The following is a 52,157-nucleotide window of genomic DNA, read 5'->3' as shown; positions in this document are numbered from 1 at the left end:
GTACGTTATTCTCTCATACCCTTACATGCTTCATATAAAAAAGCTGCCCCTATCGTTTTGAACGATAAGAACAGCTTTGCCTATCTTTAGCCCAGCTCTCTGCGGCCTTCCAATGCTTTGGACAGCGTAACTTCATCGGCATATTCCAAATCGCCACCAACCGGCAAGCCGTGAGCAATTCGCGTGACCCGTATGCCAAAAGGTTTCACAAGCCTCGATATATACATCGCGGTCGCTTCTCCTTCGACATTCGGATTAGTCGCCAGAATAAGTTCCTGCACTCGCTCATCACTGAGGCGGCGCAGCAGCTCGGCAATTTTAATCTGATCCGGACCGATTCCCTCCATAGGAGAGATCGCCCCTTGCAGCACGTGATAATGCCCCATGAACTCCTTCGTCCGTTCCATCGCCACCAAATCTTTCGATTCCTGTACGACGCAAATGACGGAGTTGTCCCTGAGCTTATCCTGGCAAATACGGCAAGGGTCCGTATCGGTTATGTTGCAGCAGATGGAGCAATAAGTCAGATTGCGTTTCACGCTTACGAGCGCTTTAGCAAAATCAATGACATCATCTTCCTTCATGCGCAGCACATAAAAAGCCAGTCTCGCAGCTGTTTTCGGTCCAATACCCGGCAACCTGGTGAAACTATCAATCAACTTCGCTATCGGTTCGGGATAATGCAACAGGTGTAGCTCCTTTCAAATCAGAACGAGCAGTGGCTTATTTTTAGAACAAGCCCGGGATTTTCATGCCACCTGTAAATTTACCCATGTCCTGGTTCGCAACATCGTCCACTTTTGAAAGGGCATCGTTTACAGCTGTAATAATCAAGTCCTGCAGCATTTCTACATCTTCCGGATCTACCGCTTCCGGTTTAATTGTAATATCAAGAACTTTTTTGTGGCCGTTTACAGTAACGTTAACTACGCCGCCGCCTGCTGTGCCTTCAACGGTTTTGTGGACAAGCTCTTCCTGTGCTTTCATCATTTGCTCTTGCATCTTCTTCACTTGCTTCATCATTTGATTCATATTGTTCATTGTAATCACCTCTTATTTATAGTTAAAAATCATCTTTCACAACGACAAGCTCTTCGCCAAACAGCTTTACCGCTTCCTCCACCCATTTAGGCTGGGCTGGCGCTGCGTCCGGCATATCCGATTGCAGCTCAAACGCTTCGTCCGGCGTACCTGAGCCACTATCGGTTGCAGACTGCCATTCTTTAATCATAACCGTTGCAAGCTGAAGCGGCTCCCCGAACACGCTTTGCAGAACCCGCTCAATAATTTCTTTATGCGTCGGCTTCTCCGTTGTTTCTCGGTGCATCGTGTTTTTGAAAGCAACCAACACAGTACCGTCCACGACCGATACCGGCTCACCATCCATCAACCACGCATGGACGGTGATTTTGGTTTCCTTCACCCGCTGAAGCAGCTCGCTCCACTTCATGCGGACTTGCCCCGTTTCACTGCTGCCAGCAGCGGATAAATACGGCCCCAGCTTAACTGACGTGCGAACAGACACAGAGTTAGAACCACCGCTGCGGTTATTAAAGGCAGGACGATTGCCATTTGCCCCAGTCCGGGCTGCTGCACCGCTGGCAGACGCACCTCCACCAACAGCCGGAACGCCATTTTGCAACAGCTGCTCCAGCTTGCGTTCGAGCTGCTCCACTTGCTGGCGCAGACGACCCACCTCTGCGGAAGAACTCGCAGACGCGCCAGATGGCTGGGCAGCATCCCCCGCAGACGCGCCTTCACGGCTATCGCCGATGGTGCAAATTTTCATCAGAGCGACCTCGAACAGCGTCTGCGACTGAGCAGCATGCTTCATTTCCGATTGATAGCTGTTCAGCGTATCAATCATGCGAAACAAGCGATCCGGCGTAAAAGCATCCGCCATTGCCCGGAAACGGTCCGCGTCAACGACGCGTTCCGTTGCTGCTCCGCCTTGCGGAGCAAGCTTAAGCACAAGCAAATCCCTGAAATAATAAATCAGGTTCTCCATGCATTTATCCGCGCTCTTGCCCGCTTGCGTCAGGCTTTCGACAAGCGGCATTACAGCGCCAACATCACGATCGCGAACCGCTTCCGCCAGTTCATAGAACTGGTCGGCCGCCATCCCGCCCGTTACATCGACAGCACCATCCAGTGTAATGCTTCCGCCTCCGAAAGCCGCTACCTGCTCCAGTAGGCTGATGGCGTCACGCATGCCGCCTTCCGACAGCCTTGCAATATAAGCAATCGCATCCTCTTCGGCGCTAATGCCTTCTTCCTTACAAATCTCATGAAGCCGTTCCGACTGCTCTGCAAGCGATACCTGCCGAAAATCAAAACGCTGGCAGCGGGAAATAATCGTTGCAGGAAGCTTATGCGGCTCTGTTGTTGCTAATATAAAGATAACATGTGCAGGCGGCTCTTCCAATGTTTTGAGCAAAGCATTGAACGCCTCTGAAGTAAGCATGTGTACCTCATCAATAATGTACACTTTATAGCGCACTTCAGATGGGGCGTAGCGCACCTTATCCCGTATATCGCGAATTTCGTCGATGCCCCGATTGGAGGCAGCATCAATCTCCACGACATCCATAATATGACCAGCTGTAATACCGCGGCATGCGTCGCATTCATTGCAGGGCTCCACTGCCGGGCCAGCTTCACAATTGACTGCTTTCGCCAATACCTTAGCTGTCGTCGTCTTCCCCGTCCCACGGGGACCGTTGAACAAATAGGCATGCGAAACGCGATCCTCTTTTATCGCATTTTGCAGCGTCTGCACAATATGCTGTTGTCCCACCATGTCCCGAAACGTCTGGGGACGCCAGGCACGGTACAAGGCAATATGAGTCACATGGACCGTTCCCTTCTTGTTTCCTTACAGGAATTCTGCAAAAATACTCTATCTCTTATTATACATGATCAAAGCCTCAAGCCAAACAAAAAACACCCGCAGCACCATTCGAGTTCATCGAAAAGCGTCGCCGGTGTCTGTGAACATCCGAAATATAAAACTTTAATACCGTGCACCTGTCCTTGATTAATGTAACCCAGGCGGCACTCTTGCACCACAGCTCGAGCCAGGCACTCCCCCGGCACATGAACTAACTTACTTACGGCTGCTTCCTTCCGGACCTGACCGAGTTCACAAGCGTCCATTGCGGAGGACCCAACTGTCAACACTGCTCGCAAGCGCCAAACCCCGCATAGACATAACCTCAAACAGGAATTCAACCTCGCTAAAGCGGATTGCGAGTTACAGGGCACCGCTAACTCCCCATCTAGCACGGCAAAAATAAGTATAGCTGATAATGTTACAAAGCGCAACTTTTCTGGAGACAAGACATGATATGCTGCTTTTCAGCAAGCGTGAGCGTCATGGCCTTCCCATAAAGGGAAGGACCTTTCCACATAAAACCGGGCGTTACCGACTCGTTTTTACCCGCACCTCATACCGCGGCATATTATATTGCAAAGTTTCCTCTGCTTTATGCTGAAGCTGCTTCACCTGCGCATCGGTCATGCCTGGTTTGGCGGTCAAATGAACGACCAGATGCTCCCCATTGAAATGAATCCAGCTTTTATGGACACCATCCATCTTCTTGATCAACTCGCCAACAAACTTGCCGTCTGAGCCGTAATTTAAATACGAATGCTTATTCGGTATGTTTGGGTTGCTGTTAGACAGCCCCATATAACCGTCATGGCCATAGGATTGCATCTGCTGCTTATGATCAGGCTGGCCACAGCCGGCAGCACTTGTCGCTGCCAGCAGCAGGACACCTGCCAATAACAGCATACGCGAGCTTTTTGAAAGCAATATGCTCCATCTCATCAAAAAAACCTCCCTTATAACCATTAGAATGGCTAAGGGAGGTTCTTGTATTCTGCCAAATATAGACAAAATAGACATCACAGCAATTAGATGCCGTATTTCTTTTTGAAACGATCGACGCGGCCGCCCACATCCAGGAACTTCTGCTTACCCGTATAGAATGGGTGGCATTGGGAACAAATCTCTACACGAAGGTTCGGTTTAATGGAACCAGTCTCGAAAGTGTTACCACAAGCGCAAGTTGCTGTAGTGATATGGTATGTCGGATGAATAGCTTGTTTCATCTCTTTCACCTCTTTCTGCCCTGAGCCACAGGCGGGCCCAGAATTAAGTCATACATCTCTGCATTATAGCATAGCCCAGTCCATGTTGTAAAACACAAGGTGAAACGATTGTCGCCGTCCTTCGGCGGCGCGGCACGTTTCAGTCCGAGAAATATAGAGAAAGTATGGAGAAATCATATGCTTTCCTATATTTCAAAAGAAGGAGCTGCCCATTACTGGACAATCTGCTCCTTCTAGGGCATTAAGATTGAATTAAGCTCGCAGGCGGAACATGGGTGAACGAGCCAATAACGACATCTGGCAGCTCATCACGGAAAATTTCCAGCATCTGCTTCATCCCATAAATCTCGCCTTGCGGCGGCGGGATTAAGGATAAATAGCTTTCCGGGTCAATGTTCAGGTTCCGCATTTGGATGAGCTTGAGTCCAGTCCGCTTAACAAAGCCGATCATCGCCTCCATCTCTTCCTCACGATCCGTCACACCAGGGAAAATCAAATAGTTAATCGACGTATATACGCCCTTGTCTGTCGCATATTTCAACGACTTCTCTACATTGGCGAGCGTATAGCCACGCGGCTTGTAATAGGCATTGTAATGGTCATCAAGCGCACTGATGGTGCTGACACGCATCAGATTGAGGCCCGCATCGACAATTGCACGAATGTGATCCGTCAGTCCAGCGTTCGTATTAATGTTAATGTAGCCAAGTGATGTCTGGTTTCTTACCCGGCGCATCGCGTCGACAATAATCCGCACCTGCGTAGAAGGCTCGCCTTCGCAGCCTTGCCCGAAGCTGATGATGGAATCTTCATGGCGAAGATGCTCCAGCATAATCTCAGTCACTTCATCCACTGTCGGCTTGAAATTCATCCGTGTTTGCGGAGCAACAAAGCCGCTGTCGTCCGGCTGTTCAGAAATACATCCAAAGCATCCTGCATTACACGAATACGAAACCGGAACCGCTCCTTCCCAGCGTTGCAGGAAAGTATTAGACGACGTCAAGCATTCATAGCCAAGTGCACAGTTCGACAAATGCTTATATAGACGATTTTCCGGATATTTAGACGTAATGCGTTCAACTTGCTGCTTTACCTCATCACGGTCGCAATTCAGCGGATCCCAGCGCTCCGGATTATCGGATTGCTCTGCTGCAACGTAGAAGCCATTGTTTTTCCATACGACTGCCGTATAACCGAATAAAGGCAATTTTTCGTTTTTGTCTGCTTTGACATAGCCTGGCAGGGCAAGCCGCGTAAAGCCTTGTGGCAAAAGCGCGCCAACCGCCTGCTTATTGCCTGGAAGCAGCTGCATTTCGCCCGTATCCGGGTTCAGGCCCACTGCCTTCGTAAATGGCAAGCTTACAAGCGTCGCCCCTTCCGGCAACGGAATGAGCTCGTCCTCCATCATTTCGACAATCATATCGCCGCTGCGGCCTAAGGCTATATAGTGAGGATGATCAAAGACATTTCCTTGTTCATCAGCATATACAAGATTCATGATGTTCTCCTTTCAGGCAGCGCTAAGAGCTATGCGTCGTGCGAGGGGCTGCCGAACGGCGGCCCGCCGCTGGCGTTGATGATGACGACGAACTAGTACTGCTGCTTTTGATTCCGCTGCTGCGCTGCGGCGGCTTCGTCTCAGGCATGGAATCGAGCGACAAGAGAAATTCACTATTCGTTTCGCTGTTTTTCAGCTTTTTGAGGAAGCCGTCAACGAACTCAATCGAATCGTTCATATTTTTACGAACCACCCATAGCTTCTCCAGCTCTTCTTGCGTCAGGAGCATTTCTTCTCGGCGCGTACCCGATCTGCGGATATCCAGCGCTGGGAAAATACGGCGTTCAGCCAGTTTTCTGTCCAAATGCAGCTCCATATTGCCTGTACTTTTAAATTCTTCATAAATGATGTCATCCATACGCGAGCCTGTCTCCACAAGCGCTGTCGCAAGGATCGTCAAGCTTCCGCCCTCTTCCACATTCCGCGCCGCACCAAAAAACCGCTTCGGACGATGGAATGCAGCAGGGTCGATACCACCGCTCAGCGTACGGCCGGATGGCGGCACTACCAAATTGTAGGCACGCGCCAGACGCGTAATGCTATCCATCAAAATAACAACATCCTTCTTGTGCTCCACCAGTCGCAGCGCTCTCTCCAAGACAAGCTCTGTTACCTTAATATGATTTTCCGGCACTTCATCAAAAGTAGAAGCGATGACTTCGCCCTTAACCGAACGCTGCATATCTGTAACTTCCTCAGGTCGTTCATCAATAAGCAATACGAACAGCTCAATCTCAGGATGATTGGTAGAAATGCTGTTGGCAATCTCTTTGAGAAGCAACGTTTTGCCGACTTTCGGAGGTGCAACAATGAGTCCACGCTGGCCAAGTCCAACAGGCGCAATTAAATCCATAATTCGTGTGGAAAGTTTAGAGGATGCCGTCTCAAGCACCAGTTTTTTCTGTGGAAAAAGAGGAGTCAATGCGGGAAAATGTAACCGTTCAGCTGCGAGTTCAGGACTCGTCCCATTAACTGCATTTACTTGCAGCAAACCAAAGTATTTCTCCGAATCTTTCGGAAGCCGGCATTTGCCGGATACTAGATCGCCTGTACGAAGATCGAACTTGCGAATTTGGGAAGCCGAAATATAAATATCCTCTTTGCTTGGCAAATAGTTGATAGGCCTAAGAAAGCCGAAGCCTTCCGGCAAAATTTCCAAGACGCCCTGCATGAACATCAAGCCGCTTTTCTCAGCCTGAGCCCGCAATATTGCGAAAATCAATTCCTTCTTCTTGAGTTGGCCATAATACGGAATTTGATACTGCTTCGCCAGCTTATACAAATCCGTCAGCTTCAACTCTTCCAGATCGGCGATCTGAAGATCTGTCATGTTCTCACCACTTTATTCAGTTTTATGGTACAGCATACCGCTATAGTCCGATCTATCAGTATATACCATAGTTGGCGCCGGTTATTCCTCATCCCTATGGACCAGCGCCAAGCTCAGGTCTGCCTGCAATTTAGAAGGTTTCCGTCTCACGCCACACATCGGCGCCCAGTCTTCGCAAATTATCAACCAAATGATCGTAGCCACGGTCAATATATTCGACGCCGCTTATTTCGGTAATGCCTTCCGGTACGGTCAAGCCAGCAATGACAAGCGCCGCGCCTGCACGCAGATCTGCTGCTCGAACCTTAGCGGCGTTAAGCGGGCCGCCTTCAATAATGGCTGATCTTCCTTCAACACGAATGCCCGCGCCCATGCGCGCAAGTTCAGGGACATGCTTGAAACGATTGCTGTATACATAGTCGGTTAAAATACTTACGCCGCTCGCTTGCGTCAGCAAGCTCGTCATAGGGGACTGCAAATCGGTAGCAAAGCCTGGATAAACCAATGCTTTAACATCAATAGCATTGTACTTTGGAGCGCCCACGATGCGGATAGACTCATCCATTTCGTATACGGTAACGCCCATTTCTTCCAGCTTCGCCGTCATAGCTTCCATATGCTTCGGGATGACATTGTCAATCGTGACATCTCCGCGCGTTGCCGCGGCGATAATCATGTAGGTTCCGGCTTGAATGCGGTCAGGAATAATGGAGTGGCGGCAGCCGTGCAGGCTATCCACTCCTTCAATCCGAATGGTTTCCGTGCCGGCCCCTTTAATTTTTGCGCCCATGGCATTGAGAAGAGTAGCTACATCTATAATTTCAGGCTCTTTTGCCGCGTTTTCTATTAAAGTAGAGCCTTTGGCCCGAGAGGCCGCAAGCATAATGTTGATTGTTGCTCCTACACTTACCACATCAAGATAAATTTTCGCTCCCCGCAGCTCCTTGGCAGATATGCGCATCGAGCCATGCTCATTCGTTACGGTTGCGCCAAGCGCTTCAAAGCCTTTAATATGCTGATCGATAGGTCTTGGCTCAAAATTGCAGCCGCCAGGCAAGCCAATAACAGCTTCTCCAAAGCGTCCCAGCATCGCTCCCATCAAATAGTAGGAAGCACGAAGCAGCTTAACCTTGCCATTGGGCATAGGTCTCGCTTTAAGATTAGAAGGATCAATGCGCATCATATCGCCTTGCCAGTCAATGACCGCACCAAGATCTTGCAAAATTTCGCTATAAACAGCAACATCACTCAAATGAGGCAAATTGTCCAGCACAACCTCGGACTCCGCCAGTATTGCAGCGGGAACCAACGCTACAGCGCTATTTTTAGCACCGCTGATTTGGACCGTTCCTTGCAGCGGACGTCCGCCGCGTATCATCAATTTCTCCATCAATTTTGTAGTCCTCCCGTTGTATCGAAAGAGAACAAAGGAAAAACCGCCACAGCGAGCACACGCCGCCGCATGCACACTGTTAGAAGGCGGTTCGTCATCCCGTGCTCCTGTTGTTACGCTTGATTGTTACTTCCGAACAAGCGGATTTTCTCTTGAAATACAGCTTGCTTTGCAAAGCGAGCAGGAGACAGGTATCTCCATGGATGAAAACCTTGTCCATTCGCCGACATCATTTTCGAGAATTGCAGAGCTGCAAGCCACATGGTTCTCTGTGTTTACATTTATTTTACCAATACCTAATGCGATAGACAAATGAACAGCTTGATTCTGAGCCATTATACCATAATGGCGATAGGAATGGTAAAGCTCTTTTGCCAAGACTCCAATAATAGAATAATAAAAAAGGGCCCGCTAATCAGGACCCTATCGCGAATCGACTGCTGGAACCGCCATCTAGCTGCATGTTCACCGCTATTCGCATTTCATCAATATCAAACGGCTTGGTGAAATGCATCAAGGCTCCGAGATCGGTCGCTTCCTTAATCATATCCAGCTCACCATAAGCCGTCATCATAATGACTTTTATGTCTTTATTAATGGCTTTCACATGCTTTAAAATTTCTAAACCGTCCATACCGGGAATCTTCATGTCAAGCAGCACCAAATCAGGGCTTTCCTTCTTCACAATTTCCAAGGCAAGCTTGCCGTTGGATGCTTGAAAAGTCGCATAACCCTCACTGCTGAACACTTCCATCAAAAGCACACGGATTCCATTCTGATCGTCCACTATTAATAGCTTCTTTTGTTCCAAAATATAATACCTCCTACGACAGAGCGACAACAATTGGCCTGCTCTTCCATCATCGTTAATATATTCGCGGATCAAGTCGGAATATCCTTCTGCTCCAGGAAAAAAATTGGACGGTTTATACATTTATGTTACGAATACACTATCTCTCCGAAAACGCAAGCGCCGCGCGGACAAATCCGCGGAACAGCTTCTGAGGACGATTAGGTCTTGAAGTGAATTCCGGGTGAAATTGAACGGCTAGGAACCAAGGATGATCCTTCATTTCCACCACTTCTACTAGTCTGCCATCCGGGGAAGTTCCCGAAATGGTCAAGCCAGCTGCTTCCACTTGCTCGCGGAATTCATTATTGAACTCGTACCGGTGACGGTGACGCTCATATACCAGCTCATCGCCATATTCTGCAGCAGCGAGCGAGCCTGGAATAAGCTTACAAGGATATAGGCCAAGACGCATCGTGCCGCCCATGTCTTCAATGTCCTTCTGCTCAGGCAGCAGGTCAATGACAGGGTATGGCGTCGATGGGTTAATCTCCGAGCTGTTGGCGCCATCAAGGCCAACAACATGACGTGCATATTCAATAACAGCCACTTGCATGCCAAGACAAATACCGAAAAACGGCACTTGCTGTTCGCGGGCATGGCGAATGGCAATAACTTTGCCTTCAATACCACGATCGCCAAAGCCGCCCGGCACGAGAATGCCGTGAACGCCCTGCAAGCGATCTGCCACATTGCTATCCGTCAATTCTTCCGCATTTACCCAACGGATTTTCACTTCGGAATCAGCATCGATACCTGCATGAGCAAGGGATTCCACGATGCTTAGGTAAGCATCATGCAACGCCACGTATTTACCAACAATCGCGATCTCTGTTGTTTTGTGCAGCGACTTCACGCGCTGTACGAGGCTTGTCCACTCCGTCATATCCGGCTCGTTCGTGCCGAGCTTCAAGTGGTTGACGACAATATCGTCCAAGCCTTGCTCGCGAAGCATCAAAGGCACTTCATACAATGTGGAAGCGTCACGGCATTCCACAACTGCATTAGCATCAATATCGCAGAACAAGGCGATTTTGTGCTTCAGGTCCTCCGCCATCGCATGCTCCGTACGGCATACGATTACGTTCGGCTGGATGCCGATGCTGCGAAGCTCTTTTACACTGTGCTGAGTCGGCTTCGTTTTCACTTCGCCAGCCGCTTTAATGAATGGAATCAGCGTCACGTGAATGTACATTACATTGTCACGGCCAATATCGCTTTTGATTTGACGAATAGCTTCCAAGAATGGCAAACTCTCGATATCGCCAACCGTTCCGCCGATCTCCGTAATGACAACATCGGAAGCCGATTCTTTGCCTGCGCGGAATACACGATCCTTGATTTCATTTGTAATATGCGGAATAACCTGCACCGTTCCACCCAAATAGTCGCCACGGCGCTCTTTGGTAATAACGTTGGAATAAATTTTTCCTGTCGTTACATTGCTGTTTTTGGACAGGTTGATATCGATGAAACGCTCGTAGTGGCCAAGGTCAAGATCCGTCTCTGCGCCATCATCGGTTACAAACACTTCACCATGCTGATAAGGGCTCATCGTTCCCGGGTCTACGTTAATGTACGGGTCAAACTTTTGAATCGTTACTTTGAGGCCTCTGTTCTTCAACAATCGACCAAGCGATGCGGCTGTAATCCCTTTACCCAAGGAAGAGACCACGCCTCCGGTTACGAAAATATATTTTGTCACTGTGCCAATACCCTCCAAGCTCTAGTGTGTATTCCTATAGGATTCCCAATCTATCCAATAAACATAGGCGCTTTCGCGCCACAGCGGTTTATCTGTATCATCAAACGAAAAGCCAAAGCCTTCCGTCGCCGAACATGTTCTTGTACAAACAAAAAAAGTGACACCCGTAGAGTACGGGGCACTTTTCGTTTGGCGTATTATTAAGCGGTTGTCTTAACCGAATCTAAAGCCCATGCAATAGTTTACTCTGACGTATACAACCTGTCAAGTATAAACGGCGCTGCCTGTCGTACTTGGCGGCAACGAGCGTTCCACTCTGAAATAGAAGCGGCCAGAATAAGAGACCTTCTTATCCATTGTTATATTTCAAGCCTAAACGATTCATGGGTGAACAAGGACTTACTTGCTGCCCTCTTCCTCTTCATCTTCTTCAAAATCTTCCGCTTCCTCGCCTTCTTCCAGTTCCTCATCCGAATCATCATCTACCAGCTCTTCGCCTTCGATTCCGGTTTCTTCGTCTGCTTCGGCTTCTTCTTCAGCTTCCTCGAACTCACGATCTTCATCATAAACATCGTAGTCCTCTTCGTCCGCTGCGTAAGTTTCCTCTTCCTCATCCGCGAACAGATCTTCATCATCGAGATCGTCGTCGTCGTTAATGATTCTGGAGCGTTTGGCGTTGGAAATCGGGTCTTCGTTGCGCTCTACTGGATACCAGCGCTTAAGTCCCCACATATTTGTGCCGACGCAAGCGAAACGGCCGTCAATATTAATTTCAGTATATACTTGTGCAATAACTTGATTAATCCCATCGGTTGACAATCCGCGTATTTTAGCAATCTCCATCATGAGATCACGGTAGTAATACGGCTTATTCGTTGTCTTAAGAAATTCAAATGCCAAATCAACCATTGGCATTTCCTTAATCCGCTCAGGGTCCAGCTTCAAAGTGATGTTGCTGCCGCTCATATGGACACATCCTCTCTTGCCATCTTCATTCATTATCAAACTATAGTAAAACCTATTTCTTTCAAAAAAGCAAGCGTCAGCCTTTCCATTGTGGGACTTGTCCACAAAGCTCGCACCATGATAATGAATTTATTAGCGCTAGAGCGGTTTGAACCGCTCTCCGCAGCTTGTACAACATGATAAAAAGCGAAGGAATCCCTTCGCTCTGACTGTATCCATCCGGGCCGCGCTAGCCGCTAACGTTCCGGAGAGGTAAGAGCCCCATAGAACTCTTACATCATCCTATGTGCGACCGTGCATTTTGACACGGTTTCACGCCTAATTATATCAAAAAAGGCAAGTGGCTCATGCAGCTTGCTCCCCTCTATCATACAATAGCTCAGCATCGTCCGTCGGGAGGGGACGCGAAATTTGGACACTACCGTTTTTCTCCATTGGTTGCAAGGCGCGATGGCAGGCTCGGAGCAGACGACACCAAAGCGCATTATCCGTTTTTACCAGCAGAGCGAGTACCAGCGGTTTATAAAAGACTGGTCGGAGCTGCCTGATGGCAAGACTGCGCTTAAAACCGTCAAACAGCTGCCCATCATACGCGCTATTTCCTGTCGTCTGCCTGTCGAAGAAACCCTCGCCCGATTCTCCACAGGGGTATGGAGTGAGGATGATCGACGCATTACCGTTCATGCCGCTACACCCAAATCCTCAATGTCCGAAAAAGGAATTCCTTGGGGCGTCCAGCATGTCAAGGCTCCGCAAGCCTGGGGCATGACTACCGGCCATCGCATTAAAATTGGCGTCATTGATACCGGCGTCGATTTCAGCCATCCCGACCTGCGCCAGTCGCTGTCGCGCGGCATAAATTTGCTGAACCGCAGCATGCTTCCCCATGATGACAATGGACATGGCACCCATATTGCCGGAACCATTGCTGCAGCCAATCAGCTGCAGGGCATGATTGGCATCGCTCCGCGCGCACAAATCTACCCCGTGAAAGCGTTCGACCACAACGGCAGCGCCTTCGTCTCGGACATCATACTCGGCATCGACTGGTGCGTGAGAAACCGGGTTAATATTATCAATATGAGCTTCGGAATGAAAACCCGCAGCAAAGCGCTGCTTACCGCCATTACCAATGCATATAACGCAGGCATTATAGTAGTCGCTTCATCAGGCAACGACGGCAAACGACGCTCGGTTGATTATCCAGCACGTTATCCGCAAACGATTTCGGTGGGCGCTACTACCCGCCTTAGGCGTGTCGCCCCTTTCACCAATCGCGGTACCCATATCGATATTTACGCCCCAGGCGATAAAATCGTCTCCTCATGGCTGCGCGGCAAATACCATGAGATGAGCGGCACCTCCATGGCAACCTCTCATGTCAGTGGCGCTATTGCGCTGCTGCTCGCCTATAAACCGGGCTTATCGCCCGCCGACATTAAATGGATACTCAAGCGATCCAACCAGCCGTTGCGGGGAAGCAAAGCCCAGCGGCTCATCGGGGAGCTTGATATTATGCGCATGCTGCAAGCCGCCGACCGATGAGGTCAGCGGCTTTTCATTCCAGCCTTTCCGCTCAGCTGCGGCACCTTGCACCCTTTAAGGCTTCGCTGCCGCGCTGGAGGCTCCCTCAGACGCTGCAGCGGCATCAGTTGATGCATGGCCTGCTGCATCTGCTGCCGGTGCTGTAGCACCAACTTTGCTTGCTAGGTCAGCAAGCCTGCGATTGATTTCTTTTTCAGCCTGATCCAGGATGGTCTTCGGCTTCCAACCCTTCTCAATGCCTTTGGCGAGCTGCTCGTTCCACAGCTTCTGCGTGTCAATATTCAGCGCTGTGTATTTGCGCTCATGCATTTTGCTCGCGAGCTCTACATTAAGCGGATAAACGATTTGCCCCCCTAAAAATGTTGAGGGCTCAGGTTTTTGACTGCTTTTGGCCAGCACGGGAGCATAGGCCGGAACCGCATTGCCAAGACCGTATTTCGCATGATCGGTTACGACGTAATTCATGAACGTCCAGGCCATCTCCTTATGCTTGCCGCCGGAAGGCAGTAGAAATACCGAACTGTTCTCCCAGCCGTTCAATTTCAGCGGCAGACGGGTTTGCCGCCACTTGCCTGCCGTTTTCGGTGCCCACTGCTCCAGAACTGAGTCTCCCCAGATACCTAGGTACACCATAGCCAGCTTGCCATCCCGAACAGCCTCTTCACCTGAATCCTCCCAGATGTTGACGCCGGGCAAATGCTCCTTCAAACGCTGCGTCAGCGCAATCGCCTGCTCGAAGGTATCATTATTGTAAGCGAACTGATTGTTATTATTAACCAAGCCCGTCCTCTGGGCGCTGGCAAACAGATTGATTGTCTCGCCGTACCACTGCGTAATCCGAACGCCCTTTTTTTGCAGCGTGTTGTTCATCTTGACCCAGTTATCTGGATCATCCATATACGTCGCCAGCTTTTCCGGATCGGTAGGGAAGCCGTATTTCCTCAAAATATCCTCACGATAGTAGGTCACCTTTGGCGATGAGGAGAGCGGCCAGCCGATAAGGCGCTTTCCGTCGAAGGAAAGGTTGCTGTCCCACAGCGACTGGCTGAAGCCAGCCTTATATGCGCCAGCATTGTAAGGAGCGTCGAGCAAATTTTCCAGCTTGTCGCTGTCCCCAAAGTTCGGAAAGGCGGCGCTATCGAGCATAATGATATCTGGAACGCTGCCTGAGGCAAGCGCTTCGGTATATTTTTCAACCTGATCAGCGTAGGTAACCTCTGTCACCTTAATTGCAACCTCTGGATGCAGGTCGTTAAATGCCTTGATGGTATCCTCCCAGCCGCCATAATATGTCCAGAAGGACAAGCTGATTTTTTCCGCAGGCTTTACTGGAGACGCTTCCGGAGAGGCACCTTGCTGCTTCGTTTGGCCAAATGCCAGATAGCTCCCTATCGCAAGCACAAGCAGCGCAAGGGCCACCCACATCTTTTTCATCACAAAACCCCCATTGTAAAATCATTCTGGCTGCAGCTGTCGTTATCCCATTCAGAATACAGCTTTATTCAAGCGTTTAAGCAGGCGTTTGGCCTCCTTCCCATCGATACCGAGCCAATTTCCGCCCAGCTTGATATATTCATTTCCGGTAATCATCAGGCTAGTTTTACTGCTCCACCATTTGGCAGCGTTAAACTGCGGGCTTTCGTAACTGGCGTAGGTGAGCCGGAAATCCCCATCCTCAAACGTTTGCCCAAAAAGATATCTCGCCCGGCGCATATGAAAATCAGAAGTGACCACGATAGCGGAGCGGAGCCCATGCTGATCCATAAGCGTCCTTACGTAAGCCGCATTTTCTTTCGTGCTTCGCGCCTGCGTCTCCAAATAAACCCCGCTTGGTGGCAAAACAGCAAGGCGAAGCTCCTCTTGAATATAATGGTCGTTTGCGTTGGAAATAATGAGTGCTTCCGCTTCATATTGCTGATAAATTTCCAGCCCCTTCGCCAGCCGCCCCTCCTCGCCGCTCAATACAATAATCGCCTGCGAGGCGGAAGCGTTCGACGCAACCGCCAAAAAGTACCCGGCGCGCCATACAGCAACCGCCAGCAGAACGAGCAGCATGCCCAGCGTCCACAAGGTGATACGTTTCCTTCGACTCCATTGCCGATTCACGCCTCGTCCCCCTTAAAACTGAAAATAAATAAATGGTGTGGAGGCTGTAGGCATAAGCAATAGGAGTGCGAGCAGCACGAAAAATAAAATAAACAATCCCCTAAAGGTCGTCAGATTGACGCTTGGATACGTCTTGAGCCTTACGCCCACCATATGGCCGGCCAAAACAAGCACAAGCACGAAGCCCAAGTAAGGATAGAACCACATCAGGCCGCCGGTGTCGATGAGGAACATTTTGCGCAGCACCAATAAGGAATGCTCAAAGCTTTGCGAGCGGAAAAATACCCAGGTGACGCAGACAAATACAAACGTAAGCGCCCACGCAGCGGTTCGGTATAACCAGTGGTTGATTTCCTGTTTTTTAAGCACATGGTTGAAATAAAGCTTATGAATGACGAGGGCAAGCCCATGCAGCAGCCCCCATAATACGAAATTCCAGCTTGCTCCATGCCATAGGCCGCCAAGCAGCATTACGAGGATGAGATTGATATTGGCACGAATAGGCCCTTTGCGATTGCCGCCAAGAGAGAAATACAAATATTCTCGGAGCCAAGACGACAGCGAAATATGCCAGCGCCGCCAAAATTCTGTGACACTGCGGGACAGGTACGGCATATTGAAGTTGCGCGGAATGTCGATGCCCATGCATTTTGCCGAACCGATCGCCATATCGGAGTAGCCAGAAAAATCACAATAGATTTGCACCGCATACGCAATAACTGCGAGCCATACGGTAAGTGGCGAATATTCGCCGGGACTTGCAAATACCGGATCGACAAACATCGCCATATGATCGGCGATAATAATCTTTTTGACCAGACCAAAGATGAATATTTGTCCGCCTTCAATCAGGTTGCTGCGCTTGATGACGATGTCACGGGCCATTTGCGGCAGAAAATGCCGCGGTTTGAGAATCGGCCCTGCGATCAAATGCGGAAAAAACACGATTAACAGCGAAAAGTCCCAAATGGACGAAGGCTTGATGTCGCGCTTGTACACATCGATCGTGTAGCTCATCACCTCGAACGTAATAAACGAGATCCCCACAGGCAGCACGATTGACAGCAGCGGAAACGTCATGCCAAACTGATCCAGCAAGCCATTTGCCGAATCTATGAAAAAATTAAAATATTTGAAGAAGCCAAGAATTGCGAGATTGGCAATGACGCTGAATATAAGCCAGCGCTTACGCACCGCAGCCTCTGCAGCCCGGTCAATCGACACGGCACTCACATGGTTAATAAGCGTCATCACCAGCACGAGCAGGACGAAACGGTAATCCCATACGCTGTAAAAATAATAGCTGCCGATCAGCAAAACCGCTTTTTTCAGCGCATGTATTTTAATAGTAGATAACAGGATAAGCATTACGGCAAAAAACAGCAGATACTCCCAGCTTGAAAATATCATTTTCTCATCTTCCTTCGAAATATTTCGCTACTGCTTTGCTCACTAAATCATGCCCCGAGCTGTTCATATGCCCAGTTCCATATGTAGTGTTGGAGAAACCATAGGCTGGCAGCCCCGTATCCTGATAGGCATTCACAAAATCCCGTCTCATATTCAGCATTGGAATTCCCTGCTCTTTGGCTGTGCGCTCGGCCAATTCTTCAAAATAACCAGGCTGCTGCTCGCCATCTAGCGACTGAAAGTCGATTTGGGGTAAAAAGACAAAAACAAGCTTCGGATATTTTTCCTTCAAAATACCGAATATCCAGTTGACCAGCTGTTCATCTCCCGCTTGAGGTGTGAAGTCTGGGCTCTTGGTATCCTCTGGCGCAGCTTCATCCTTCTCCAGCAGCTTTTGCAAATGATCAGAGCCAACACGAACAACAGACAACCGCAATAAACCATAGAAGGCTTGAAGCTTTGCTGCAACGGCATTGCGGCTAATAAAGTCTTCATTAAAAACAAGCTTGTACGAGTCCCCGTCTTTCGTGGCATAGTAGCTGGCATTTTCACCGTACAGATCCTTGAGATCATTCTCATTAATCTGGATGACAACGGCGTCGGGATCGACGCGCTTCTTGTAGAAGTCAGCCAAATAGGCATAATGTGCGGGTGAGGCGGAGCTGCGTCCAGCATCATAGGTCATGACCTTGCGTGAATCCAGCTCAGGCATCCGTGTCTGGACTTGGCGAAAAAACTTCACTTGATCGCCAACTTGAAGCGCTTCCGTATAGGAATCGCCCAAAAATAATATCCGGTACTCTGCCTTGCGGGCAGCGGCCGTCTCATTCGGATCGGGAAAAGGCTGCGCGATGGCGCCTTCCGCATAAATTTTAGTGATGCCGTAGCCTTCCTGCCCGTTCACATAAAGCCCCGGGTTCAAGATGCGCCCCAGTTCAGGATGCTGCTGGAAGCCTGTCGTACGAATCGTTGTAACCTCCAAAATGCCTTCCCAGGCAACCAGCGCCACGAGCAAGGCCAGCAGCGCTTTACCCGCAAGTTTGTACCTCATGATTCCCACACCCCATTATCAACTTCCACTGCGTAGATACTTTTAAAAAATAATATGCTGGCGGACACGGACACCAGTGCCGTTATTTCGGCAAAATGCCGCCTTTTAGCCGCTAGCCGGACAGCAGAGCCGCTATTTGTCCATTTACCCCTCATTTTACGGGGTTTTGAAGGGAATAGCGTCTTTCCTGTCCGCATAACTGCCCATTCTTTTTGTATCTCTTACAATAGCGGCATCTCAGTCCGCTGCCACTATGCTTCGACCAAACAACCTTCTACCGAGTAACTACGACCGCATCCACACACGAACCCCGAACCTTTCCGCGCAGCGCAACGCAGCCCTCTCTTCACCAAGCAAAGCTCTACGATACCCCGCTATAAACCGCAGGGTAATGGACGGATTTCGTAAAGATGCCAAACGAATTAATAACCGCCTTGCCGCTGCCAGCCGTAACGCCGACCCAAATCTTTTTCACGTTGTCCAACACGTCGAAGTAGATCGGGTCCGACATATCGCGTGCCGACATATAAACACCGCCGTACGTATCGGCAAAATAAAAGCTGTTGTTGCTCATGCCGCGCAGCCAATTGCCCGAGCTGCTGAGCTGCTTGCCATTTTTGTCATAGCCGCGAACAATGACCCGTCCACCCAGCTCATCCTGCGCCGCCCGCTTAATAACGAACTGCTTAACGACCGAGACATCGACCATTGCCCCTACAGCGACACAGCCATTTGCAAAAGTAACAAAGCCTTTGCTGCTGCTGATGCAGGCAAAATTATTCGTCGCCGTAGGCTCGCCGCCCTTATTGCTCAAGAAGGACATGCCGTCAAGCGAGGCATCTTTATTCGACTTGCTCCAGCGCTCCGACAAATTAAATGATTCGCGCAGCGTGAACTGGTCAAAAAAGCTCGATTCCTGCGTCGACACAATTTGATTACCGAACTCCGATTGGTCATCCAGCTTGGCGTCGCCGTAGCTGACATTAAAGGTGTTGTTGTTGCTTTTATTTTTCAACCGGGCCATATAAACGCCATTCGTCTCATTGCGAACATAATCAAATGTATTGTTCAGTCCATGCTCAATGACAATTGGAACGCTCTCGGCAGAGCCTGTCGTATTGCGCTGGTTCAGCTCAAAGCTAGGCTTTACGAATACATTGTTGTTATTATTCGTGTAGGAGCCGTCCTCCGTCGTAATCACAATGCCGTATCGGCTCTGCGACGTATTGTTGCCGCTCCACACCGCAAAGTTGCCGCCCGTATACAAATTTTCATTGTTCCAGCCCGATACTTTGGCTTTGTTTCGCTTGTTGGTTACCTTTAGGCCGATTTGGTTGGAGGTAAGCTTGCCAAGCCGAATGTCATTGTAGGCAAAGCCTGTACCAATCCCAATCGTCTCTACGCCTACGGTGAAGTTTTCGGCACGCTGAATGTGAATACCCGAATTGTTGGCATTAATAATCCGAATGCCGATCGCCTTACGCGACTTGTCCTTGGACCAATCCGCCAGCTTGCCTCGCCGTACATTAAGGCCGCTGTATTCAGCTCCCGTCACTGTACTGTCCTCGCCCAGCGTCAGAAAAGGCTCATAGGCTGTTCCGGTATATATGAGCGGTGCTCGCTGATCCACCGAAATATTCGCTGGAATCACAATTGCTTTAGAGGAGCGGTATTCCGTTAGCTCCGGGAAAAGCAGCGTTACTTGCCGGCCCTTATCCCGCAGCGCCTTTGCCTTGGCAATCGCTTTGGAAATCGCGCTCCAATCATCCTTTTTGCCGTCCCCTACTGCACCGTAATCCACTACATTAATAGAAGCGGCATCCGCACTGCTTGTCGCTGCGGCGGCGCTCGCCACTGGATTGCCCTCCACCTCTAGATGAAAGCCTGTGCTCCCGCCATTAGAGGAGGTTTGCGCCTTATCTGACTTCAGCGTCGGCAAAGCCAGCGCGGCTATAATAACAACCAATAAACTAATTCCCCAAATCCAGCTGCGTCTCATCGTGTTGTTGTTTCCCTCTCTCGTGAATCGGATCATTATATCGTCCCATGCTTGCGCAGCGCTGCAACTTCCAGCTTGATGGTTTCATCGAAGCCAATCGGCTTGAAATCCAGCTCCTTCGCCGCTTTGGAGTAATCAAAGTTTTTATCCTCGTTCAGGCGAAGAACCTTCTCATAATTAATGATCCGGTTTGGTATTTTTTCTCCGATTCGGCCTGCGAGCAAAGCAAGCTTATAAGGAATATGCAGAAATACAATCTTCTTGCCCATCGCCCCAGCGATCAAGCTAAGCAGCTCCTTGTATTTCAGCGGCGCTTTGCCTGCCACATCGTATTCTTGGCCGCGCGTCAGTTCCTCGCGATTCAGCATCGAAACGAGCACCTTCGCCAAATCATTGGCGTAGATCGGATGCATCAGGCCATCCCCTGCTCCCAAAATCGGATAAACGGGAAAACGCTTCATGATTTTGACGAGCATATGGATATTGCCATCCTGATGATTGCCGCAAATCATCGACGGACGAATAATCGTATAGGTAAGGCCGCTGGCACGCAGCAGCTGTTCATTTTGCAAATCAATATGCGAGGAGCTCTTGAACTTGCTGTAGATGCCTGTGCTGTTCACGTAATAAATGCGGTGAATACCATGCTGGAGGCAAGCATCGAGCACATTTTTCAGTTGATTGCGCGGCGCAAGGTGCAATACCTCCGTAATCCCTTCATGGCCGAGAGCCTTCTGCACACTGTCCGCATCACGCAAATTGCCGTAGACGAAACGCTCGCCGTCCTTCATCCAGGATACATCGCTTGATTCCCTGACCATGTAGCATACTTGATCGCGCTTAAAATCCCGCTGAAGCTGCTCATATAAAAATCGGCCCGTCAGCCCTGTTATGCCCGTTACCAGAATCATTGCTTTTGCCTCCCGCCTTAAGCTTTAATATCGCTTGCTTTGAAAACTTTGAAAATAGTGATAAAAATAATTTTGATGTCAAAGCCGAAGGACATCTGCTGCAAATAATGCTCATCCAGACGGACCTTCTCGTCATCGGAGATCGAATCCCGGCCCGACACTTGGGCGTAGCCCGTCAAGCCCGGCTTAATATCATTGATTTTGCGGTCATTGCGCATCTTAATTAGGGAATATTGATTGTACAGCGCAGGCCTTGGGCCGACGACAGACATTTCCCCCTTCACGACGTTAATAAGCTGAGGCAGCTCGTCGAGGCTTGATTTTCGCAAAAATCTTCCCGTCTTCGTTATGTAGGATGCTGGATCCTGCAGTAAATCTGTTGCTACGTTCGGCGTATCCGTCCGCATGCTGCGGAACTTGTAAATCGCAAACAGCTGGTTATTTTGCCCCATCCGCTGTTGGACGAAAAACACAGGTCCCGGCGATTCCAGCTTGATCAAAATGGCCACCACCAGCATGACCGGGCTGAACACAATTAGCGCAATGCCAGCGGATATAAAATCGAATGCTCTTTTTAAAACTTGATTATACATGCGTTTTCGCTCCTCCCCACACTATATAGCCTTTATCTCTACAATCTCTTAAACACGGCGTTCTTAACGTAATTCGTCAAGCACCATGAAGCTATAAAAGGGTTTAGCTTCTCAACATCGCGGTACAGACGCCACATTTTGTAGACGGCTTTGATTTTATTGTTCGAGATTGAGCCTTTCACGAGGCGATAATAGCTCAGCTCGACGGGCAGGCCGTAGGCCAAATGCCCTTTTTTCAAAATCGACAGCCACATGCCCGTGTCCTGCTTTGCCCGAATGTTCGGCATCTGCACCTGGCCGAGCTTATGTCGATCCAGCATGACGGTAAGGCAGCCGATAATCGTATTTTTCAATAGCGTATCGTAATTAATAGAAGGAACCACTCCGATAACTCGCTCTGTCAGTTCCCCTTCCTCCGACATGACACGATAGCTCGTGAAGGAGAAACCGATATCCTGCGTCCGCATAAAATCGAGCTGCAGCGCCAGCTTCGTCGGGAGCCACAAATCATCGCTGTCCAGAAAGGCGAGGTAACGGCCACGCGACATATTTATCGCTGTATTGCGGGCTACCGCCGCTCCGCTGTTCTTCTGCAAGCGATGCAGCTTAATCCGGCTGTCGAGCGCAGCTTCCGCTTCAATAATTTCGCAGGAATTGTCCGAGGAGCAATCATCCACAATAATCATTTCCCAATCCTCAAACGTCTGGGCTTTAACCGAAGCAATCGTTTCCTTTATAAAACGCGAGCAGTTGTAGGACGGCGTTACAATCGTAACGACCGGGTCCATCAGATTAGACACGAATATCCCTCCAGCTTATCATTAGAGAACTTGCGGTGTGTGCAGGCATAGCTGCCTATTTCCTGAATAAATCCAGCGGCCTGCGCTCTTGGTATGCAGCATAGGGCAGCAGCCAGGCTATCGCCACATAACAGAACAACAAGCGATTTTCATTCAAATCGCCAGAAACATTAGCGTTCAAGAATAGGAAAACGACCGAGAAAACAGTAACCAAAGTGAAGCGGTCTGTCATTTTTCCAGAAATAAAGCGTGCAGCTGCTCGAATCGCTCCCCAAAATGTCGCCAGAAACAGCAATACGCCAGCAAGCCCCAACTCGCTCCACAGCTCCAGAAAAATATTATGCGGATAATTCGAAACATCCTCATGGGCGAAGGCAATCGTAAAGCTGCCAATGCCGCCGCCGAAGAAAAAATGATCCTGAATCATTTGCCATGCCACCGCATAGCGCTCAACTCGTCCCTCCGCCGACTCTCCGCCCCCCGGCTGATTAAACAGCACCGAGATTCGGTAAATGAAGGTATCCATGACGCCAGAAGCCACGAGTGGTACTGCGAGCACAGCGAGCAGCAAAATAATTGAAAAAAGCGTGCCTACTCCTTTGGAGAAGGTGATTTTGCCCCGGTTCACTTTCACGGACAGGAACATGATCAGCACGATTGTTCCAACCAGCGTAATAAGCGGCGTTCGGGCGCCGCTGACAGCAACCGATAGAAAGGTCAACGCCAGAAAAAGGCTGGCGAGAATTTTGGCGGGTGTCCGCAGCAGCGGATTGTATAAATATAAACCGATCAAGGCGATAACCGCGATGCCATTCGTTCGTCCAAGCGAGAGATAATCCGAGCCCAGCACCTCAATCTGCCCGATGAATTGACCAGCTTGCAGCTTCTCCAAAAACATCTGCAGGCAATAGAAGGTCATCAGCGAGGAGACGGCAATAATGCCGACGAAAAATCGCTCCAGCCCTTTTTTATCACGAATAAGCAAAAAAGGCCCGATGAAGGACCAAGCGGTCAGCAGCAAGAAACGGGATGTTTTCTGAATTGCGAATGAATAGCTTGTTGAATATGAAAAGCTGAACAACATGTAGCCAAGCAGCAGCACGAACAGCAGCAGCGGGATTAGCGCCGGCTTCGGCAGCTCTTGGGATTGCATAAGGCGGATAAAATAAAGAAACATCGTGACGGCCATTAGAAAAAAGGTTAAGTCCACGGGAAACGATATGCCCGATTTAATATAGCCGGATAATAAAAATACGCCCAGCAGAAATTCCCCTGACGCCAAGATCGCAAACGGGGCAGCAAGCGCGCCCCACTTCCGCCCAGCGCCAGGCAAGAGCGTGGCCCCAAATGCATTTGATTTTAACATCAGTGACCACCCTCTCTTTCCTTCATAAAAGTATGCAGTAAAGCTATACGGCATTGCGGCTGCGGGATGTGATCGTCCGCTTCACGAAGGCTTTAACCTCCGACAAATCAGAACGGATAATGCCTTCCAAATGCTGAAGCTCCAGCATGACCGGCTCAATATCCTGCGCCATTGGCTTGCCAATGAAAATGCGGTTGTTCAGCGTAGCCGACATGCCTTCAGCATCGGTCAGCAGCTCTTCATACATTTTCTCGCCCGGACGCAGGCCGGTGAATTTAATGTCAATATCGCGATACGGCTCGAAGCCGGATAAGCGAATCAAGTCTTTGGCCAGCTCGTAAATTTTAACAGGCTTGTCCATATCGAGAATGAACACCTCGCCGCCCTTGGCAAAGGCGCCTGCTTGCACGACAAGCTGGGAAGCTTCCGGTATCGTCATAAAATAACGGATCATCTCCGGATCGGTTACGGTAACCGGACCGCCCTCGGCAATCTGTGCCTTGAACAGCGGAATAACGCTGCCCCTGCTGCCCAATACGTTGCCGAATCGCACAGCTGCAAATTTCGTATTGCTATAAAAGCTGATCGACTGCACGATAATTTCAGCTACGCGCTTCGTCGCGCCCATGACGCTCGTAGGGTTGACCGCTTTGTCTGTCGAGACAAGGACAAAGCGCTCAACGCCGTGCTGGTCACAGGCTTCGGCTACATTTTTCGTACCCATAATATTGTTCATGACGGCCTGCTTCGGATTGCGCTCCATCAAAGGAACATGCTTATGAGCGGCCGCGTGGAATACGACTTGTGGACTGTATTCACCAAACAGCGCGAACAGCGTCTCACGGTCTTGTACATCGGCGATAATCGCCTCTGTCTTCAATTCCTTAAACGTCTTACTCAGCTCCATATCAATTTGATAGATGCTGTTTTCCCCATGACCGAGCAGCAGCAGCTTTCCTGGCTTAAACGGCGCAATTTGGCGGCATAGCTCGGAACCGATAGAACCGCCTGCTCCCGTCACCAGTACAACCTTGCCTTCCACGTAATTCGCAATGCCTTCAAGATCGATTGCCACTGGGCTTCTGCCAAGTAAATCTTCTACTTCGACATTACGAATCGATGATGCCGTCACTTTGCCGAGAATAATATCGTCCAGCCGCGGCACAATTTTAAGCTCGCAGCCTGTTTCCTTGCAGAGATTGATAATCTCGGAAATATCCTTCTTGCTTGCTGCCGGAAGGGCGATAATGATGTGGTTAATCTCATGCTTCTCTACAACGGCGGCGATATCATTACGGTTTCCCAGTACGCGAAGTCCGCCTACACGGTTTCCCCGCTTCTGCTCATCATCATCAATGAAACCGACTGGGTAGCTGTTGTTGATGTATTTGTTTTGCTTGATTTCCTTGGCAACCATCGAGCCGCAGTCGCCAGCGCCGATAATCAATACTTTGAGGTCGCCGGTGCCTTTTTTGTTGTAGGTATCACTTTTGAGACGCAGCGCGAAGCGCGTGCTGCCCTTTACGATTAGCGAAGACTGGAAAATGAACAGCAGCATCGCTAGATCCACCCACTCCCACTTCAGAACGCTAAACAACATTCCGCTGACGATAACGCCTAGCGAGACCGCCTTGAAAATCGACACAAGCTCGCCGACGCTCGAATACTTCCATATTCGCTGGTACAAATTGTAACGAAGCATGAATAAAATCGTTGATGCCGACAGGACTGGCGCAAAAATAAGCACCGCGTGCCAGTAGCTCGATCCTTCGCCTTCATACATCAAAGCGAAGCATATTAACGTGATGAGCGTACTTGTAATAATATCAACGAATAACAAGAGTGGAATTCTTTTTTTCCACATCTCTCTTCTCTCCTCCTATACCAACTTACTATAATTGTAGACTCTATTTGGTCAGCAGCTGCGAGTAGAAACCAAGCAGCTTGTTCTCCTCGTGCACCCAGTTCAGCTCTTCGCGTACGGCACGCTTTCCATTGCGTCCCATTCTCGCCGCTTTTTCCGGATCGTTCTTAAGTTCATTAATCGCTCGCAGCACCGCCGGTCCATCATTAGGATCAACCGCAATACCGCATTCATGAAGATTCACGAACGCTTCCCAGCTTGGAAAATTGGAGCAAATAATCGGAAGCCCCGCATTCATATACTCAAAAAACTTCGTCAGCTCTTTCTTCGCATAATGCTCAGTCGGCGGGAACAGCGCGAGACCAGCCAGCCAGCGGCTCTCGGCATAATAGGCGTCAATCGCATCGCGTGCAATAAACTTCTCCACGCCATCAATCGTTACGCGAGCCGCCGCTTCCCCGGCAGCTTCTGCAACCCGGTCCGCAATCGGCTGCGCGCATTTGCCTACATAATGCACATGAATGCGCTTGTCCAGCTTCGCTATCTGAGCATGCAGCTCAGAGCCGCGATCCAGCGTGACGTTGCCCGTGTACAGCAGATGAATGGCATCATTCTGCTGTGCTGCGCCTGCTTCTGCGTTAGCAGCAGGCTTATCCGCCATCGGCTGCAAGATCGGATAGTTCAGCACATCTACGCCGCGCAAATATTTATCCCGGTAATATTTTTCCGCCAGCACAATTTCGAATTGGTTAATGCAAAGCTTCTCAACGATGCGATAAATGCTCGCAAGCGTATTTCTTGCCCAAACGGGCAAATATTTTTTTTGCCGAATGCCCGTCTCATAATCCTCGTGGATGTCATAAACAACATGATTGGATTTATTTTTAAGCAGCCATCCTACCCAAATCAGCTCGGGATCGTGAAAATGATACACATCCGCCTCAAGCTGCTTCGCGAGCCGGTAAGCCTGCCAGCTGTTCTTCGTCATACGAACCCAGCGGTTCGCTGCTTTCTTTAGCTTGATCAGCTTGAAAGCCGGCTTTACTCGGTCCAGATCCGGATGGTCCGTCGCAATCAGCGTCACATCATAGGCCGCATTCGCGAGCGAGGCGCATTCTTTATGGAAAATGCGGGTATCCATCGGATGGTGCACCGTTGTCATATGAACCACCTTATGTTGAACCATCGTAAACCACCTTCTGCCTAAAAATTTAAGCTTGCCGTCTTCTGCGCACCTTGCCCAGCACCTGCTGCATTTTGCCGCGGAGCGCCGTTCTGCTCATATGTACCATCACACTAGGAAACAACAGCACAACCATCGCAAACCATACAATCGCGAACATGCCGAACACCACAAGGTTTACGAAGCTGATCCACCCTAGCGGCCTGATCGCTTCCGTCATGGCATACAAGCCAATCAGCATCCACACACTGCCGAGCAGCGCTGGCAAATGCGCATTCCCCAGCTCACGCCAAGTGCACGATAAAATCGATTTACACAAGTACAGCATATTGAAGTAGTGCAAGCTTATGGCAATCAAAACGCCGAAAGCGGCCCCAGGCAAGCCCCAGTGCATACCAATCACTGCGCCCGCAATAACGAACAGGACATAAAGCACCTGCCGTGAAGCCCGTTTGTACACGTACCCTCTTGCCAATACGAGAGAATTGCTGATTTTGTAAGTCGTACGGAATAACATGCCCATGCATAGAATTTGGAATGGAAAAACGACCTCTGTCCACCCGCTTCCCAGAACGACAGCGACAATCTCGGAAGCCAGCAGGTAACAGATGACGCTAATAGGAGCAACAAGCAAGGATGTATAAGAAATGCTTCTTATATAAGAGGCTTTTAGCTGCTGAAGATCATCCTGGAGCTTGGACATTGACGAAAACAACACTTTATCGAGCACTTGTCCAAGCAGCGTAGCTGGAAGCACCGCCAGCTGATAGGCTCTGCCGTACATTCCCAACGCGGCTGCGCCAAGTCCGCGGCCAATGATTAGATTGTCGCTTTGGACCGCTAAATAATTGCTTAAGCTGTCGATGGTTGCGCCACCGCCGAACCGCAGCAGCGATTTTGCCGCCTGTACATGTCCACTCGCCTTTTCCCGCAGAAACCGAGGCGGCTGCGTGGCAATGAGCATCGTAAAACGGATAGCCGTCTGTACTAAATGAGCGGTTAACAGCGCCCAAATGCCATAGCCATACACGCCGAGCGTAATGCCGACGATGCCGTAGCCCGCCGTATAAGATACGATTTGCGACAGCGATAGCTGACGGAACTTCAGCTCCCGTTGCAGCAAAGCTTCAGAAACAATGGCAACGCCATTGAGCGGAAATACGAGTGCCAAAATGCCCAACACGGCTGCAAGCTGCGGCATTTTGAAAAAATCCGCCAGCAGATCAGAGGACAGCCACAGTGCCGCTGCCACCACAATGCCAAGCATAGAAGAAATAAAGAAGGAAACCTGCAAGTCGACCGTGTGGATTTCTTTGCGCTGAATAATGGCCGGACCTACACCAATACTGGCAAACAAGGTCGAGAAGCTGACGATTACGAGCGCCAAATTAATGAGTCCGAACTCCTCGGCACCGACGAAGCGGGCAAGGACGACCAGAACGACCATCTGGATGACATTTTGCAATCCGGTTCCCGTGAATGCCCACAGAAAGCCCTTGCGGGTTCTGTGGGTCAAGCCGGCTTCCGACACATGATTATCCGAGTTGGCTGGCATATGCGTTAATATCCGGGCGACCGATGGAAGCATAGACGAACTGCCGCTTCTCCATCTCTGCCAAATCAAATATGTTGCGTCCGTCAATTAGTATCGGCTGCTTAAGCCGCTTTTTCACTTCATCCAAATCCATCTTCACTACCTGCGGCCATTCGGTTAAAATCACGCAAGCATCACAGCCGTCTACCGTTTGCAGCAGATCATCGGAATAAACAACGTCCGTGCCAATGACCAGCTTCGCCTGTTCAACCGCTACCGGATCATACGCATGCACTTCGGCACCGCGGCTGATAAGCTCACGAATGATTGGAATCGACGGCGCGGAGCGCATATCGTCTGTTTCCGGCTTAAACGCCAGACCAAGCACGGCGATTTTTTTGCCAGCAACAGAACCAACAATCGTATCGATTTTTTGCACAAAATGGATCGGCTGATTTTTATTCGTTGTAATAACCGATTCAATCAGCTTAAATTCGTAACCGACATTTTTGGAAATGGATATGAGTGCTTCGGTATCTTTTGGAAAGCAGGAACCCCCGAATCCAATACCGGCATCTAAGAATTTATTTCCAATGCGGCTATCCAGCCCTAGTCCATAAGACAAATCGACTACATTCGCACCGACACGCTCGCAAATATTGGAAATATCATTAATGAAGGAAATTTTCATCGCGAGGAAGGCGTTGCTGGCATATTTAATCATTTCAGCCGTTTCAATGTTTGTCTCGACAATGACTGTGTTGAATGGCTCATGCAGCTCGCGAATCAACTGCATCGCCTGCTTGCTTTCGGCACCAATGACAGCGCGTTCCATATTCATGCAATCCTTGATTGCTGTGCCTTCGCGCAAAAACTCCGGATTGGATACGACATCGAAGCTTGCATCGCTCGTGCCCAGATGCCCCCGAATGATCGATTCTACCCGTTTGCCCGTTCCAACAGGCACGGTGCTTTTGTTCACGACGACTTTATAGCCGTTCAGCGACTTCCCAATCGTCTCAGCTACGCCGTCAACGTAAGTCAGATCCGCTTCGCCGGTTGGGGACATTGGCGTGCCTACTGCAATATAAATAATATCCGAAGCCTGTACAGCCGCTTCCACGTCGCTTGAGAATGCAAGTCTTCCCGATTGGCGGTTCGCGTGCACTAATTCTGCGAGGCCCGGCTCATAGATTGGAATTTGACCGTCGTTCAGCTGGTCGATTTTATTTTGGTTAATGTCGGCACAAATGACATGATGGCCTTTCTCAGCGAAGCAAGCGCCGTTCACCAGGCCAACGTAGCCTGTACCAATTATCGTAACTTTCATTATGCATTCACTCCACTTTTCGCACGGCTTAAAATCTGTTCAAGCGATTTAATTAAATCTGCGGAAAACTCCTGACGTTCGAGTGCGAACTCTACATTTGTCAAAATAAAGCCTGGAATTTCACCAACATCGTAACGTCTGCCTTCAAATAGATAGGCCAGCACATCCTCGACCTGGTTCAGCTTTTGCAGCGCATCGGTCAATTGGATTTCCTGCCCCGCGCCCACCTCCTGCTGCTCGATCAGGTTGAACACTTCCGGCGTCAGCACATAACGTCCCATGATAGCAAAGTTGGAAGGTGCTGTGCCCAGCTTCGGCTTCTCTACCAAATTGTTCACTTTAATAAAACGATCATTTACCTCAGATGGATCAATAATGCCATAACGCGCCGTCTCTTTATCCGGTACATGCTGTACGCCGATAACCGATTTGCCCGTTAGCTCAAAAGCATCAATTAGCTGCTTCGTGCATGGAATCTCGCCTTTAACGATATCATCGCCAAGCAGCACAGCGAACGGCTCATTGCCAATAAACTTGCGCGCGCACCAAATCGCATGTCCGAGGCCTTTTGGTTCTTTTTGACGAATATAGTGAATATCGACCTTGGAAATTTCCTGTACCTTCTCTAGCAGATGCAGCTTTTGGTTTTTCAGCAAATTGGCTTCCAGCTCAAACGCATTGTCAAAATGGTCCTCAATCGAACGCTTGCCTTTGCCCGTTACAATAATAATTTCTTCAATGCCGGATTTTACGGCCTCTTCTACAATATATTGAATCGTTGGCTTGTCCAAGACGGGAAGCATCTCTTTGGGCATTGCCTTTGTAGCTGGCAAAAACCTCGTTCCAAGTCCGGCTGCCGGAATAATCGCTTTTGTTACTTTCATCGCTAATCCCTCCCAAGTTAGATAAAACGTGATTACACTTCAATAAACACGATACTATTTATCTGAACATCCGTTGCCGCGAGACGGCTTTTCCATTCCTGTGCAACCGGAGCGAGTACCCGGTTCTCCTTGATTACGAGCGTATGCCAATCGGCCAGCTCCGCAATCGTCTGCGCTTCCGAGCAATGAACATAAGAAGGCAAATCCCAGATCACAACCTCGTAGCTTTCCCGAAGCTGTGCCATCAGCTCCTCAGCCGACGTCTTCATGGAAAGACTTCCGCCTACTACACATACCTCGATGCAATCCAACTGCTTTCCAGCGGTTTTGATTTTGCCATAAAAGCCTTGGTTAATCGGCCATTCCGCATAGCCCTTTTTGCCAGAAGCCATACTTGGCAGCTTGCCGTTCGGGTTAAACCTCACCCAAGCGACCTTGCTTTCCCCAGACAGCTTCATCGCCAGCTGCTTGCTGATATTTCCGCTCGCAAACTTACGGCCAAGCGTTCCGAAGGCCAATGTGCGCTGTCCGCTTTTCTCCATCACATGGCGGTAACGCAGTGCACGCGACTTCGCCTCCTCTGCCATACGGCGCTTCAACCATCCCCCATAAAACGGGATAGCTGTTTCCAAGCGGCTGGCGAGCTTCGTTGTTTCCATTGGAACGTCAGCGAATATCGCTTGCACCTCGGCCGCTGTCTGCAGCTTGCGCGACATCATATGCAGCAGAAGCCACAGGCATAAAAGTACAATCAACCCGCCAACAAACGAAAGCAGCATATAAAATAATGGATTGGCGCTCACATAAACCGCCTTTTCCGCGCTTGCTTTATGCAACAGGACAATGTTGTTGATTTTGAACAACTCCAAGCTTTGCGAGCGGAACACGCTAACGACGGTGTTGGCAATGGAGGCTGCCAGCTTACGGTCACCATCGGTTACGGTAATTCGGATAACCTGCGAGAGCTCGACGCTTTTCGCGCTAACTTTGGCAGCCAGTTGATCTGTGCTGTAAGGCAGGCCAAGCGCCGCAATTACCTGCTCCAAAATCAGTGGATTTTTCAAAATAACATTATACGTATCCATCAGCTTGAGACTGCCTTGAATCGAAGTAAAATTATCGCTCGTCTCTTGTGAGGTAATTACAACTTCAGCCGTTGCCTTATAAGACGGAGGACTCTGCATCTTCACATAGCCCACTGCGGCTGACAGCAGCAGTGCCGGAATAATGACAAACGGCAATCTGCGGATGATCAGCTTAACAATTCTGTGTATTTCCAAATCTCTCATCCCCTTGCAAAACAATCATTCGCCGTCATAGCTTGGCTTTCATTCGTGTTCGCCCTACTATGACTTGGAGTTCGCTTCTGCTGGCACAATGCCTGAACGAAGCTCCTTGCTTGGCGGTATGCTGCTGGACTCCCCCAGCAGCAGGCTTAAATCAAAAGCTTCATCGAAGACAATGGCCGCCGTCATCTTATTGCGCCTAGCCCATCCCACGCGGATGAGACGCCCGTTTGCCTCGAACGCTGAGCCGATAATTTGCAGCCTGACCTTCTTGCCTTCATGCATCGCCGCCTTCTGCGGGAGCTCAATTCGGCAGCCCGTGTAGCTAATATCAAGCAGCTGCGTCCGGTAACGGTCCTCTTGATCGACCAAGATCGAAGCGCGGCGCTTCAGCCTAACTCGCGGAGACTTGCGATTTATCGATTTATAGGTGTACTTGAAATTAGAAATATAACTGGTTACGGAAGTCCATACGCCCGCCTGAAAAACGCCCTTAACGAACTCATCCGCATTGCCATATACTTCAGCAAGCCATTTGCGCTCCTCATCAATGTTGCTCCAATGAAGCTTGAAGCCTACCTGGTATCCCGAGCCATGCTTATCATAAAATATTTTCTCAGCTGTCACGCGTATAGCGTCCTGTGATAATGGAATGTCCAGCTCCATGCGATCCGGAAGCGGCAAAATCGTATCCGTATAAATACGGCAGCCTGTCTCACTAATATCCAGCGTCTTGACGTTTTCCATCTTCAGCTCTTCATCTTCCATATAACGAAGAGTGAGCGGCAGCTCCTTGGCGAAGCGCTCCGACTCCCGCATGCGCGGGCGTTCAAAACCCAGCAGCAGCGCGAGAATAAGAAACACTCCGTTATAACCAAGCCAGAACAAATTAATGAGCATGGACTGCAATTCATTTTCGCCCGCACCCACAATACGCCCCACATTTATCGCCATCAGCACAACTGATAGCACAAGCAGAACGAACAACGGCATCATATAGCGATAATTAATGGACGTTTTGTTCTGATAAATGCCTTTCGGGGTCACCTCAAAGGGGATAGCCTTGCGGAAGATTGTTTCCTGAAGGGCTGCGAGGAATAGCGTTGGCGTCATGGCCGTCTCGTAAACGTTGTTCCAGAACACATTGAGCTTCTTATTCGTTAAGTAAGGCACTACAGTAATCGAGAACAAGAAATAAGGCAGCCAGAAGATAAGCAGCTGTTGCAAGCTTGTTTCAAGAATAGCCACGCCAAAGGTCAAGAAGAGCATGGGAGACAGTATGTACATAAAGCGTGTAACGCCAAAGTACCAGTACAGTAGGTTGGAGAAATAAAGCAGCCGCTGCATCAACGATAAGCCCTTTGCCTCAAGCGGATTGGACATCCTCGTCGTTTGTATCGTGCCCCTAGCCCAGCGGGCCCGCTGTTTAATTTGATCGGATATGGACTCAGACGTTAGGCCTAGTGCCAATACCTCATTCAAGCAATAAGAATCAAACCCATTGGATTGAAGCTTCATCCCCGTAGCCAAATCCTCCGTGATCGTGCCAATAACGAAACCGCCAATATGATCAATAGCGCTGCGCCGGAAAATACAGTTGCTGCCCACATAAATAACAGCATTAAAACGGTCTCTTCCCGACTGAACAAGCCGCATAAACATATCCTGCTCGTTCGGAATATTACGCCCTTGGTAGTAGTTGTATTGGAAAATATCCTCATTGTAAAAAACTTGGGGCGTTTGAACGTAAGCAAGCTTTTCATTTTCTGCAAAGAAACCTACCGTTCGCTGTAAAAAATCCGGTTTTGGCATCATGTCTGCATCCAAAGTGAGGAGCAAATCGCCCTTCATTTTCGTCAGCGCATGATTCAAATTACCCGCTTTAGCATGCTCGTTTCCGGGACGATCGATATAATGAACGCCTAAGCCTTCGGCTACTTCTCTCATTTCCGCTCGTTTTCCGTCATCACATACCCAAATATTTAATAAATGCTCCGGATAATTCAAATTTTTACAGGCAAGGATGGTTTTTCTAACCAAGGATGGCGGTTCATTGTAGGTAGCGATTGTAACATCCACAGAATAAAGGTTGTCAGGTAATGGCGCAGGCTTTCTTTCAGTGGGTTTTAGCAGAAGAATGTGGAATAAAACAGATTGAAAAATAGAAATAATTTCAAAAAATAGTAACAACGATCCAAAAATTAATGACCAGCCAGATGGGAGTGTTTGTACAAGTCTCCATACTAGATACACGATCATGATAGCAATGGATACCGTTGTTAATATGTACCTAGCTTTTGTTTTCAAATAACCCCAATCCTTTGCGCTCTATTTATTCGCCATAATTCCATTCCTTTTCTGACTAATCTACAACATAGATTGACTATACTGTCTATTCTCGCTGTCGATATTTGTTAAATTGGCCGGAAATATGATATTTTTGGCGGCTAAGGCTCAAATTCAAAGTTATCTTATCACAATCCTTGCCCCTTTAAAAGTTAATTTTTATTCCTAACATCTTAATCTTCTAAGAAAATGTGTAGAAAAAAAACGAAAAAACTCTAATTTTACGCGGTTTACGCGAAATTAGAGTTTTTTCAGAATACCTATTTAGTACTATACCAGCTAGTGATTTAAAGAAGAGGTTAGGGCCTAGGCCTTTACTACTGCCCTTAAACTATTAAAGTGTTTTTTGCAGTGTTTGGTAAGCGCTCAGGCTATCAGCCGACGAATCGATATGCCAGTCCAATTCTTTGTTTTCATTGAACCAGATCAAACCTTTGATTTGGCTGTACGCTGGCGATTGCACTTGGTTCATAGCATCAATAACCCATTCTTTTTTGCTGCCGCCGCTTTCGGTTGTGCCTGTTTCAGCGATGATGATTGGCTTGCTCGACATGCTTGTCAGCGCTTGGTAAGAAGCATAGAATACATCGTTAAACGTTCTCCACGAGCTCCACGATTCTTTCGTGCCAAAATTGTAGCCATCGATCGAAAGCATGTCCACATAGGCATCGCCTGGGTACATAGCTGTAAACGAAGCGTTTTTGCCAACATTTTCAGCGTTTACGTTGTACATGAATTTGATGTTTGTTGCGCCTTGCTCCTTGAAAATGGTAACGACACGTTGGAATGCCGCTTTGTAGGTTTCGTTCGTGTTCACTGTGCTGTCGCCAACGCCCCAGCCGTACCAGTTGCCGTTGCCTTCGTGGAAAAGGCGCAGCCAGATTTCAGGGTTTTTATTAGCCGCTTGCCAGTTCATCAATTGTTTAGCTGTTTGTTTCAGGTAAGCGTCTACTACGCCTCTGTTGATATCAACAGTCGAATATTCTTTGTAATTTTTATTTTTAAATTCAAGGGTAAGTAGGTTAATCGAACCATTACTATTTACATAGTCCATAAAACCCTTCCACTCATTGATCCCTTGATTCGAATTGACAAAAGTATGTACAACATCTTGGTGTCCACCGATCAGTTGCTCGTAGGCAGCAATGTTGTTCAAGCTTTGGTTCGGCCAAGTGCCGATCCATGCTCCATTGTAAAAGTTCGTTTGTGCGCTAACAGGGAGTGCCCAGAGTAACGTCGAAGCGAGCATAAGGAGTGTAAGTGCGAATTTTGTCTTTTTCATTGTAAGTTCCTCCCCCGAGCGAATGATGGTACGTGGTCCGAAGAACACGCCACACCTTCATCAGGCAAAGGAGGCTATGTTGGGCTTCGGCAGCTGGCGAGCATATTCCCGTAGGAATGAAGCCCCTATAGCTTTGCGCACTTCAGGTTTCCCTGAGCTTGCCTTTTCGTGTTTGAAGCAATAAAAAAAGATAGTCCCTGCTCCCGAAAGAACAAAGTCTACCTTGATTAATAAAGGAAGAAGCGATGTTGAATTCGGCAGCTGGCGAGCATATTCCGTTAGGAATGAAGCCCCTGTAGCTTTGCGCACTTCAGGTTTCCCTGAGTTTGCCTTTTCGTTAAACGTAATAGGTATAAAGTATGAGCTAATGTAATATGGTGTTATTGTACACCTTGATCGCAAATTTCGTCAAATTATTTTTTAATAAATTTATACAACGAAAAAATATCCATTAAAGTAGCAGATCGCGTACACAATATGAAGCAGGAAAAACATCATGAAATAAAACATTTGCAGCGGCTTATTATTTTTCAGCACATCCGCAAAATAAATATAGAAGGGGAACGCGACCATGACATAGCGTGGAATGCTTTGCAAAAATTCGGCGCTGGCGAACGGAATGAGCATAAGCAGCAGACCATATGCAAAAAACAGCCATTCATGTGCATTACGACGAATATCTTTCCAGCGCATAATAAGAAAGGCAGCAAAAATGACGAGGACGGCATTGGCAATGATAAAGGCAAGCAGGCCATTTTCCCAGCCGCCATTTCCTGAGAAATATGGTTTTTGGATAAAATGAATGTAGTTTGAAAATGGAGCAACCGTCTTGCGATACCAGTTGATGCTTTGTTCAGTAATCGGAGCCAGCAAATCGCCCGTGAGCCATTTCATATACAATAGATAACCGGCCAGCGGCAGTGCTGAAATAACAGCATAACCTAAATATTTTGCGTCCTTCCACTTGAAACGGTACAGCCTGTGTTCAATCAACAGCGTCCCCACAACGAAAAACAAGTTGACGAAGCCCAGATTGCGCGTCACAGCGGACAAGCCCCCGAATAGAAACGCGAGAAAATATCGCTTTTGCATCGCATAATATACGGTTATAAGCGACAGCATGAGGAACAGGCTCTCGGTATAAGGCACGGCATAGAAGATGGCGGTCGGAAAAACAAGCAGCAGCAGCACCGCAACTTGGGCGTGCTCCTGTTTCAGCCCTCTTTTCAAACAAATACCATAAAAATATAAGAGCGATACGAGCAAAAACAAATTCGATAAAACCGTTCCCACGACCGTCGAATCATATTTAGATATAGACTCCACCAGGAAGACTAACAAAGGGTATAAAGGGAAAAACACCCAATTTGCACTAGGATGCGGTTCATTGATGTTATACGTATCGTAGCCATTTTCGGCAATACCCAAATACCATACGCTGTCAAATTTCCTTAAATCCTCAAAGCTCGGCTTCTTCAGCTGTGAAATATCCGTCTGGATCGAGAGCTGGCTCGATGTGAAATCATGCCCCTGTACGACCGCATAGTCTGGCGGTACTTGATAGTTCGGAAACAGATTCATGCCGAGAAAGCCTGCAAAATAAAGCAATATTCTCGTGATGACAAACAAGGAAAGCAGGAAGATCAAAACTTGCGTGTTCGATTTTGCTTTAAGCAGCAGCGATTCCATTCGTCACCTCGTCTCTTGTAATTGCTGCGTTTTCGTTTTCGGCTCCGCCAATACAACGTTATGCAGCTCTGTTTCAACGAAGTATTTCGGCCTTTTCTTCGTTTCAATGTAAATTTTGCCGATATATTCGCCAATTAGTCCAATGCATAGCAGCTGAATGCCGCCAATGAACCAAATCGAAAGAATCATCGAGCTCCAGCCGGATACCGTGTTGCCCTGCAAATGCCGTACGAATACATAAAAGGCGAACAAAAGGCTCATGACCGACATGAAAAAGCCGACAACCGATACTGCGCGGATAGGAGACACACTGAAGGAGGTAATCCCTTCCCATGCGAAGATGAGCATTTTTTTCAGGGGATATTTCGATTCGCCAGCGGTTCGCTCCAGACGATCATAATACACGCTGTCGGATTTAAATCCGATGGTAGGAATGATGCCGCGCAGGAACAGATTGACCTCCTGGTACTCCTCCAGCTTATCAACGACCTTCCTGCTCATCATCCGGTAATCCGCATGATTGTAAACGACGTTGACGCCAAGCTTAATCATTAATTTGTAGAAAAATTGCGCGCTGAACTTTTTGAACATCGTATCGGTTGTCCGCTTGTTGCGCACGCCGTATACGACCTCGTAGCCCTGCTTGTACTTCTCAATAAACTCGTCGATCACCGTAATATCGTCCTGCAAATCGGCATCGATGGAAATTATGCAATCCGCATATTCCTTCGCCGTCAACAAGCCCGCAAGAAGTGCCCGCTGATGCCCAACGTTACGAGAAAGCTTCAGCCCGCTCACAAAACGGTTGCTCCGGTGGAAGGAATCAATAAGCGACCACGTTTTATCGCGGCTGCCATCATCTACAAGCAGCATTTTGCTCTGCTCGGACACCTTTCTTTCCTTCACCAGCCGTTCCAGCAGCAGGGACATTTGTCTTACCGTTTCCGGCAGCGCTTCTTCCTCGTTATAGCAGGGCATGACAATCGATACAATAGGCAAATCGGACTCATCGCCTCTCATGAATTTTCCCTCGCTCTCTATGATGTTGTCCATTTTCGACAATTAGTATAATAGCATACCTTGGTTAAAGCAAGGTGAAACGGCTGTCGCCACCTCCGGCGGCGCAGCGCGTTTCAGTCCGAGAAATGTAGAGAATGGATGGATAATCATATCCTTTCCTATATTTCAAGGTGAAACGGCTGTCGCCATCCTCTGGCGGCGCAGCGCGTTTCATTCCGAGAAAGGAAGTATCTGGGGCCACTTGCCTTTAGACCGTATTATGCTCCATTTCTTTGAAAAAAAAGCCCTTGCGGCACGAGTAGCTGTCTGCCACCGCTGCCGCAAAGGCTGATCTTTGTCTGCATGGGTAATATTACATTTGTTGCGGGGCCGAAACACCGACGAGGCGAAGCGCATTTGCAATGACGGTGCGAATAGCGCCAAGCAGCGCAAGGCGTGCTTGAGTCTGCGCCGCGTCTTCGGTAATAACGCGTTCTGCTCTGTAATAGCTGTGGAACTGGGAGGCCAGTTCATATATATAGCGAACGATGCGGTGCGGCGCATACTGCTCCGCTGCTTCCGCCACTTCCTGCGGCAGCTCTCCGAGCTTGCGCAGCAGGTCATATTCGGCTTCCGACGTCAGCTTGCTGAGGTCGATCTGCTCAAGCGGCAGCAGCGCAAGGCTTTGCTCCTGTGCCTGACGGAAAATGCTGCAAATCCGCGCATGCGCATATTGCACATAAAACACCGGGTTCTCGTTGGATGTCGAAATCGCGAGATCCATATCAAAATCCAGATGCGAGTCCATGCTGCGCATCGTGAAGAAATAACGGATGGCGTCTACGCCTACCTCATCCATCAAATCCTGCATCGTTACCGCTTTGCCGGTACGCTTGGACATTTTCACCTTTTCGCCGTCCTGGAACAGGCTGACCATCTGGGCAATCAATACGACCAGCTTGCCTGGATCGTTGCCAAGCGCCTCCATCGCCGCTTTAACGCGCGGAATGTAGCCGTGGTGGTCTGCACCCCAGATATTGATCATCCGGTCGTAGCCGCGGCTGTACTTGTCCATATGGTATGCGATGTCGGGCGTCAAATAGGTGTAGGAGCCGTCATTTTTGACGAGCACGCGATTTTTGTCATCGCCGAAAGGCATCGTATCGAGCCAGGTTGCGCCCTCTTCCTCGTATACATGACCCTTTTCCTTGAGCGCTTCCAGCGCCTGCTCAACCTTGCCGTTCTTGTAAAGCGACGTTTCGCTGTACCAGATATCGAAGCCAACGCGGAAGCGATTAAGATCATGCTTGATCTTGTCCAGCTCGCGCTCCAGGCCGAAGCTGCGGAAAAACTCCAGACGGTCCTCCGTGCTGAGGCTCAGCAGACGATCGCCTTCCTGCTCAGCAAGCAGCCCTCCGAAACCAATAATATCCGCGCCGTGGTAGCCGTCCTCCGGCATCTCCGCTTCCTTGCCCAGCGCCTGCTGGTAGCGCGCTTCAATCGACTTTGCCAGGTTGTTCACCTGATTGCCGGCGTCGTTAATATAATATTCGCGGGTCACTTCGAAGCCCGCATATTCAAGCACATTGCACAGCGCATCGCCAACCGCCGCACCGCGTGCATGTCCAAGATGAAGGCTGCCCGTTGGGTTAGCGCTGACGAACTCCATCTCCACGCGCTTGCCTGCGCCGATTTGCGTACGTCCATAGTTGTCGCCACCTGAGACAACCTCGCCAACAACGCTGTACAAATAGCTTTTGTCCATACGGAAGTTAATGAAGCCTGGCCCCGCAATTTCAGCCGATTGGATCGATGCTTTCGCATAGTCGAGATTCGCGATAATCGTTTCGGCGATCATCCGCGGATTTTTCTTCGCCAGCTTAGTCAGCTGCATCGCTGCGTTGGTCGCCAAATCGCCATGCTCTTTATCCTTAGGCACCTCCAGCACGAATGCCGGAAGCTCCTCGCGTGCTGCGAGCCCGCCGGCTACTGCCGCATCGGCAATAGCCGCTTTTACCTGCTCATACAATTGTTCTAATACATTTCCACTCATCGTTACTGTTCCCCCTGAATATGCAGCCGAATATGAAATCGGCCAGATAAATGCTCGTCGATCCACAAATCATACTTCCATTCTATTGAAAAAGGAGGCTCCGCCAGTTCTCCTGCAGCAGCGCCCTCCGCCTGAAGCGCGAGCTGCCCCGTCTCCGTCTCCATTTGAAAAGACGTAAATGGGGACCGATAGCGTCCAGCCCGCTTGCCGCCAATAGCGAAAAGCTGCTCCGAATCTACCGCTCCCCGGCGCGTAATAAGCAGCTCGCCTTGGCGATAGCGAATAAGCGACCTGATTGGCTCTGAATTCGCTTCGCCTTCGACCGTTTCCTCATAGCGGATATAGAGCGAGCGGTCCTTGCGAAACAGCTCTCCGCGGTGCTCACCCACCTGAACAGCGCCATCCTGCCTGCTTTCCAGCTTAATGCTGACGTTCATTCTTTCTGACATGCTCGTGCTCCTGTATTTTCAGTCTTAACGTATGCTTCTACTATATACACGTATCCCTGCAATTTCAACGCTTAAGGGCGATTACTGTTTTTCCAAAAAAGGAATAATGCCGCGCCACGCTTCGATCCGGTCCTCAAGGTTTCGCATTTTCTGCGTCGGAATCGGGCTCGTTGACGGCATCTTGAGCAGCGCGAGCGAGTCAAACGCCCGATGCTCGCGAAAATATTTTCGAAACGTATCGTACGCCTTCGTTCCATTAAATGCAAAGCAGCGCAGCCCCGGATATTGCGCCAGCAGCGCTGGCAGATCATTGGGCTTCTCATCTTTAATGTTCACATCAAGGCTGCCCTCGCGCTCGCAGGATTCAATGACGTCGAACACCGCCAGCCGATGCTCCTGCAAAAAAGCGAGCCGCTTCGCATAATCCTCGTCCGGTGCTCCAGCGTCAAACAACCCATACACCATTCCCCAAAAATAGTTCCGCGGATGACCGTAGAACTGGCGATGCTCCAGCGATTTCACGCTCGGCGCCGTCCCCAGCACCAGCACGCGGGCCCGCTCATCAATGACGGGTGGAAAAGAATAAACACGCTCTGTCATCACTCTGTCACCCCCTGCCAGCTTTTTTTCTATTATGGCATTTTTGAAGGGAAATATCTCGCGCGCAAATAAAGACACGCTAAAAAGAAGTACTACACAAAGTTAGTACTTCTTCAATCCGCATTATTTTTCTAAAATAAAAAGACAAGGAGCTGATCAAATGAGCAAAGCACGCAGCACACTTACCTTATTAGCCGCATGTATGGCACTTTTAACCGTCTATTTTTTAATAACAAAACTACAGCTGTTCGGCTCGCAGTGGCTTATTGGGTTTGCAAGCAGCCTAGCAGGCTCAATCATAAGCTTATTCGGCCCATTCCAGGCTAGGAAACAATCTAGTTGGTGCGCAGCTATCGCAACGGTCAACTTTCTGCTGCTCAGCTGGTATATTTTTATGTTTTCACCGCTCGCCGTGCTTTTTTTCGGACCCTGAGCTGGGGCAAGCATAGCTTCTCCGCTTCCCCCTCCAATTGCCACCCAGGCCTCACTTATCCATGCATAAACAGCCCCGCAGCCTCAATCGTTTATTTGCTGACAACCGGCGCTTTCTCAACCACACCCGGAGCCTCAGCCACCGCCTTGCGCTGCATGGCCTGCTGCGCAAGCCCCTTATCGAGCAGCCCCTCCCAGCGGGCAATTACAAACGTCGCGACCGAATAGCCAATAATGTTGACCGTCGTCCGGAAGTTGCCCATAATGCGGTCAGGCGCCAGCATGAGCGCAACCGCAGCCATCGATATAGAGCCTGTGCTTGCCGCAGTAGCGGATAAGGCGACAAATGCCGAGCCCGGAATGCCCGCCATCCCTTTCGAGGTAAGCAATAACACGCCAAGCAGCACCAGTTGCTCCTTCAAACCGAGATCTACACCTGTCGCCTGCGCCAAAAACACTACAGCAAGCGAAAGATAGATGGAGGCGCCATCCAAATTAAACGAATAGCCTGTCGGCACAACTAGTCCGACTACAGCGCGGTCACAGCCCGCTTTTTCAAATTTGTTCATGAGCTGCGGCATAACCGCCTCCGTCGAGCCTGTGGCAAAGGCAAATACGATTTCCTCCCGCACCAGCATGATCAGCTTCCATAGGCTAATGCCCACGAACACTCGCATGACAACAGCCAGCAGGAGCAGGAACAGCACACACGCGACCGTCATGGCAAGGAAAAGCTTGCCGAATGCCATCAGCGTCTGAACGCCATATTGGCTGACCATAAAGGCCATCGCACCAAATGTAGCTATTGCCGTAAGCTTCATAATATAGCCCATAATTTGAAAGATAACTTTGCTTACATGATCCAGAAAATCGACTAGAACCTCAGACGTACGGCCGCCGATATGAACAATGGCAAAACCCACGAAGCAGGAAACCAGCAATACCTGCAGCATTGTATTCGTTGAAAATGCCGCTACAGCACTCTCTGGGATAATGTTGAGGAAAAACTCCGAGCCGCTAGGCAAATGACCGTTTTTCGTCGCCTGCTCAACCCCGTCCGTCGATAGCGTTGCCGGATCAATGTTCATGCCAGCGCCGGGATTCATTAGATTCGCAATGACCATCCCGATAATGAGTGCAAGCGTCGTGATCACTTCAAAATAAAGCAGCGTCTTCCCGCCGATCCGCCCTACCGTCTTAATGTTGCCCACCTTGGCAATGCCCAGCACAACAACGACGAAAACGAGCGGCGCAATGACCATTTTAATAAGGCGGATAAAGCCGTCCCCGACAGGCTTCAGGGCTACGCCGAACGTAGGCCACAAGTATCCAACCGCAATACCTGCCACAATTGACAGCATAATTTGAAAAAATAGTCCTTTGTAAAATGGCTGACGCGATTTTTTAGTTTGTTCCATCCTTTAATCCCCCTATTATGTTATGTTTCATAACTTATTAAGTACTATTTACTAACATCATTATAAGGGGAATGCAGATTTTTTACATTGTCTATAGTAACCAAAAAGAATGCCTCGTTTTTAGTCATGTTAGATAACACCACATTTTATAACAAACCTTCAACAAACCTCCCCCACTTGCCCATTAGCCTCAGCACAAACGCAACCAGATTCATACTGTCCAGGCAGTAAAAACTCGCTAACACGATCAAATAGAAAAAAGCCCGCCACAATGGGCGGACTCCTACTCTATTCACTATGCCAAGCGATTGCTATTACACGGGCAGGAGGGCAGGAGCCCCTGCCCCCAACGGGACAAATGCTCTCCCAGCTCAGCAGGCACCCACTGGACGACTTAATGCAAGCTGCTGCCAGCTTCCGCTTCCCGATAGACAGCGAGTGCCTTCTGCACAGCAGCACCTTTAGCAACGTCCACACCATAATAGGTCAAGACAGCTTCTAGCGCGCCGAGAACCTGCAGCACATTTTGCTTGCGGCAGCTATAGCCCATCGTGCCAATCCGCCATATTTTCCCCTTCAATACACCGAATGAGCTGGCAATTTCAATACTGAACTGCTCCAGCAGCATCGCTCGGACTGCTTCACCATCCACGCCGTCCGGAATAACGACGCAGGTGACAACAGGCAGCTTGCATGCCGGATTGCCATAAAGCTCCAGTCCCATCCCCTCAATGCCGGAGACGAGCGCACGCTCATTAAGCAGATGGCGGGCAAAACGCGCCTCCAGCCCCTCCTCCAGCAAAATCCGCAGCCCTTCGCGCAGCGCATACAGCATCGATGTCGCTTCCGTGTGATGATTCAGCCGCGCTGCACTCCAATAATCCTGAAGCTGGCTGAGGTCAAAATAGTTGCTCCGAATCGTCCGGCCCAGCTGGGGCAGCGGTTCGCCCGGATCACGCAGCCCGCGTTCAATACGCTTGCGCTGCATGATATGCCGCTCCATTCGGCTGTTATACGTAATTGGCGCCATGCCCGAAGGGACGGACAAGCATTTCTGCGTTCCGCCAATGACAGCGTCGATACACCAGTTGTCCGTCTCGACCGGAACACCGCCAATCGTCGCAACCGCATCTACAATGAACAGCACATCCAGCTCCCGGCACGCTCGGCCGATTTCTGCCAGCGGCTGTATGCGCCCCGTCGACGTTTCGCCATGCACCAACGCCACGACAGCAGGCTGCTCGCGTTTAATCGCTCTAATGACCTCATCAGGGTCAAACACCTGACCCCACTCCTGCTCCAAGATCACTAGATTTGCCCCACAGCGCTCGGAAATTTCCGCAAGCAGATGACCGAAGCGGCCATAGATCGGAATCAGCACCTTCATGCCCGGCTCAATGACGCTCGTCAGCACCGCTTCCAGCCCGGAGCGCGATGTGCCATCGATCGGGAACGCCCACTCATTTTCCGTCTGGAACAGCTCGCGAAGCATGCCCATCGTTTCATTCATCAGACCTGTAAATTCGGGGTCAAACTGCCCCAAAATCGGATAAGACATCGCGCGAAGCACACGCGGGTCAACCTCTACCGGACCCGGAGTCATAATCGTACGCGGCGTAGGGGATAAATCTTTATATTTTTTCATAGGGAACCCTCTCCATAGGCAAGTTGGTATAAAAGCTCTATCAGCACGGCCGTCCCTTCTGCAAGCTGCAGCGAATCGGTATGCTCAAGCGGCGAATGGCTAACTCCATCACGGCTTGGAACAAAAATCATTGCTGAAGGGCAAATGCTTTGCAGCTCCTGCACATCATGCCCCGCTCCGCTGACCATGCGGCGGTGAGCAATGCCATTTCGCTCGCAAATTTGCTCCACCTGCCTAGTCAGCTGTTCATCCATACCGACCGGAGCCGTATTCATCCAATGCTTAATATGCAGCTCAAGCCCCAGGGAGGCAGCGATTTCGCCAAAGCGCTCATGAAATTGGCCGCAAAATAACGCCAGAGCCCGTTCATCCGTATGCCGTACATCAACGGTAAAGGATACTTCCCGCGGTATGACATTCGTTACATTTGGCCGAACCTCCATATAGCCTGTTGTCGCCACGAGCGGAGCCCCTTGCTGAGCAGCGGCATCCAGCAGCCAATCAATCATTTTGCTAGCTCCGCGCATGGCATCCTTGCGCCAAACCATTGGCGTCGTTCCCGCATGGTTGGCTTCGCCCGTCACCGTTACCGTATAGCGCTGCTGGCCTACAATCGCCTCAACCACTCCGATTTGCAATTGCTCGCGCTCCAGCACAATTCCCTGCTCCACGTGAATTTCCACGAAAGCCGCAATGTCGCGCCGTTCAGCTTCGCTCGGCCCATCCACGCCTTTGCCCGCAGCACTTCCCTCAGCACCGAAGCCCGCCTGCCGCATGGCATCCTCCAGCCGCACACCATCCGTATCGGCTACGCTTTCCGCATCCTCCAGCTTAAAGCGGCCCGTCACACTGCCAGAGCCCCAATAAGCGATGGGAAAACGGCTGCCTTCCTCTTCACAAAAGGATACAACCTCCAGGCTGCGCCTAGGCGCTCCATAATGCTTTTTCAAATAATCCAGCGCTATAATCCCTGCCGCTATGCCAAACGCGCCATCGTATAGGCCGCCGTTTTTGACTGTATCGACATGAGAGCCAGTCAGGATAGAGGGAAGGGCGACTTCCGCCCCCTCCAGCCTGCCATACAAGTTGCCCACCCGATCGAAGGAAGGCATAAGCCCGCTCATACGCATTCGTTCAGCAAGCGCCAGCTGCGCTTCCTTCCATGCTTCAGAATACAACAGCCGCGTCACTCCGCCGCCTTCCTGCCTTCCATAACCAGACAACCATACCAGCAGCTGTTCCAAATCTTCAGCAAGCGACGAAATAAGCGCTTCCCGCTCTTTTACCGTTCCCAGTGCGCTGCCACTCATGGTGCCACCTCCTTCTGACGCTAGTCCGCTTCCTATCCTCTTCCAATCGCACAGTTTATCTAACATACCTTCATTATAATCACCGGCACACGAGCAAGTCATTGTTCAACTTAACTAATGATATAACTGTTCATTGGTTACATTAACTTATTTTCATTGTTTTTCAGCTATAAAAATGATATATTCGCGTTATCTATTCTCACATGAAGAGAGCGAGGAAGCGGAACCGATGATTTTAGCCGATCTATTGAAAATACCTTCCCTCTCCGGCTCGACGGTTGCTGCCGGGCACGCCGGACTAAACCGCAAGGTCAGCACCGTCAATTTAATGGATGCCCCGGATATCATTCATTATATTAAGCCGCAGGAGCTGCTCGTCACGACTGCTTATGCACTTAAAGATACGCCGCAGGATCTCGTCGCGCTAATCACCTCAATGGCCGCCGTCGGCTGTGCAGGCCTCGGCATCAAGACGAAGCGTTTCCTTGCCGAAATGCCGGAAGCCGCTATCGCCCGAGCGAATGAGCTGCAATTCCCGCTTATTGAATTGTCGCTTGATGTGTCGCTTGGCGATATACTCAATCAATCGCTGGGCTTTATTTTGGAGAAGCAGACCGATGAGCTGCGATATGCGCTGGAGAGCCATCGCCACTTTTCCAATATTGTGCTCAAGGGACAGGGGATTCACGAAATTGTTCAGGAGCTCGCGGCGCTGCTGAGCAGCCCTACGCTGCTGTTTGATTCGAAGCTTACGCTAGTTGCGGCTTCGTCCCATTTTCAGAAAGAGCCGTATTCCCGCATGCTCCCTCAAATCTCCTTGGCAGTAGGCTCGCTGAGCGCACAGGACAAGGAATCCGTCTTCTGCCTGACTGCCCCTGAGCCCAGCGTCTTCAACCATGTTGCCGTGCATCCGATCAAGACGTATCAGCCGCAAGGCTTTCTCGTCTCACTCCAGCATTCGTACCAGCTCCAGCAGCTTCCGGCGCTCGCTATGGAACAAGCTGCCAACGTCATTAGCTTTGAGCTGCTGAAGACGCAGGCGGTCAAGGAGCGGTCGCGGCGCTACAAAAATGATCTGTTTTCGGATTTTGTAGACGGCCTCGTCACCTCCGAGCAGGAAATGCTGCGCCGCGGCCAACGGTATGGCCTGAACGCTGGCACCACTTCCTCCTTGTGTATTGTGGCAAAGCCAGATAGCAGCGCTGATGAACCCGCCAACACTGCAGCATTCAAAGCCGTTTTCCAAGCATCATTCAAAGCAAAGCCGTTTGAAGAACAGCAGCTAGCCGACTATGAGGAGCTGTATGACAGCTTAAAGGCCGCTTTCAAGGAGCAGGGGCTGTCCTTTATCATTTTCAGCAAGAAAAGCTGGCTTGTGCTCCTGCTCACCTTCCAGCCCGAGGAAGCTCAGACAGTGGCACCAGAACTGCTGGCTCGAATCAGTGATCAGGTATTCGAAAGCTCAGGCATCCCCGTCTCCTTCGGCATTGGCAACCCGGTCAAGAAGCTGACCGACATTCCTGCGACCTACAAGGAAGCGGTTGACGCCTGGGAGACAGCATTCACCAGCCGCAAGCGCCGATTCGTGCAGTTTTACCATGCCAAGGAGCTGACGGATTTGCTTCGCTTGCTGCCAGCCCAGGAGCTGAGAAAATTTCACAACGACATGTTCAAGGAGCTGAACCGGCTGGAGGACAAAGAGCGCAGCGAGCTGATGCGAACGCTCGTCGTTTACCACAGCAACAACTGCCAGATCGCCGAAACGGCAAAGCAGCTGTTCGTACACCGCAATACCGTCATTTACCGCTTGGAAAAATGCGAGCAGCTTACAGGCCGCAAGCTGCGAAATGACAACGACAATTTGCGCTTCCGTATTGCTTATCTCATCGGCCAAATTTTAGAGCCGCCGGGATCGTAATTTTTTACCAATTTATTGAATATTAACATGACGACTACTTCTATAAAGAAGGATTCGCACGATTTTTGTCGAATGTTATCCTTCATAAATGTAAGACTTTATAAGCGATAGGCTTATGGAAGCCTTATATTTTCATACGGAGAAGGAGGCGACAGGCTATGGCTGGACCTTATATCTTCATTTTCACCGGTACTAGCGGATCTGGAAGAAAAACGATGGCTCACCGGATTGGCAAGGAACTTGGCATCAAGCATGTCAGCTCTTACACAACACGCCCTCCAAGAGATTCTGAGCCGCCTGACCGCGACTATCATTATATTGAGCAAGAACGCTTTGACCGCATGAACGCAAGCGGCGATTTTATTGAAATCGCCGCTATCCATAAGCATCATTATGGTATCCGCACTCATGAGCTCACTGATTTACTGAGCGAGGGCAAGCATGTGTACATGATTCTCAACAGCGATGGCGCTTCGCTAATCAAGAAGCTGTACGGCGAGCAAGTCGTCCGCATCTTCTTGTACGTAGAAAAACGCACGGTCATTGAGCGGCTGGAGGCGAAGGGGCTTCCTGCGGAGGTGATCAACAACTACATCTCGATTTACACCGAAGAGGTCGTCTACCGCAAGCAATGCGAGCATGTGCTGGAAAATCTCGACCTGAATCGCACGATGATGAAAATTCGCGAGGCGATACAATCGCATTTATAATCAGAGTTAATTGCATACAAAAGGAGCCGCTTTGCAACAGCAGAGCGGCTCCTTTTGCATGCATAAAAAAAGCCCGCCTGACGATGCAATAACGCTCGTCTAGGCAGGCATTCACAACTTTCTTCTGAGCCTGTCGCTTGCGATCGGCTACTTAATAAAACCAAGCAGCATTTCGCGAATGACCTTCGCAGCAACGATTTGCGTTTGCTCCGTTGGGTCATAAGCAGGCGCTACTTCTACAAGGTCGCAGCCAACAACGTTTACACCGGAAGCTGCGATAGCGTGAACCGCCTCGATCAGCTCTTTCGATGTAATGCCGCCTGCTTCTGCCGTACCTGTGCCCGGCGCTGCCGAAGGATCAAGCACATCGATGTCGATCGTCAAGTAAACCGGACGTCCTGCCAGCTCCGGAAGCACTTTTTTCAAAGGCTCCAGCACCTCGAACGGGTGGAAATTAATGTTCTCGCGGGCATATTGGAACTCCTCGCGGGAGCCCGAACGAATACCGAATTGGTAAATGTTTTTGCCGCCAAGCAGTCCTGCTGCTTTGCGCAGCGGCGTGGAGTGCGACAAAGGCTCGCCTTCATAGCTTTCACGCAAATCCGCATGCGCATCAAAATGAATGATCGCAAGATCCGGATATTTCGCATATACCTCTTGGAAAATCGGCCACGATACGAGATGCTCGCCGCCCATTCCAACTGGCATTTTGCCATCATTCAGAACGCCGCGAACAAATTCGCCGATAATTTCGAGGCTGCGTGCCGCGTTGCCGAATGGCAGCAGCAGGTCGCCTGCGTCGAAGTATTCAATCTCTTCCAGGCTGCGGTCGAGATACGGGCTGTATTCTTCCAGGCCAATCGATACCTCGCGAATACGCGGAGGGCCGAAGCGCGAGCCTGGACGGAAGCTGACGGTAAAATCCATCGGCATGCCGTAGATTACCGCTTTGGAAGCCGCATAATCCTCAGAGCTCAGGATGAAGACGTTGCCGGAATATTTTTGATCGAGTTTCATGAGGGCTTGTCCTCGCTTTCTGTACGTTTGCTTATTTAATCAGGTCTTCCACAAATTTAGGCAGCACGAATGCCGCTTTGTGAAGGCGCGGAGTGTAATATTTCGTATCGATCTCGGCGATCGATGCTTCGTCAACCTCAAGCGGATCGTATTTTTTGCTGCCCAGCGTAAATGTCCACAGGCCGCTTGGATACGTAGGAATGTTCGCACCGTATACACGCACGATTGGGAACACTTCTTTCACATCTTTATTGACGCTTTGGATCAGGTCAGCTTTAAACCACGGGTTGTCTGTCTGTGCAACGAAAATGCCATCTTCCTTCAGCGCTTCGTAAATACCTTGATAGAAGCCGCGTGTGAACAGGTTGGCTGCAGGGCCAACTGGCTCAGTGGAGTCAACCATAATGACATCATACGTGTTTTTGTGATCGTGGATATGCATGAAGCCGTCATTCACGATAACTTCTACGCGCGGGTTGTCCAGCTCGCCAGCAATGGTCGGCAAATATTTTTTCGAATATTCGATAACTTTGCCGTCGATGTCAACGAGGACCGCTTTTTTCACCTTAGGGTGTTTCATGATTTCGCGAATAACACCGCCGTCGCCGCCGCCCACAACGAGCACATGCTCAGGGTTCGGGTGCGTGAACAGGATCGGGTGCGCCACCATCTCGTGGTAAACGAACTCATCCTTAACGGTCGTCATAACCATGCCATCCAATACGAGCATCGTTCCGAATTCTTCCGTCTCAATCATATCGAGCTTTTGAAAGTCCGTTTGTTCCGTAACATAAGTTTCTGTAATCTTCGCCGTAATGCCGAAGCTGTCCGTTTGTTTTTCCGTGTACCACAATTCCATAGCGTGATATCCCTTCTTTCCGTCAATGGTTCAATCTGTATTATAGTAGAACGAGGTCAAAAAGCAACCTTTTACACCATATCTGCCCAAAAAATTAACACTCCGCTAACATAAGATGAATATAGCCTCCCTGCTTTTTCCATACTAAAGAGGAATGATCGTTCATCCGAAGGGAGCACGCTCCATGAACAAGCACAAAATCAAGCCCGTCAAGCCGTCCTTAAGACGAAAGCTTTCCGCGTTTTCTGAGCGGTTTTTCCCTAGACTCCATCAGCGGCCAAGCAAGAACCGAATTAGGCGTCCACAAGCGGCCCAAGCATCCGCACAGCTCGCATCATCCCGGCAGCAAACCTCTGGCATGGTCCAGCAGCTTACGGCCTTTCATCGATTTAAAAAATGGGCGGGGCGAATCGCCGCGCTGTTTCTGCTGCTGACCGCCTGCCTTGTCGGCGCTCTACTGTATTTAAGCATGCAGTCGCTGCCCGCAGCATCCATTAGCCAAACCTCTCAAATGCTCGACCTGCATGGTCAGGTTATCGATACATTCCATACTGGCGAAAATCGCCGTTCGGTTCCGCTTGATCAAATTTCCCCCAATCTAGTGAAGGCGACCATCGCTATTGAAGACAGGCGCTTCTATGACCACCCTGGCTTCGACCTTAAAGGACTGGGGCGCGCCATTGTAGCAAATACCGTTTCGTTATCAGCCAAGCAAGGGGCCAGCACCCTGACGCAGCAGCTCGCCCGCAATTTGTATTTGACGCATGAGAAAACGTGGCAGCGCAAATTCAAGGAAGCGATCTACACCATGCAGCTGGAGATGCATTATTCCAAGGATGAAATTTTGAGCCTTTATTTGAACCAAATTTATTACGGCCATGGCGCTTATGGCATTGAGGCGGCAGCTTCGCTCTATTTTAATAAGAAAGCATCGGAATTGACGCTCGCCGAAAGCGCCATGCTGGCGGGCATTCCGAAGGGACCCAAATATTATTCCCCGTACATGGATATGAAAAACGCCAAGGACAGGCAGCTTACCATTTTGTCCATTATGGCGGAGGATGGCGTGATTTCGAGGTCGGACGCGGGTAAGGCTTATGAAGAGCTGCTGCAATTTCAGCCTCTTGGAGCCGGCAACCAGAGCGGATTCGCGCCGTATTTTCGCGACTATGTAAAGTATTTGGCCGTGGACAAGCTTGGCATCAACGAACAGCTGCTGAACGAGGGCGGCATTACGATTTATACAACCCTTGATCCTGTGGCGCAAAATGCTGCCGAAACCGCCATCGACAAGGAATTGTCGGGCAGCGAAGGGCAGCAGGCAGCGCTCATCTCGCTCGATCCGCGCAATGGCTACATTAAAGCGATGGTTGGCGGGCGCGATTACAAAAATAATCAATTTAACCGTGTATTTGCCGATACACGCCAGCCCGGCTCTTCGTTCAAGCCGATTGTTTATTTGACCGCGCTCCAAAGCGGCCTCTTAACGCCTGCTTCACGATTCAAGAGCGAGCCCACTTCCTTCATCTACGATGAGGGACGTAAAGTATATAAGCCCAGCAATTACAATGACAAGTACACCAATGACTTTATTACGATGCGGCAAGCGATTGCCAGCTCCGATAACATTTACGCTGTAGATACCATTAT

Annotated in this window: 43 protein-coding genes, 1 other RNA gene and 2 riboswitches (1 of these 46 cut by a window edge); of the genes, 5 read left to right on the top strand and 39 right to left on the bottom strand. The window is 49.7% G+C overall.

Going from position 1 to position 52,157, the window contains the following annotated elements:
- Positions 1-86 precede the first annotated feature (86 nt).
- From recR to rpoE, 12 genes are all read right to left on the bottom strand, one after another.
- A complete protein-coding gene (recR, locus tag MHB80_RS01260; protein WP_046229552.1) occupies positions 87-686 on the bottom strand; it encodes a recombination mediator RecR in 600 nt (199 codons plus the stop codon).
- Between the two features lie 43 nt (positions 687-729).
- Positions 730-1,041 carry a YbaB/EbfC family nucleoid-associated protein gene (locus tag MHB80_RS01255; RefSeq protein ID WP_056037661.1) on the bottom strand — a complete coding sequence of 104 codons (312 nt, stop codon included), beginning with the start codon at positions 1,039-1,041 and terminating at the stop codon, positions 730-732.
- A gap of 22 nt (positions 1,042-1,063) precedes the next feature.
- A complete protein-coding gene (dnaX, locus tag MHB80_RS01250) occupies positions 1,064-2,851 on the bottom strand; it encodes a DNA polymerase III subunit gamma/tau (RefSeq protein WP_341280477.1) in 1,788 nt (595 codons plus the stop codon).
- A gap of 168 nt (positions 2,852-3,019) precedes the next feature.
- Positions 3,020-3,287: signal recognition particle sRNA large type (gene ffs, locus MHB80_RS01245), an RNA gene on the bottom strand.
- 134 nt (positions 3,288-3,421) lie between these two features.
- Positions 3,422-3,832: a hypothetical protein gene (locus tag MHB80_RS01240; RefSeq protein WP_341280476.1), complete on the bottom strand. Its 411-nt coding sequence runs from the start codon at positions 3,830-3,832 to the stop codon at positions 3,422-3,424.
- 86 nt (positions 3,833-3,918) lie between these two features.
- Positions 3,919-4,116 (bottom strand): 50S ribosomal protein L31, encoded by a 198-nt coding sequence (gene rpmE, locus MHB80_RS01235; RefSeq protein ID WP_046229556.1) that lies wholly within the window; start codon positions 4,114-4,116, stop codon positions 3,919-3,921.
- A gap of 241 nt (positions 4,117-4,357) precedes the next feature.
- Entirely contained in the window at positions 4,358-5,614 is a 1,257-nt protein-coding gene (locus MHB80_RS01230; RefSeq protein ID WP_341280475.1) for a radical SAM protein, read from the bottom strand.
- A 22-nt stretch (positions 5,615-5,636) separates the two neighbouring features.
- Positions 5,637-7,004 carry a transcription termination factor Rho gene (gene rho, locus MHB80_RS01225; RefSeq protein ID WP_341280474.1) on the bottom strand — a complete coding sequence of 456 codons (1,368 nt, stop codon included), beginning with the start codon at positions 7,002-7,004 and terminating at the stop codon, positions 5,637-5,639.
- Positions 7,005-7,134: 130 nt separating this feature from the next.
- Positions 7,135-8,394, bottom strand: coding sequence for a UDP-N-acetylglucosamine 1-carboxyvinyltransferase (locus MHB80_RS01220; protein ID WP_341282824.1), 1,260 nt, complete (start codon positions 8,392-8,394; stop codon positions 7,135-7,137).
- A gap of 418 nt (positions 8,395-8,812) precedes the next feature.
- Complete coding sequence (locus MHB80_RS01215) at positions 8,813-9,208, bottom strand: response regulator (protein WP_046229561.1); 396 nt, start codon at positions 9,206-9,208, stop codon at positions 8,813-8,815.
- A 139-nt stretch (positions 9,209-9,347) separates the two neighbouring features.
- The gene (locus tag MHB80_RS01210) at positions 9,348-10,952 is read right to left on the bottom strand and encodes a CTP synthase (protein WP_341280473.1); all 1,605 of its coding nucleotides are present in this window, start codon (positions 10,950-10,952) and stop codon (positions 9,348-9,350) included.
- A 399-nt stretch (positions 10,953-11,351) separates the two neighbouring features.
- On the bottom strand, positions 11,352-11,918 hold the full coding sequence (gene rpoE, locus MHB80_RS01205) for a DNA-directed RNA polymerase subunit delta (RefSeq protein ID WP_341280472.1): 567 nt from the start codon (positions 11,916-11,918) through the stop codon (positions 11,352-11,354).
- 411 nt (positions 11,919-12,329) lie between these two features.
- Here rpoE and MHB80_RS01200 point away from each other — a divergent pair, with 411 nt between their 5' ends.
- Positions 12,330-13,463: a S8 family peptidase gene (locus MHB80_RS01200; protein WP_341280471.1), complete on the top strand. Its 1,134-nt coding sequence runs from the start codon at positions 12,330-12,332 to the stop codon at positions 13,461-13,463.
- 54 nt (positions 13,464-13,517) lie between these two features.
- Here the strand turns inward: MHB80_RS01200 and MHB80_RS01195 are convergent, their stop codons facing one another.
- From MHB80_RS01195 to MHB80_RS01090, 22 genes are all read right to left on the bottom strand, one after another.
- Positions 13,518-14,897, bottom strand: a complete 1,380-nt coding sequence (locus MHB80_RS01195) for an extracellular solute-binding protein (RefSeq protein WP_341280470.1) — start codon at positions 14,895-14,897, stop codon at positions 13,518-13,520.
- 51 nt (positions 14,898-14,948) lie between these two features.
- The gene (locus tag MHB80_RS01190; RefSeq protein WP_341280469.1) at positions 14,949-15,569 is read right to left on the bottom strand and encodes a YdcF family protein; all 621 of its coding nucleotides are present in this window, start codon (positions 15,567-15,569) and stop codon (positions 14,949-14,951) included.
- Positions 15,570-15,581: 12 nt separating this feature from the next.
- On the bottom strand, positions 15,582-16,979 hold the full coding sequence (locus MHB80_RS01185; RefSeq protein ID WP_341280468.1) for an MBOAT family O-acyltransferase: 1,398 nt from the start codon (positions 16,977-16,979) through the stop codon (positions 15,582-15,584).
- A gap of 4 nt (positions 16,980-16,983) precedes the next feature.
- Positions 16,984-18,030 carry a hypothetical protein gene (locus MHB80_RS01180; RefSeq protein ID WP_341280467.1) on the bottom strand — a complete coding sequence of 349 codons (1,047 nt, stop codon included), beginning with the start codon at positions 18,028-18,030 and terminating at the stop codon, positions 16,984-16,986.
- Positions 18,031-18,391: 361 nt separating this feature from the next.
- On the bottom strand, positions 18,392-20,029 hold the full coding sequence (locus MHB80_RS01175; RefSeq protein WP_341280466.1) for a hypothetical protein: 1,638 nt from the start codon (positions 20,027-20,029) through the stop codon (positions 18,392-18,394).
- Positions 20,030-20,064: 35 nt separating this feature from the next.
- On the bottom strand, positions 20,065-20,940 hold the full coding sequence (locus tag MHB80_RS01170) for an NAD-dependent epimerase/dehydratase family protein (protein WP_341280465.1): 876 nt from the start codon (positions 20,938-20,940) through the stop codon (positions 20,065-20,067).
- Between the two features lie 17 nt (positions 20,941-20,957).
- Positions 20,958-21,533, bottom strand: coding sequence for a sugar transferase (locus tag MHB80_RS01165; protein WP_341280464.1), 576 nt, complete (start codon positions 21,531-21,533; stop codon positions 20,958-20,960).
- A 38-nt stretch (positions 21,534-21,571) separates the two neighbouring features.
- Complete coding sequence (locus tag MHB80_RS01160; RefSeq protein ID WP_341282823.1) at positions 21,572-22,321, bottom strand: glycosyltransferase family 2 protein; 750 nt, start codon at positions 22,319-22,321, stop codon at positions 21,572-21,574.
- 67 nt (positions 22,322-22,388) lie between these two features.
- A complete protein-coding gene (locus tag MHB80_RS01155) occupies positions 22,389-23,699 on the bottom strand; it encodes an O-antigen ligase family protein (protein ID WP_341280463.1) in 1,311 nt (436 codons plus the stop codon).
- 43 nt (positions 23,700-23,742) lie between these two features.
- Complete coding sequence (locus MHB80_RS01150; RefSeq protein WP_341280462.1) at positions 23,743-25,563, bottom strand: nucleoside-diphosphate sugar epimerase/dehydratase; 1,821 nt, start codon at positions 25,561-25,563, stop codon at positions 23,743-23,745.
- A gap of 43 nt (positions 25,564-25,606) precedes the next feature.
- Positions 25,607-26,749, bottom strand: coding sequence for a glycosyltransferase (locus tag MHB80_RS01145; RefSeq protein ID WP_341280461.1), 1,143 nt, complete (start codon positions 26,747-26,749; stop codon positions 25,607-25,609).
- Positions 26,750-26,774: 25 nt separating this feature from the next.
- A complete protein-coding gene (locus MHB80_RS01140) occupies positions 26,775-28,388 on the bottom strand; it encodes a lipopolysaccharide biosynthesis protein (protein ID WP_341280460.1) in 1,614 nt (537 codons plus the stop codon).
- Positions 28,282-29,610: a UDP-glucose/GDP-mannose dehydrogenase family protein gene (locus tag MHB80_RS01135; protein WP_341280459.1), complete on the bottom strand. Its 1,329-nt coding sequence runs from the start codon at positions 29,608-29,610 to the stop codon at positions 28,282-28,284. Before MHB80_RS01135 ends, MHB80_RS01140 begins: the two co-directional genes overlap by 107 nt.
- Positions 29,610-30,494, bottom strand: coding sequence for a UTP--glucose-1-phosphate uridylyltransferase GalU (gene galU, locus MHB80_RS01130; protein WP_341280458.1), 885 nt, complete (start codon positions 30,492-30,494; stop codon positions 29,610-29,612). Before galU ends, MHB80_RS01135 begins: the two co-directional genes overlap by 1 nt.
- Positions 30,495-30,526: 32 nt before the next feature.
- A complete protein-coding gene (locus MHB80_RS01125) occupies positions 30,527-31,774 on the bottom strand; it encodes a Wzz/FepE/Etk N-terminal domain-containing protein (protein WP_341280457.1) in 1,248 nt (415 codons plus the stop codon).
- Between the two features lie 66 nt (positions 31,775-31,840).
- On the bottom strand, positions 31,841-34,039 hold the full coding sequence (locus MHB80_RS01120) for a glycosyltransferase (protein WP_341282822.1): 2,199 nt from the start codon (positions 34,037-34,039) through the stop codon (positions 31,841-31,843).
- Positions 34,040-34,460: 421 nt separating this feature from the next.
- On the bottom strand, positions 34,461-35,408 hold the full coding sequence (locus tag MHB80_RS01115; RefSeq protein WP_341280456.1) for a glycosyl hydrolase: 948 nt from the start codon (positions 35,406-35,408) through the stop codon (positions 34,461-34,463).
- Positions 35,409-35,493: 85 nt separating this feature from the next.
- A riboswitch (cyclic di-GMP riboswitch) is annotated at positions 35,494-35,581 on the bottom strand.
- An 80-nt stretch (positions 35,582-35,661) separates the two neighbouring features.
- Positions 35,662-35,749: riboswitch (cyclic di-GMP riboswitch) on the bottom strand.
- An 88-nt stretch (positions 35,750-35,837) separates the two neighbouring features.
- The gene (locus tag MHB80_RS01110) at positions 35,838-37,097 is read right to left on the bottom strand and encodes a mannosyltransferase family protein (RefSeq protein ID WP_341280455.1); all 1,260 of its coding nucleotides are present in this window, start codon (positions 37,095-37,097) and stop codon (positions 35,838-35,840) included.
- A 3-nt stretch (positions 37,098-37,100) separates the two neighbouring features.
- Complete coding sequence (locus tag MHB80_RS01105) at positions 37,101-38,117, bottom strand: glycosyltransferase family 2 protein (protein WP_341280454.1); 1,017 nt, start codon at positions 38,115-38,117, stop codon at positions 37,101-37,103.
- Between the two features lie 352 nt (positions 38,118-38,469).
- Positions 38,470-40,149, bottom strand: coding sequence for an arginine--tRNA ligase (gene argS, locus MHB80_RS01100; RefSeq protein ID WP_341280453.1), 1,680 nt, complete (start codon positions 40,147-40,149; stop codon positions 38,470-38,472).
- 2 nt (positions 40,150-40,151) lie between these two features.
- Positions 40,152-40,598 carry a DUF1934 domain-containing protein gene (locus MHB80_RS01095; RefSeq protein WP_341280452.1) on the bottom strand — a complete coding sequence of 149 codons (447 nt, stop codon included), beginning with the start codon at positions 40,596-40,598 and terminating at the stop codon, positions 40,152-40,154.
- An 81-nt stretch (positions 40,599-40,679) separates the two neighbouring features.
- The gene (locus MHB80_RS01090) at positions 40,680-41,198 is read right to left on the bottom strand and encodes a DNA-deoxyinosine glycosylase (RefSeq protein ID WP_341280451.1); all 519 of its coding nucleotides are present in this window, start codon (positions 41,196-41,198) and stop codon (positions 40,680-40,682) included.
- A 160-nt stretch (positions 41,199-41,358) separates the two neighbouring features.
- Here MHB80_RS01090 and MHB80_RS01085 point away from each other — a divergent pair, with 160 nt between their 5' ends.
- On the top strand, positions 41,359-41,631 hold the full coding sequence (locus MHB80_RS01085) for a hypothetical protein (protein ID WP_341280450.1): 273 nt from the start codon (positions 41,359-41,361) through the stop codon (positions 41,629-41,631).
- 91 nt (positions 41,632-41,722) lie between these two features.
- On the opposite strand, the gene MHB80_RS01080 is transcribed toward MHB80_RS01085, so the two are convergent.
- The 3 genes from MHB80_RS01080 to allC all read right to left on the bottom strand — a co-directional run bounded on the left by MHB80_RS01080 (position 41,723) and on the right by allC (position 46,003).
- Positions 41,723-43,048 (bottom strand): cation:dicarboxylase symporter family transporter, encoded by a 1,326-nt coding sequence (locus tag MHB80_RS01080; RefSeq protein ID WP_341280449.1) that lies wholly within the window; start codon positions 43,046-43,048, stop codon positions 41,723-41,725.
- 394 nt (positions 43,049-43,442) lie between these two features.
- Positions 43,443-44,693, bottom strand: coding sequence for an alanine--glyoxylate aminotransferase family protein (locus MHB80_RS01075; protein WP_341280448.1), 1,251 nt, complete (start codon positions 44,691-44,693; stop codon positions 43,443-43,445).
- Positions 44,690-46,003: an allantoate deiminase gene (gene allC / locus MHB80_RS01070; RefSeq protein WP_341280447.1), complete on the bottom strand. Its 1,314-nt coding sequence runs from the start codon at positions 46,001-46,003 to the stop codon at positions 44,690-44,692. Before allC ends, MHB80_RS01075 begins: the two co-directional genes overlap by 4 nt.
- A 229-nt stretch (positions 46,004-46,232) precedes the next feature.
- On the opposite strand from allC, the gene MHB80_RS01065 reads away from it, so the two are divergent.
- Both MHB80_RS01065 and MHB80_RS01060 read left to right on the top strand, forming a co-directional pair.
- Positions 46,233-47,921, top strand: a complete 1,689-nt coding sequence (locus MHB80_RS01065) for a PucR family transcriptional regulator ligand-binding domain-containing protein (protein WP_341280446.1) — start codon at positions 46,233-46,235, stop codon at positions 47,919-47,921.
- A gap of 158 nt (positions 47,922-48,079) precedes the next feature.
- On the top strand, positions 48,080-48,631 hold the full coding sequence (locus tag MHB80_RS01060) for a guanylate kinase (RefSeq protein ID WP_341280445.1): 552 nt from the start codon (positions 48,080-48,082) through the stop codon (positions 48,629-48,631).
- A gap of 147 nt (positions 48,632-48,778) precedes the next feature.
- Here MHB80_RS01060 and speB read toward each other — a convergent pair whose 3' ends face one another.
- Both speB and speE read right to left on the bottom strand, forming a co-directional pair.
- The gene (gene speB, locus MHB80_RS01055) at positions 48,779-49,648 is read right to left on the bottom strand and encodes an agmatinase (RefSeq protein ID WP_046229589.1); all 870 of its coding nucleotides are present in this window, start codon (positions 49,646-49,648) and stop codon (positions 48,779-48,781) included.
- Between the two features lie 31 nt (positions 49,649-49,679).
- On the bottom strand, positions 49,680-50,507 hold the full coding sequence (speE, locus tag MHB80_RS01050; RefSeq protein ID WP_341280444.1) for a polyamine aminopropyltransferase: 828 nt from the start codon (positions 50,505-50,507) through the stop codon (positions 49,680-49,682).
- Between the two features lie 184 nt (positions 50,508-50,691).
- On the opposite strand from speE, the gene MHB80_RS01045 reads away from it, so the two are divergent.
- On the top strand, positions 50,692-52,157 hold the 5' portion of the coding sequence (locus MHB80_RS01045) for a PBP1A family penicillin-binding protein (protein WP_341280443.1). Its footprint extends 763 nt past the window's final position; only the first 1,466 of its 2,229 coding nucleotides appear in the window; its start codon is at positions 50,692-50,694; the stop codon falls past the right edge of the window.

It is taken from the genome of Paenibacillus sp. FSL H8-0537 (genome assembly GCF_038051995.1).
Taxonomy (GTDB): Bacteria; Bacillota; Bacilli; order Paenibacillales; family Paenibacillaceae; genus Pristimantibacillus.
Note: the sequence above shows the minus strand (reverse complement) of the source record. Positions and strands in the feature narration are given on the sequence as shown.

Bases quoted from the DNA above. Each gene is read 5' to 3' on its own strand.
- rpoE (WP_341280472.1), bottom strand. From the start codon at position 11,918: ATGAGCGGCAGCAACATCACTTTGAAGCTGGACCCTGAGCGGATTAAG.
- MHB80_RS01175 (WP_341280466.1), bottom strand. From the start codon at position 20,029: ATGAGACGCAGCTGGATTTGGGGAATTAGTTTATTGGTTGTTATTATA.
- MHB80_RS01150 (WP_341280462.1), bottom strand. From the start codon at position 25,563: ATGTGGAAAAAAAGAATTCCACTCTTGTTATTCGTTGATATTATTACA.
- MHB80_RS01165 (WP_341280464.1), bottom strand. From the start codon at position 21,533: ATGTATAATCAAGTTTTAAAAAGAGCATTCGATTTTATATCCGCTGGC.
- MHB80_RS01105 (WP_341280454.1), bottom strand. From the start codon at position 38,117: ATGAGAGGCGATGAGTCCGATTTGCCTATTGTATCGATTGTCATGCCC.
- MHB80_RS01060 (WP_341280445.1), top strand. From the start codon at position 48,080: ATGGCTGGACCTTATATCTTCATTTTCACCGGTACTAGCGGATCTGGA.
- MHB80_RS01080 (WP_341280449.1), bottom strand. From the start codon at position 43,048: ATGGAACAAACTAAAAAATCGCGTCAGCCATTTTACAAAGGACTATTT.
- MHB80_RS01195 (WP_341280470.1), bottom strand. From the start codon at position 14,897: ATGAAAAAGATGTGGGTGGCCCTTGCGCTGCTTGTGCTTGCGATAGGG.
- allC (WP_341280447.1), bottom strand. From the start codon at position 46,003: ATGAGTGGCAGCGCACTGGGAACGGTAAAAGAGCGGGAAGCGCTTATT.
- argS (WP_341280453.1), bottom strand. From the start codon at position 40,149: ATGAGTGGAAATGTATTAGAACAATTGTATGAGCAGGTAAAAGCGGCT.
- MHB80_RS01240 (WP_341280476.1), bottom strand. From the start codon at position 3,832: ATGAGATGGAGCATATTGCTTTCAAAAAGCTCGCGTATGCTGTTATTG.
- rho (WP_341280474.1), bottom strand. From the start codon at position 7,004: ATGACAGATCTTCAGATCGCCGATCTGGAAGAGTTGAAGCTGACGGAT.
- MHB80_RS01170 (WP_341280465.1), bottom strand. From the start codon at position 20,940: ATGATTCTGGTAACGGGCATAACAGGGCTGACGGGCCGATTTTTATAT.
- speE (WP_341280444.1), bottom strand. From the start codon at position 50,507: ATGGAATTGTGGTACACGGAAAAACAAACGGACAGCTTCGGCATTACG.
- MHB80_RS01255 (WP_056037661.1), bottom strand. From the start codon at position 1,041: ATGAACAATATGAATCAAATGATGAAGCAAGTGAAGAAGATGCAAGAG.
- MHB80_RS01220 (WP_341282824.1), bottom strand. From the start codon at position 8,394: ATGGAGAAATTGATGATACGCGGCGGACGTCCGCTGCAAGGAACGGTC.
- galU (WP_341280458.1), bottom strand. From the start codon at position 30,494: ATGAAAGTAACAAAAGCGATTATTCCGGCAGCCGGACTTGGAACGAGG.
- MHB80_RS01135 (WP_341280459.1), bottom strand. From the start codon at position 29,610: ATGAAAGTTACGATAATTGGTACAGGCTACGTTGGCCTGGTGAACGGC.
- speB (WP_046229589.1), bottom strand. From the start codon at position 49,648: ATGAAACTCGATCAAAAATATTCCGGCAACGTCTTCATCCTGAGCTCT.
- MHB80_RS01155 (WP_341280463.1), bottom strand. From the start codon at position 23,699: ATGTTAAAATCAAATGCATTTGGGGCCACGCTCTTGCCTGGCGCTGGG.
- MHB80_RS01095 (WP_341280452.1), bottom strand. From the start codon at position 40,598: ATGTCAGAAAGAATGAACGTCAGCATTAAGCTGGAAAGCAGGCAGGAT.
- MHB80_RS01075 (WP_341280448.1), bottom strand. From the start codon at position 44,693: ATGAAAAAATATAAAGATTTATCCCCTACGCCGCGTACGATTATGACT.
- MHB80_RS01180 (WP_341280467.1), bottom strand. From the start codon at position 18,030: ATGAGGTACAAACTTGCGGGTAAAGCGCTGCTGGCCTTGCTCGTGGCG.
- MHB80_RS01185 (WP_341280468.1), bottom strand. From the start codon at position 16,979: ATGATATTTTCAAGCTGGGAGTATCTGCTGTTTTTTGCCGTAATGCTT.
- MHB80_RS01115 (WP_341280456.1), bottom strand. From the start codon at position 35,408: ATGAAAAAGACAAAATTCGCACTTACACTCCTTATGCTCGCTTCGACG.
- MHB80_RS01120 (WP_341282822.1), bottom strand. From the start codon at position 34,039: ATGATCGTGTATCTAGTATGGAGACTTGTACAAACACTCCCATCTGGC.
- MHB80_RS01230 (WP_341280475.1), bottom strand. From the start codon at position 5,614: ATGAATCTTGTATATGCTGATGAACAAGGAAATGTCTTTGATCATCCT.
- rpmE (WP_046229556.1), bottom strand. From the start codon at position 4,116: ATGAAACAAGCTATTCATCCGACATACCATATCACTACAGCAACTTGC.
- MHB80_RS01145 (WP_341280461.1), bottom strand. From the start codon at position 26,749: ATGGTTCAACATAAGGTGGTTCATATGACAACGGTGCACCATCCGATG.
- MHB80_RS01085 (WP_341280450.1), top strand. From the start codon at position 41,359: ATGAGCAAAGCACGCAGCACACTTACCTTATTAGCCGCATGTATGGCA.
- MHB80_RS01090 (WP_341280451.1), bottom strand. From the start codon at position 41,198: ATGACAGAGCGTGTTTATTCTTTTCCACCCGTCATTGATGAGCGGGCC.
- MHB80_RS01110 (WP_341280455.1), bottom strand. From the start codon at position 37,097: ATGGAATCGCTGCTGCTTAAAGCAAAATCGAACACGCAAGTTTTGATC.
- MHB80_RS01160 (WP_341282823.1), bottom strand. From the start codon at position 22,321: ATGGACCCGGTCGTTACGATTGTAACGCCGTCCTACAACTGCTCGCGT.
- MHB80_RS01065 (WP_341280446.1), top strand. From the start codon at position 46,233: ATGATTTTAGCCGATCTATTGAAAATACCTTCCCTCTCCGGCTCGACG.